The organism is Hymenobacter cheonanensis (assembly GCF_030581075.1).
Taxonomy (GTDB): Bacteria; Bacteroidota; Bacteroidia; order Cytophagales; family Hymenobacteraceae; genus Hymenobacter.
Genome location: NZ_JAUQSW010000013.1, coordinates 111,526 through 165,885, shown reverse-complemented (window position 1 = coordinate 165,885; position 54,360 = coordinate 111,526). Strand labels below are relative to the sequence as shown.

Sequence of the window (54,360 nt, the reverse complement as noted above, 5' to 3'; positions counted from 1 at the left end):
GTACCAGGGTGTTGAGCACGTCGAAATCGGGCTGGGTATCGATGCGGAGCCCGAGCCGCAGGGCCACTTCGGCAGTCAGGCCGTCGCAGTCGAGGCCTTTGCTCAGCTGCTGCATTAGCATTTCCACGTCGGTAATGGCGGCGATAACCCGGCTGCGATACTGGTTCCAGCCTGGCTGGATGATGGTGGGAGCTTCGCTGGCACGCATCAGGAAGGGGCTAAAGGTGGGTATCGTAGCCCGTGACCGAAGTGAAAAGAGCCGGTAAATCCTCCCCGTACACCATTTCAAACGTCTGCTGGTTGGTAATGACCGGTTCCCAGTCAACCAGCTTCTGGTGGTAGAATTCCACCTTGTAGGTGTCGGTGGGCATGAGGGTAATTTTCAGACGGTTCACCTGGGCTTGGTTGCGGCGCAGGTCCATCCGCAGCCAGGGATTGGGGTTGCTGGCCGTCCGGCCGGCGGCCATGAGCTTGTCGGCCCCAGTCATCACCAGAAAGCGACGGCCTCCTAACTGCGATAAAATGATGTAAGCTTCTTCGACAATTTCGGGCTTGGCGCTCATAATCAAAAGGCTATCTTACTGCGTTGCGGATACTAATTAAACGTTAGAATAGACAATAATGTTTCAATTTTATTTAAATTAAAGCGTCTATTATTGACTAAATAGATAGGGCTTCTCCTTGCTCACGTACCATTATCTGTCCGCAACCCTTTCCCGCAACCCGGCGTGGTCGACTGAGGTAACTGGCTCAGGGTCAAAACCCACATTGTGGCTTCTGTGGGTATCTAAATCTGCCTATTATGCGCAGTATAAAAGTGGTGATTTCAGCACAACAGTACGGGGCTAGCCTTATAGCTAAGTGTCTGTTGTTTTGTGCTTTGATTGCGTTTTATCGGTACTTCTATAACCAATTAATAATTCAATTTTATTAAAAATAAAGTGTCAAATTATGATGGTTTAGCCTGACCTTTTGGCCCATGCATTGATTTTTCCCCCTTGTTCATTTTTAAGTCAGCTTCTCAGCGTTTTTCTGGGTCACTATCGCCATAATCATACCCAGGGCTTAGTTTTTTCGGTTTTAGGCAGGAGTTTGCTAGCCGGATGGCTATTGAGGGGCTGCCCGGCTGGGGTTGGTGTTCCAGAAACTGTCGCTGCTGCTGATTCTCTGAATTGCTGACACTTATTCCAGTACTTTAGCAGTACAAGAAGGAGTTCTAAACTTGCAATAATAGCATAAAAAAGCAGAAAAGTGCAATCCCTGTTTTTTACCTTTTTAGACTTTGTTGTTTGTTTTCCTTTCGGCCCATGTGCCGGTGGGGTACATCCCTTCGGTCCTAAATGCTTTCTCTTGGTCGACAGACTAAATAGTAGTTTTTTACTGATTAGTTAAAAAGAACATACTAGTTTACTATAAGGAGTAAACGGCCAAAAGCTAAGTTCTGGACAGGTAAAAGCTAAGGTTTGGACAGGTGCTGCAGTTTCAAAAGCTAAGTTCTGGACAGGTTTTCGCCATCAAATAGTAAGTTCTGGACAGGTAAAAAGTAAGGTTTGGACAGGTGGGTTATCCACATTGCTCCGCTGGCTTCGACAGCTGCTGCGGGTTACTAAACTGAATAAACTAAGGTTTAGACAGGTGCTCAGGTCGGGGGAATGGCTTCGCGATAGGTGGCGTTTGGCTGCGCTGGGTGAATAAACTAAGGTTTGGACAGGTAGTATCAGCAGCTTCCCGACCCGGCTTGCTGGCGGGTGATTGGAGCAGAGGCAAAGCAAAAGGTAAGGTAGGCAAAGTAGCACCTTACCTTTTTAGCCGTTTTGGTATATCTTGCGTATGCTTCCCACCGCTACTTGCTGCTTAACTCCATGGCTGATAAACGTATCTCCCGCGTCCCGGCGGCTCCGATGCTGGAGCTGGACCTCAAGTACGAGCCTGAATACCGGGGGGAAGTCAAGCAGCACTGGAACGTCACGTTTGCCCACCAGAAGAAGATTTCGGTGTACGGTAAGCGCATCATGGCGCGGGTGATTGACCAGATTCGGGACAACGATTATCAGTTGCGGGATTTCTACCAGCTGCACATCTCTTCCATTCTGGAGGGCACCGACATCGAGCCGGAAACGGCGTACTCCAAAATCAAGGGCGCGCTCTACGAACTGGCCGACGTGAAGTGGGAGTTTGAGAGCATCGAGAAGAAGGAATGGTACTTCCGGCACCTGCTCGACACCACCCGCGAGCAGCGCGTGGGCTACAAGGACGGCATCATTACCATCCTGCTCAACCCGCAGTTGGCCCCCTACTTGGTGAAGGCAGCCCACTTCAGCAAGTTTCCGCTGCACGGCTACATGAACCTGAAAAGCTGGTACAGCATGCGGTTCTTCGAAATCCTGGCCGCCTGGCAGGACAAGGGCTACTGGGAAGTGCCCGTGGAAGAGTACCGGCAGTATATGGATTGCTGGTACGAGTACGACAAGCGCGGGCAGGTGAAGAAGGGCAAGACCGGCAAGGCGCTGATGAAGTACCCCAACACCATGCTGCTTATTGCCAACACCATGAAGGAGCCGGAAAAGGAGCTGGCCGGCACCGACTTCGAGTTCACCTTCACCCCCATCTACGAAACCACCCGGCCCACCCGGGGCCGCAAGAAGATTATCCGGTTTCGGTTCGAGCTGAAAAAAGGGCCGACGCTAAAAGATATTCCCGCTTCCTGGCTGGAAAACGCGGCCACTGGCAGCATCATTGCCCGGCTGCGCGACTGGAAGGTGACCGACGCCAACATTGTCAAGTACGCCCCCATCCTCAAGCAGGAAGGAGCCCTGGAACTGCTCAAGGCCTGGGAACTGAAGAACCGCTCCAATCGGCACATCGATGATAAGCTGCGCTACTGCAACGCGGCCTTCGTGCGGGCTGGCAAGCAGGCGCTGGAAGACGCCAAGCAGGCTAAGATTGATGCAAAGAACGAAGCCGCCGAAGCAAAGCTGATTGTGCAACAGGCGCTGAATTTGTAGTAGCAGGCAGCTGCAATTTTACTTCTCCAATGAAACACAAGATACTAAGCAAGCAGAGCGTGGGAAATAGCCAGTACGAGGTTAGCGTTGAGCTATTGCCTGATACGCAAGCCGAAGCCACCGCCATTCGGAATGTGCAGCAAGCCGAAGGCAGTGAACAGGAACGCGCGTTCATGGATAACTACTTGAATTTCAACCTGAATCTAGGAAGCTATTCCATTGTGCGAATCATGAAGCAGCAGGGCCGGCATGTGACCCTTCGTATTGTCACCTAGGCTGTTGCAAGGTGCTCGCGTGAACGCGCAAACGATAAGTATCCTCACAAGCGGCCTGCAGGTCGAAAAGTAAAAGCGCCCCGGTTAACCTACCGGGGCGCTTTGTTTACTGCTCAGTCAGGATACTACTTGCCCTCAGCTTTGCGCCTGGCCGCTATCACACTGGCGGCGACGGGGGCCAGCATCGTAGCACCGCTGAACATTGCCAAGTCTAGCATGGTGGGTTTGGCACCGTATAATTTTTGCATCTCTTTGAACAGTTTCGCGCCTTGTTTAGGGTCGGTGTTCATCCAGTGGGCCACGTCGGCCGCGGTCACTACCTGGCCAGCCACAATGATTTCCATGTTCGGGCTTAGCTCGGGCACCGGAGCCTCGGCTGGCTGCTGCCGAATGCTAACGAATACCGCCCCGGCGCTCTGGGGGTTGGGGTCAGAAGTAACCCATGTGTCAGTGTCGGTGCTACCAAAGCCCTGCACCCAAACAGCGGTGTAGCCCTCGGTGGCCGCGCTGCTGCCGGCCTGGCGGCTAGCCTCGGCTACGAGGTGCGGGCTGGTGAAGAACTCATAGCCGGTCGGGAATTGGTAGGGCAAGCGGTGCTGAGCGCTTAAGCGCAACTCACCTAGCAGGTTGCGACAAGCGCCGCCCATCCAAACGGCCTGCACCTGGCCGTTTATAGCCGTGAACTCCTGAATGGGCGCGGCCGTGTCGGCGTTGCGGGTGCTCATGTGGACATAAGCGCCGACGCGAAAGCCCTTCGCTGCGGCCTTGGCCGTGATTTCCTGGGGGGTGGGGTAAGCCATAACAAAAAGGGAAAAAGAACTGCTGGTTTTGCAATTGTAAAATGGGGGGGCTAAGCAGCCAGCTCTCCCGGCGCGGCCGTGGTGTTGGCCTCGCTCATGGGGTAGTGAGTGCCCTGGGCTCCTTCATAGAAGTAGTGCCACTGCGTCTTAAGGTTGTTCAGGCGGTCCTTGTACAAAGCCAGTCCACTGATTGTGTGGGTTGTGTGAGGGCTGAAAAAATGCACCTGCTGGCCCACTCGAAACTTGGGGGCCGGGTGTTGCCGGCCGGTGCTCACGTAAGCGAGTTGGCCAACTATGCTGCCCACGGCCTGCCCGCGCCAGCGCAGCTCATCCACTTGGTCGGCCGCGGTCCGTTGCTGCAGGTATTCGACTTCGCGGGCCTGGTCGCGCAGGCCGATGGTGGCCGCGAGTAGGGCAATTACCTGCTCGGCGGTGTCGGCAAAATATATCCGGTCCCCCTCCCCTGGTAGCAGAACCTCGAACCGGCCGCTTAGGACCTGCTGAGTGTGCGGATTGACATAGTTAAAGCCTTGTTGCGTGGGCGGGGACAGTAGCTCGTACTGGCCCGCGTCGTCGCTGTGGCGGTCATCTACCTTGATGGCGTAGTGGTAGCCGTTCCAATGAATGGCGGTCACGAGGCCCTGCACTTCCCGGTAGCGCGTGCTGCGGACGGTGGCCCCAATGGCAATGCGGCCGGAGTGAGTTTCGATGGCGGGGAGGTTGGGCAGCATAAGATTTTGCAATTGTAAAAAGTGGGGTTAGGCGGGCTGTTGCCGGGCCGGCTGGTGCTCCTGCACCTCGACGTGGGGCAGTTCAAGGCGCGCCGTGATAACTCTAAAGAAGCTGTCTGCTATGCCAGCTCAGATGCTGGCGGCGGGCTCTGGCCCTGGCGCATTTTCCACGCCCACCGGCTGCCGGCGCGGTGGACGTGGACGCTGAAAACCGGGAGCATTAGTTAGTCGCGCTGCTCGTCGCCGGGGTACTCGGGGTACTCGGTGCAATCCTGATTATTGGTTAGCTCATCGCCCTCCTGGGGCGGGTACTCCGGAATCCAGTCCCCGTGCTCGGTCGGCGCGGGCTCCTGGCCGTTGGGCGTGAAGTCGAACGCATACCGCTCCTGCACCTGGGCCAGCGTTAGCGGGGTCAGGGTAAGGTAATTCGGGCCGTAGTGAAAACGAGGCTCGGTTTCCACGTAGTATTGCCCACCGGGCTGCTGCCAAAGCGTAACCCGGCCGCTGCCCTCGCCTTCCTCAGCCGTAGCCCGCCGGCCCGAAAGGTAGGCGTAGCTGTCAAGCGGCAGCTGGCCCAAGTCGAGCTGCACACGCTCCCACGGGCACTCCCCGCTGCCGCCCATTTCTTCCTCAAACGCTACCCACGTCCGCCACTCGTTTTTTTCCACGATGCGGCCCCTGTACTGCGGGCCCTGCTGCTTCATGGCCTCGGCCAGGGCGCTCAGCGTGTCGTACCGGTCGAAGGTGTAGGGTACGGCGGCGGGGATGCGGAACGGGCCGGGAAACTGCTCGGTCAGGTAGTCCACTTGGTCGGCCGTGCCGGCGCGAAGGGCGAACAGCTGCGGGGCCTTGCGCTCGTGGCTGGCCTCGTGCACCTGCAGATAGTGGTGCTCGGGAATCTCCCGCCAATTAGCCGGGTCAGCCAGCTGGGCCGCATCCTGGCGGTCGGGGCCGGTGAAGGCTTCCACCTCAAAGAAACCGTAGTAGTCGGCCAGTCCGTCGTACACCACCGTAATGCGGCCGGTGTGCAAGTTGCGGTAGTACAGCGGGGCCGGAATCACCCGGTACTCCTGCGAGCTGATTTCTACCACTTCGGGCACCTGGGCCGGCGCGGCGGGGCCGGGCGTGTAGGGCTCCAGCTCCCGGCCGAAAAAATGCCCGAGCGTTATGCCGTGCTTCGCCAGATGCTCGGGCATCTTATCCGGCTGGCAAAGTACTCCTACATACCCCTCGGCGTGAAAGTACGCTTTCACCTCGGCCGGGCCGATGCCGTTCATGTAGATATGAATCCGGGCACCGATGGCGGGCACCTCGCCCCTGCCCGACCATTGCAGGCCAACTGGTAAGCCGGCGCGGGTGGGGAAACCTATCCACTGCGGGCACTGCTGCGGGTCGCCGGCCCAATCGAGGGAGCTAATCTGGGGCTGCTGGGGGGCGGGGGCGGGGTTAATCATAATTGAAGGGGAAAAGGGAGTAGGGAGAAGATGAGCCGGAGGCTAGGCAGCAAGGGCCAACTGGCTGCCGAATACCACGCCCGCGCGGGGGCTGTGCTTGCGGCGGCGGGCGGTCTTGGCATGGTGGGTGGTTTCGGTAACCAGTCCCAGAAAGCCGGCGGCATGGGTGTAGCCTTTCACCTCGGCCCGCTCCGGGTGCCCGTCGCGGTTCACCGTTACCGTGGCCCCTACCGCTGGCACGGGCTGCTGGGCTGACCAGTGCAGCCCACCGGGGAGCATCGTTAAGCGGGGCGCAGCTCCGAACTCGGGCACCGGGTTGGTCAGTTGCTCGGCGGCATCCTGGCGGGCTTGCCAGGCATCCTCGCGGGCCTGACGCTGGGCGGCGTTGGCAGCGCGGAGCCGGGCTAGACGAGCGGCGGAAATGCGGCGGGCGGGGCGAAAAGTGACGGGAGCGGTCATACTGAAAACGGGTTTGAGGTGAAAAGAGCGGCTAAAACCAGGGGGCGGCTTCCCATGCCGCCAGTTCAGCGGCGGATACTGCCGGGGATGCGCTGGGCGCTTCGTCGGCGGGGTCAAACCGGTCGGCCCATACCTCGCCGGGGGCTAAATCAAAAGCTTCGTCAACCATAGATAAAGGGCTTTTTTATCGTTCGTTGCTTATACCTATTAAACGCAAAATTCAGCATTAATGTTTCAGTTTTATTTAAATTAAAGTGTTAATTATTGACTATTTAAGCACCCACGAGGAAAGTGCGACGGACGAATTTTTCCCTTTTGTCCAATTTTAACAATTGCTTTTTTGCAATTGCAATTTCCTTTTGTTGCTCGCCCCGGTGGCCGCCCGACGAAACATCTCCATCGGGCGGCTGCCAGCCTTACTGCGGCGTGACTTCGGTGCCGGGAGCCTCCTCCACTTCGTAGCTGGGCACGATGCCCAGAATATGGTTAGCGGCTTTCTGGCCCTGGCTGGCGGCCGAAATAATCAGCTGCTTGTCGTTGCGCAGGGCCTGCAGCCAGTTGGCGATATAGCTGGCGCTGCTGGGCTCGGTGCGGGTTAGGTCCAGCCCGGCCGCGTGGCTCAGGAAGGAGGCGCCCAGCTCGGCCACCAGCTCTTCCTTGGCGTAGGTTTCGCTGCCAAAGGCGGCCAGCTCGGTGAGCGTGGCCCGGTCCAGCCGCTTGGCGTGGCCGGTGGAGTGGGTCAGCTCGTGAAAGAGGGTGTGGTAATAGTCTTCGGCCGTATGGAAGTCGGTGGCCGCGGGCATGGTCACGGTGTCGGTGCTGGTGCGGTATAGGGCTTCGCTGCCCTTGTGCAGCACGCGGGGGCCACCCACGTAGCCGGCCAGCACCAGCTCGGCGGCCTGCTCGGGCGTGTGCTCGCGGCTGGGCAACTCGGGGAAATTCCAATCCACGCCGTCAATCTGGGCCACGTTGAATACCGTGGAGTATTTCAGAAACGCCTTCTTCTTCTCCTCGCCCTTGCCGTCGTCCTTCTTGGTCACGGTGAAAAAGACCACCGGCATGCCCTTCTCGCCCCGGCGCACCTGCCCGCCCAGCTCCTTGGCTTGGTTGTAGGTCAGAAAATACGGGTGCTCGTAGTCCAGCATCCCCAACAGTAGGGCATTCACGCCCTGATACACGTGCTTGCTGCGGTAGTTGCGGGGCGCGCCGTGGGCGGCGTTCCACGGCTGCTTCCACGGGGTCACGCCGTTCTCCAACGCCAGAATAATGCGGTTGGTGATGATTTCGTACACGTCGGGGCGGGGAGCGAAAGGAGCGGGCTTTTTCATGACTTAACAGGTTGGTTTTATGCTTGCTGCTTATACTATTTAAACGCAAAATTCCGCATTAATGTTTCAATAATATTTAAATTAAAGTGTCAATAATTGCGCAATAAATCACCTCTTTTGGCACGGATTCTGATTTTTTTCCCTTTTGTTCCTCATTGCCATCGCTCCCGTCTGGTCGGCCCATTGCCCGCTGGCGTGACTATTTCTTCGCGGTGCTGTTTTTCCTCTGGTCCGCGAAAGGGATGGAAGGGGTTTAGTCCGCAGGACCGTAGGCGCCGCCGGAGCCCCGCACAGCCCGGCCCGCAAGGGTTCGCCCCACGGCCCTTCGAATTACTGTCGTCCGGCCATCACTCAGCAAGAGCATTAACCTCTAATTTGCTACTTTTGGTAACGCATTCGGCCGCCTGCTCACCATTCCGCAATCCATGACTTCTGCCAGCCAAGCTGCTTATCAGGCTCTACGGGACTACCTGAACTCGCTGCTCAGCCCCACCCACCCCGACCAGGCGCTGGTGGAGGTGCCGGCGGCGCTGCGGCCGAGCCTGGAAGCCTTCATGCGCGGCAAAACCGAGTACCAGGACGAGGCGGGGCGGCGCATGATTTACGCTTATGACCTGGCGGCCTGGGCCAGCGACCTCATTCACGGCGCGGGCCTGGCCTCGCCCCTGCCGCTGGCCACGGTGGACGTGGCGGCGCTCCGGGCGGCCACCCTGCGGCAGGCCGCATGACGTGGACCGAGATTGAGCACCTCACCGAGCTGGTGCAGCAGCTGCCCCCGGTGCGCCAGCAAACCAGCCAGCAGCTTAGTCAGGTGATGGTATCGGCCCACTCCACCATGATTGAGGGCTCCCGCGTGACGGTGCTCGAAGCCATGGATTTCCTATTAGGGGAAGCCCCCACCCTAGGGCCGGGCAAGCCGCTGGAAGGCTACGACATGCTGGGCGACCACGCCCGCGCCCTTGACTTAGCCCTGGAGCGGGCCGACGCGCGGCAGCTGCCCGGCCCGGCCTTTCTGCGGGAACTGGCGGGGGCCGTCATGCGCAGCACCGGCCGGCTTACCAATACGGCCCTGGGCACCGTGGACCCCACGCAGGGCGACCTGCGCCGCAACAATGTGTTCATCGTTGGGGCCAGCTCGTTTCCCAACGCGCAGAAGGTGCCGGCCCTGGTCGCGGCCCTGGTGGGGGAGCTGCGAGAGCGGATGCCGGCGGTGGCCACCCAGCGCGAGCAGCTGGAGCTGGCCTTCGAGGCCCACCAGCGGCTGGTGAGCATTCACCCCTTCAACGACGGCAACGGACGTACTTCCCGGCTGCTGATGAACTACGTGCAGCGCTACTACGGCCAGCCGCTGACCATTGTATTCCGGGAGGACCGCCAAGCGTATTTCGAGGCCCTGGAGCAGAGCCGGGTGACGGAGGACCTGGAGGTATTCATGGACTTTATGCGGGGCCAGCACGGAAAATCCCTGACGTATCAGCTGTCCGCGTCGGTTCCCCGTACCTAGCGGAGTACGCCCCTTTTGAAGCGTTGCGCGGTAAGTGACCCGGCCCAAAATCCCGGCTCGTTTACCCGGATTCGCTATCTTTGCCAGCACATGCGCCTGCTCGCCCTGTTTTTTGCCTTCTACTTCGCCTGCCTCTCGTGCCTTTCCTGCACGGACGAAGTACCCGTATGCAAGGACCAGCAGCAAACAACCGTGGCCGCTTCGCATTCCGACTGCGGGGCCGGCGCGCTGGGCGACTGGTGCTCGCCGCTGTGCCAGTGCCACTGCTGCGGCGGGGCCGTGATGCCCGTACCGCTGGGCAATCAGGTGGCCTATACTCCGCCCACTGAGTGGGCTACCAGCCTCCGGCACGGCCGGCTGGTTGTGGCCGCTCCAACGCGGGCGCTCGGGTCCGTGTGGCAGCCGCCCCAGGCCTAACCCTTCCCCTATTTTCCTGCTGACCACCCCCTCCGGGTGGCCCGTCGCGTTGCGTGACGGGCGATTTAGCGCTTGGCGCTGAATCGGTTATGCCCCCTTTGCTCCCGCCGCTTGTGCCGGAGCCACCGGGCCGCAGGGTTTCACGGAAGCGTTAGACCTAACCCCCAACCAGCGGATGTTCGACCGGCTGATTCATTTTTCTATACACAACAAGCTCATCATCGGGCTGCTAACCCTGGCCCTGGTGGCATGGGGCGGCTACTCGCTGAGTCGGCTGCCGATTGACGCGCTGCCCGACATTACCAGTAACCAGGTTGTCGTTTACACGGTGGCTCCCTCGCTGGCCGCCCAGGAGATTGAGCGCCTGGTGTCTTTTCCCGTGGAGCAGGCCATGGCCACCATCCCGGGGCAGGTTGAAGTGCGCTCGTTTTCGCGCTTCGGCCTCTCGGTGGTCACTGTGGTGTTCGAGGACCAGACCGACATTTACTGGGCCCGCACGCAAGTATCGCAGCGACTGCAGGAGGCCGAAAGCCAGATTCCGGCCGGCACGGGCCGCCCCGAGCTGGCCCCGCTCAGCACCGGCCTGGGCGAGGTGTACCAGTACCTGGTGCGTGCCAAGCCGGGCTTCGAAAAGAAATACAACGCCACCGAGCTGCGCACCATTCAGGACTGGATAGTGCGTCGGCAGCTGCTCGGCACCCCCGGCGTGGCCGACGTGAGTTCTTTCGGCGGACTGCTCAAGCAGTATGAGGTGGCCCTCGACCCGGAGCGACTGCGCTCGCTGGGCGTCACCGTGAACGAGGTATACCAGGCCGTGGCCGCCAACAACCAGAACGCCGGCGGGGCCTACCTCGACCAGAACCCCACCGCGGCCTTCATCCGCACCGAGGGCCTGGCCACCTCGCCCGCCGACATCGGCAACATCGTCATCCGCAGCACGAGCACCGGCCTGCCCGTGCTGGTGCGCGACGTGGCCGAAGTGCGCTACGGCGCGGCCGTGCGCTACGGGGCCATGACCCTCAACGACCAGGGCGAAGTGACCGGCGGCCTGGTGCTCATGCTCAAGGGGGCCAACGCCGCCGAAGTCATCAAGGACGTGCAGAAGCGCATGGCCACCATCCGCAAAACCCTGCCCGAAGGCGTGAGTGTGGAGCCTTTCCTCGACCGCTCCAACCTGGTAGACCGCGCTATTCACACGGTGAGTAAGAACCTGCTGGAAGGGGCCCTGATTGTCGTGTTCGTGCTGGTGCTGTTTCTGGGCAACTGGCGCGCCGGGCTCGTGGTGGCCTCGGTGATTCCGCTGGCCATGCTCTTTGCCGTGAGCATGATGCGCCTGTTTGGCGTGTCGGGCAACCTGATGAGCCTCGGGGCCATTGACTTCGGGCTGATTGTGGACGGGGCCGTCATCATCGTCGAGGCCATCATTCACCGCCTGCACGGTGGGCAGCTGTTGGTGCCGGGCAACCGCCTGAGCACCGAGCAGATGAACGAGGAAACCTACCACGCGGCCAGTAAAATCCGCTCCTCGGCCGCGTTCGGCGAAATCATCATCCTCATCGTGTACCTGCCGCTGCTGGCCTTGGCCGGCATCGAGGGCAAGATGTTCCGGCCCATGGCCGAAACCGTGGCCTTCGCCATTCTCGGGGCATTTATCCTGTCTCTGACCTACGTGCCGATGATGTCGGCGCTGGCCCTGAGCCGGTCGACGGAAAGCAAGCAAACCTTTTCCGACCGGATGATGGCCTTTTACACCCGCCTCTACCACCCGCTGCTTAAAGGGGCCTTGCGGCACCAGGCCGCGGTGCTGCTCACGGCCGTGGGCCTGCTGGTGGGAAGCTTTTTCCTGTTTCGCACGCTGGGTGGCGAGTTCATCCCGACGCTGACCGAAGGTGATTTCGCGGTGGAGATGCGCGTGCTCACTGGCTCCTCGCTGAGCTACACCATTGAGCAGGCCCAAAAAGCCGGGGGCATCCTCAAAAAGCAGTTTCCCGAAGTCAAGGAAGTAGTCGCCAAAATCGGGGCCGGCGAGATTCCCACCGACCCCATGCCGGTGGAGGCCGCCGACGTGATGGTGATTCTTAATGACCAGAAGGAATGGACTTCCGCCCACAACCGCGAAGAGTTGGCCGATAAGATGGCCGATGCCCTAAGCGTCATGCCCGGCGTCACGTTTGGGTTTCAGCAGCCCATCCAGATGCGCTTCAACGAGCTGATTTCGGGGGCCAAGCAGGACGTGGTGCTCAAGATTTACGGGGAGGACCTGCAGCAGCTGGCCGACTACGCCCAGCAGGCCGGCCGGCTCGTGCGCCAGGTGAAGGGGGCCGAAGACGTGTACGTGGAGCAGGTCACCGGCCTGCCCCAAATTGTGGTGCATCTCGACCGCAACCGCCTCGCCCAGTTCGGCCTGAACGTGGCCGACGTGAACCGCACCGTGCAAACGGCCTTCGCCGGCGAAACCGCCGGCCAGGTGTTCGAGCAGGAGCGGCGCTTCGATTTGGTGCTGCGCCTGCGCCAGGATTTGCGCAAGGACATCAACAGCGTGCGCCGCCTGTTCATCGCCGCTCCCAACGGCCGGCAGGTGCCCCTGGAGCAGGTGGCCAGCGTGGAGCTGCGCGAAGGGCCCAACCAGATTCAGCGCGACGACGCCAAGCGCCGCATCAGCGTGGCCTTCAACGTGCGCGGCCGTGACGTGGAAACGGTGGTCGAAGAGCTGCAGGGCAAGATTGACCGCCAGCTCAAGTTTGCCCCCGGCTACTACACCACCTACGGCGGCCAGTTCGAGAACCTACGCCAGGCCACCGACCGCTTGAGTGTGGCCGTGCCGGTGGCGCTGGTGCTCATCTTCGTGCTGCTGTTCTTCACCTTCCGCTCCTTCAAGCAGTCGGTGATGATTTTTACGGCTATCCCGCTCTCGGCCATCGGCGGCATCGCGGCGCTGTGGCTGCGGGACATGCCCTTTAGTATCTCGGCCGGGGTGGGCTTCATTGCCCTGTTCGGGGTGGCCGTGCTCAACGGCATCGTGCTCATCGGCTATTTCAACCAGCTTAAGGCCGAAGGGGTGAACGACCTGATGGAGCGCATTCTGCGCGGCACCGAAGTGCGCCTGCGGCCGGTGCTGATGACGGCTACCGTGGCCTCGCTCGGCTTCCTGCCCATGGCCCTGGCCCAGTCTGCCGGGGCCGAAGTGCAGCGCCCGCTGGCCACCGTGGTCATCGGCGGACTGGTGTCGGCTACGCTGCTCACGCTGCTGGTGCTGCCCGTGCTCTACGCCCTTTCCGAGCGCGTAAAAACCGGCGGCCCGAATGCGGAGCCGCAACCAGAAGTTACTTCAACTGCCCCCGCGAAAAGCCTGCCCGTGGCCCCGGGGCTGCTTTTGCTGCTGCTGGGCCTGCCGCTGCTGGGTCGGGCGCAGGGTCCGCTCACCGGCGCGCAGGCCGTGAGCCAGGCCCTGCAAACCAACGGCACCGTGCTGGCCGGCACCCGGGCGCTGGAAGCCCAGCAGGCCATCCGCCGCACGGCTTACGACTTCGGCCGCACCACGCTTACCGGCAGCTACGGGCAGTACAACTCCCAGAACCGCGACAACCAGTTCACCCTCACCCAGTCGCTGGCCCTGCCCGGCGTGTACCGCAGCGCCGCTGCGCTGGCCGACGCCCGCATTGCCGGCCAGCAGGCGCAGCTGGCGCAGGTGCAGGCGGAATTGCGCCGGCAGGTGCGCCTGAGCTACGAGCAGGCCGTGCACGCCCGGCACCGCCTGCGGGTGCTGCGGGGGCAGGACAGCCTCTACTCGGAGTTTCTGCGCTCGGCCAACCTGCGCTTCAAGACCGGCGAGGCGGCGCGGCTCGAACCCGCCACGGCGCTGGTGCAGCAGGGCGAAGTACGCACCCAGCTGCGGGCGGCCCGCACCGACTTCCGGGTGGCGCAGCGCCAGCTGCAGGCGCTGCTGCAAGTGCCGGCCGCCGTGGCCCTAGCCGATAGCGTGCTCCAACCGCTCGCGCTGCTGGGGGCCGCCCAGCTGGCCGATACCACGGCCCCGGCGCTGGCTGACACGCTGCTCCAGCGCACCAACCCGCAGGCGCGGGTGCTGGCCCAGCAGGTAGCCGAGCGACGGGCGGAAACCCGCGTGGCACAGGCGGCCGGGCTGCCCGAGTTCACCGTCGGCTACTTCAACCAGAGCATCATCGGCTACCAGCGCCTCGACGCGGCCGGCACCGAGCGCTACTTCGGCGGGGGCTCCCGCTTCCAGGGCGTACAGGCCGGGGTGGCCGTGCCGCTGTGGCGGCGGCCCCAGAAAGCGCGGGTGCAGGCCGCCCGCCTGCAGGAGCAGGTGGCGCAGGCCGGCTTCGACCGCTACCGGGCCGAACTGGCCGGCCAGCTCGATGAGCTGCTGCTGCGACGCACCGAGCAGCAGCAGCGCCTAGCCTACTTCGAAAGTACGGCCCTGCCGCAGGCCACGGTCATCACCCGCCTGTCGACGATTGCCTACAAGGCCGGCGAAACCGGCTACTCCGAATACCTGCTCAACCTGGAGCGCGCCCGCCGCCTGCGCCTCGACTACCTCGACGCGCTGCTGCAACACAACCAGACCGTCATCGAGCTGGAATACCTGCTGGGCAGCCAGTAGCCTGGCCCGCGCCGCGCTACCCCTTTTCCACTTAATCTTCAGAATTATCATGCGATACCTAGCCCTCCCGCTGGTGCTGCTCGGCCTGCTGACCGGCTGCGGCTCCAAGGAAGCCCCCACGGAAAAAGAAGAAACGGCCGCCACCGCCCCCGGTGGGGAAGCGGCCGAAAAAGGCCCCGCCGACCGCGTCACGCTCACCGCTGCAGAGCAGCAGGTGGGCGGCGTGCGCCTGGGCTCGCTCACCGAGCGCCCCATGAGCGGGGGGCTGAAAGTGAACGGCGTGCTCGACGTGCCGCCCGAAAACCTGGTATCGGTCAGCGCCCCGCTCGGCGGCTTCGTGGACCGGACCGACCTGCTGCAGGGCTCGCGGGTGCGCGCCGGCCAGGTGCTGGCCGTCATCCGCAACCCCGACTTTGTGCAGTTGCAGCAGGACTACCAGGAAACCCGCAGCCAGCTCAAGTACGCCCGCGCCGAGTACGAGCGCCAGGGCGAGCTGTACCGGCAAGAGGTAGCGCCCCAAAAGAACTTCCAGCGCGCCCAGGCCGAGTACGAGGCCCTGCAAGTGAAAACCAATGCCCAGGCCGCCCGCCTGCGCCTGGCCGGCCTACCCATCGGCGGGAACATCGTGAGCACGGCCATCCTGCGGGCCCCTAAAGGCGGCTTCGTGAAGGCCGTGAACGTGAGCATCGGCCAGAGCGTGACGCCCACCGACGTGCTGTTTGAAATCGTCAACCCCGAGCACCTGCACGTCGAGCTGACCGTGTTTGAAAAGGACATTCCGCAGGTGAAGGAAAATCAGCTGGTGCGCTTTTCCCTGGGCAACGACTCGCTGAGCCGGGAGCGCACGGCCCACGTGTACCTCATCAGCAAAACCATCAGCGACGAGCGCACGGTGCGGGTGCACGCCCACCTGGACCGGGAAGACGAGCAGTTGCTGCCGGGCACCTTCGTGCGGGCCGTCATCGAAACCAACCGCGTGACCGTGCCCACCCTGCCGGAAAAAGCGGTGGTGCAGTACGGGGCCCAGTCCTACGTGTTCGTGGCCACCGATTCGGGCCCGGCCGCCGGTCGGGCCACCTACCGCCTCGTGCCCGTGACGCGGGGCGTGAGCGAAGACGGCTACACCGAGTTTCACTTGCCCGCAGCCGAGCAGGGCAAACCGCTGCGCTTTGTCGTAGAGGGGGCCTACGCCTTGCTCGGCAAGCTCAAAAACGCCGAAGAGGAAGAATAACGCTCCAGTCAAAATGGCCAAGAAAAACCCCAGCATCAGCCGGAAAATCGTGGGCATCAAGCTGCCCGCCCGCATGAAAATAGATAGCCTGAAAACGTCTATCAGGCGGGCCTTCATCAACACCATCGTCCCGGAAGTACGGCCTACCGCTGCCCAAGAGGCCGCTTGGCGAGCGCAGTTGGGCATTGCACCGTTGGCAGTTGATAGACTCGAGTGCGTGTACTGCGGCCGACACGCCACACAACTCGACCACTTCCGCAACCTAACTGCGGCGGACGGCCGCCCCTCTGGCTACATCACCGACATCTATAACCTAGTGCCGTGCTGTAGTACCTGCAACAGCTCGAAGGCGGGCAAGCATTGGAAAATCTGGATGACGGGCAATGCCGCCAACGCGCCCAATAAAAGACTTAGCGCAACCGAGCTAGCAAACAGAGTGGCGGTGCTGGACCGGTTTGAGGTGTGGTCGACGCCGCTGGCAACGCGGCTTGATGTGCTGGCTCTCATTGGGGAATCCGAATGGGAGCAATACGAAGCCGACGTTTCCGCTGTGGTCGTGCTGCTGCAAGCCGCCCGCCAACGCAGCGACCAGTTTCACCTTCGCTTACAACAGGCTTACGCCGAGGCGCTGGTGCCGGCCGCGCAGCCAATCCCAACCCCTGTAAGCCCGACCGGGCTTCACTAATCACTAGGTTTTGTCCTTCCCCTTTCTCACGTGCCTGATATCATGCCTGAACCTACTTTTTCTAACACCGATGAGCCGTTGAACACGGCCAAGCAGGTGAACCCTGCCAACGTGGGAGCGGTGAGCCGCGCCCAGCTCACACCCCAGGCCGCCGCCGCGCCCCAGGGACACGACGTGCCCGGCCACGACCACGGCGGCGGGAACGACGACCACCACGGCCCGGCCGCCACTAACCCTTACCTCGTGCCGGGCATCAGCCTCGTGCTGCTGCTGGCCGGCATTGCCTTGGACTACTACAAAATCGGCTTTTTCACGGGCTACGTGCGGCTGGCGTGGTACGGGCTGGCCTTCGTGCTGGTAGGCTGGAAGGTAGTAAAAGCCGCCGTGCTCAGCATTCCCAGCGGCAACATCTTCAACGAGTTTCTGCTCATGAGCCTGGCCACGCTCGGGGCCTTTGCCATCGGTGAATACCCGGAAGGGGTAGCCGTGATGCTGTTCTACACCGTGGGCGAGCTGTTTCAGGACGCGGCCGTGAACCGGGCCAAGCGCAGCATCAAGGCCCTGCTCGAAATTCAGGCCACCGAAGTGACCGTGGTGCGCGGCGGCCTGCCCCTGGTGCTCGACCCCAAAGCGGTGCAGGTAGGCGACGTGATGGAAGTAAAGCCCGGCGAGAAAGTAGCCCTCGATGGCACCCTCAACGGTAAGGCGGCCAGCTTTAACACGGCCGCCCTCACCGGCGAGTCGGCCCCGCAAACCAAGCAGCCGGGCGAAGCGGTGCTGGCCGGCATGATTAACCTGGAATCTCTGATTCAGGTGACCGTGACGGCCGCTTTTAAGGACACCAAGCTCTCGAAAATCCTGGCCATGGTGCAGGATGCCGTGGGCCGCAAAGCCAAAACGCAGCAGTTCATCACCAAGTTTGCCAAAATCTATACCCCCATCGTGGTGGGGCTGGCCGTGCTGCTGATTGTGGTGCCCTACTTCGTGGTGAGCGACTACGTGTTCCGCGACTGGCTCTACCGGGCGCTGGTGTTTCTGGTCATTTCCTGCCCCTGCGCGCTGGTCATCAGCATTCCGCTGGGCTACTTCGGCGGCATCGGCGCGGCTTCGAAAGCGGGCATCCTGTTTAAGGGCTCCAACTTCCTGGACGTGCTGCGCGAAATTGATACCGTGGTAATGGACAAGACCGGCACGCTCACGCAGGGCGTGTTTGCCGTGCAGCAGGTGCAGCCGGCGGCCGGCACTACCCCCGAGCAGCTGCTGCGGCTGGTGGGGGCGCTGGAAACCAAATCGACGCACCCCATTGCCAAGGCGGTGGTGGCCCACGTCGGGGCGGCCGCGGCGGGCGTGCCCGTCGATAACGTGGAGGAAATTGCTGGCCACGGCCTGCGCGGCAAGGTGGACGGCCGCGACGTACTAGCGGGCAACACCAAGCTGCTGACCAAGTTCAGCGTGGCCTACCCGCCCGAAGTCGACCAGGTGGTGGACAGCATTGTGGTGGCGGCCGTGGACGGGAAATACGCCGGCTACCTCACGGTGGCTGACGCCCCGAAAGAGGACGCAGCCCGCGCCGTGCAGGAGCTGAAAGCCGACGGCATCAGCAAGCTGGTCATGCTCTCCGGCGACAAGGACAGCATCGTGCAGCGCGTAGCCAAAGAGTTAGGAATCACCGAAGCCCACGGCGGGCTGCTGCCCGAAGACAAGGCCAAATACGTGCAGCAGTACCTCACCGAGGGCCGCAAGCTGGCCTTCGTGGGCGACGGGGTGAACGATGCCCCGGTGGTGGCCCTGGCCGACGTGGGCATTGCCATGGGCGGGCTGGGCTCCGATGCCACCATCGAAACGGCCGACGTGGTGATTCAAACCGACCACCCGAGCAAGATTGCCACGGCCCGCCGCATTGCCCGCGCCACCCATAGCGTGGTGTGGCAGAATATCTGGCTGGCCTTTATCGTGAAGGGTATCGTGCTGGCGCTGGGGGCCGGCGGCGTGGCCACCATGTGGGAAGCGGTGTTTGCCGACGTGGGCGTGGCCCTGCTGGCCATTCTCAACGCCGTGCGGATTCAACGGATGGACTTCACCAGCAAAGCCGCACCCGCCAAAACGTAAGCCCATTAGATATTACCCGAAGCACGAAACATGAAGGTTTCATTCTTGATTCTGGTCTGGCTACTGGCAGGAAGCGGGCTCATCAGCAGCTGCAGCTCTCGGCACGATACCGATGAGCACGAACTGGAAGTGCACGCCGGAACTAAGCCGAAGCCGGCTCCCGTGGCCGCGCCCCCGGCCCTGGGCGATACCCTGCAGCTGCTCGCGCAGCAGCTCGATACGGTGCACCGCCTCGGGTGCTGGGACGAGGACTTTGCCCGCCTGATGAGCGTGCACCACGGCGGGGCCCAGCGGCTGGCGGCGGTAGAACTATCGCACGGCAAAGACTCAACCCTGCGCGCCCTGGCCCAGCACGTGCTCAAGGGCCATGAGCGCGACAACCACGTGCTCACGCTGGCCCTCGCCCGGCAGCCGCCGGCGGGCCAGGAATACCGGCCGGGCAACGCCCAGGACCCGTTTGTGCGCCGCATCACAGCCGCGCTGGCTCCCCTGCGCCAGCCGCCGCCCCTGCCTGGCACCCTTGATGCTGATTTTGCCACGATTATGCAGGTGCATCACCAAACGGGGGTGGCCCTGGCCCAAACCGAGCTGGCCTATGGCAAGGACGCGGAAGTGAGAAACGCCGCCCGCCAGATTGTGCGCGACGAGCAGGCCGAAATCAAGCAGTACCAGCGCTGGCTCAAGGCCCACGCGGCAAACTCCTCCCACTAACATTTATATCCGCTTCATCCATGCTGCTTACTATTCCCGCCGCCGTCACGCCGCCCTGGTCTACCATGCTGGGCTTTTCGCTGCTGCCGGCCGTGGTTATGATTGCCGGCGCGGCCCTGGCCGTGTGGCGGGCCCCCGGCCCGAAGCTGCGCAGCGCCATTCTGCACTTCGCGGCGGGCGTCATCTTCTCGGTCGTGGCCGTCGAGCTGCTGCCCGACATTGTGCAGCACCATGCGCCCTACGAAGTGGCGCTGGGCTTCGGGCTGGGTGTGGCCACCATGCTGGGACTGCGCTACTTCACCCAGCGCCTCGAAAAGAAAGAGGAGCCTGGGGCAGCTGGCAATGCGCCGGCCGGAAGCGCCGGCGTAACCGCCCCACCCACCGTGGCCGCCCTGCCCTGGGGCCTGCTGGTGGCCATTGGCATTGATATCCTCATCGACGGGCTACTGCTGGGCATCGGCTTTGCGGCGGGCGCGAAGGAAGGCACCCTGCTGGCCATTGCCCTCACCATCGAGCTGCTGTCGCTGGGCCTGGCCACGGCCATTGAGTTGCGGCAGGATGGCCACGGCAAGGGCCGGGCCGTCGCGATTGTGGCCGGCACTTCGCTCATGCTGCTGGTCGGGGCGGGCATTGGCACCACCGTACTGCGCGGGGCCACCGGCAACTTGCTGGAAATCGTGCTTTCCTTTGGCCTGGCCGCGCTGCTGTTTCTGGTCACCGAGGAGTTGCTGACCGAAGCGCACGAGGAAACCGAAACGCCGCTGCTCACGCTGGCCTTTTTTGTGGGCTTCCTCCTGTTTCTAATTCTGGGCATGGTCGCCTGACCCCACCCTATTCAACTACGCTGCGCATGCACACCGCCAAAATTGACCTGACCCTGGAGCCCACCGGCCGCCACCTGGCTTTCTCAAAGGAGCTGCTGGAAGTCGCCCACGTCTTTCGCCGCGTCGGGGGCGAGGCCTCCACCTGGCAGCGGGTGGCCGTCAACGCCCGCTCGCCCTTCCTTGATACTGACACCTTTGCGCCCGGCACACTGCTGGAATACTACGTGCAGCACGAAACCCAGCAGGGCGAGCCCGAAGCCCGCAGCCATGTAGTCAGCACTACTGTGGCCTGATTAACAAATGGGCATTGCGCCCATTCCACCCTTGGCTAGCCAACTTTGGTTACGGCCCCCACCAGCTGGTAGCCACCGCTTTCCAATGCGGCCTGAATGGCTTTGAGGTCGGGGCCGTTGACGTGGGCCGTGGCCACTTCGGCTTCGCCCACGGCCACGCGGTCCACTACCAGGCCCAGGCCCACCAGCCGCTCGCGCACCCACCTGATGCAGTCCGGCCCGCACATATTGTCGATGGTAAGCACATAGCGCATGAGCTGCGTCATGCCGGCAGTATCGTCTTCGGGATAGGCCATAACCAAGTACCTCGAAAGCCGAATTATACGGGACGCCACCCAAGTGCAACGGAATGGCCGGGGGCCGTGTTGGCCCCGCATGTGCCACCACCACAAGCCTGCCCTCAAACTCCAACGCTTCGGCATCTACCTGGCCGTGGGGTTGCTGGTGCTGCTGAGCCAGTATTACACCACGTAAGCAAGCGGGTCCTTCCACCTACCGATGCCGCCGTGGGCGTTGCGTGGACGCCGGGGCGGGCGGCACCACCACTTCCTGAATAACCGAAAAGGTGTAAGTCGTAACTTTCTTTCCGGGGTGTGCGAACGGGGTCGCTGGGGCCGATACCGGCGCCAGGGGCCGGGTAACTTCGTGGTAGAACTGCACCACCCGGTAGGCGGCAAATAACCCGGCGGCCACCAAGGTCAGCAGGGCCGTGTAAGCGGCAATTTTCTTCGTGCTCATGCTACGTGTTTGTTAAAAGCCGGGCATAAGGCCCAGCGGTCGAAGTGGGTAACCAGATTTGCGCGAGGCAGCGTTAATCCGCCCCGACGAGACTAAGTAGCCCCCCTGCCACATCGTCGGCAGTCCAAATGGGGGTGAATGGCAAACTTTTTTTTTGAAGCCGGGAAATGTTGGGGTTGCCCAGCCCGGACGCTCGCAAAGGTGAGCGAAGCCGGCGAGCGGTTTATCTGATGCTGTCAGAAAGTCAACCCAATACAAGTCAGCGCCTTGCCAGAAATACACGCTCATTTACAGCCCGCTTATGGGGGCTGCAAGCGTGATTTAGCCGGGGGAGCAGATACAACTCCATCACGGGACGGCGGGGCGGTAGCTTTTTGGAAGGTCGGGGCAAAAATTCGGAGCAGGTTCATCGCTGCAAACCTGCGACCGCCGGGCAGCGAATCATAGGACACAAAATGTGTTTTCGTTACTTGCAATTGGTATTAACGCGAAACGCCTTTGTCACTCCTCGACACCTCCCAGATTGCCTGCGAATACTGCCGGCGAAAGTTTGTCCCCAAGAAGCGGTGGGTGCAGAAATACTGCGGCAGCCCCTGCCGGGTAGCGGCCTGCAACCAGCGGGCCGGGCGGGCCCACCCGCTCGAAAGCCAATCGGCAATCAAAGCCCGCCGGCGCAAGGAGCGCGGGCGCACGCCCACCGCCGTGGCCACCGCCCAGGCCTCTCCGGCAACGGAAGAAATCCTGGCCGCCATCGGGCAGCTTGCCGGGCGCATGACGGCCATGGAACAGCTGCAGCAGCAGCTGCTGGCCTTGCTCCTGCCGCCGGCCACGTAGGCCCCCGCCTTGCCGCACACGAAAAAGCCGCTCCGGTTATGGAGCGGCTGAAAACGGCCAAGTCCGTTGCACCAGCATTGCCGGCTTACAAGCGGGGGCCGGGCCGTGGCTTTTGCGGTACAGTCTGCGTCTGGGCGGGCTGCTCCAATTGCCGCACGGCCTGGCGCAGCTGCTGCACGGCGGGGTTATCCTTCAACGTATCGAGCTTATCGACCACAGCCAGCACTTTCTCCACGTTCTCCCGGTTCAGGCCTTCCAGCGCCGGTTTGGTCAGCAGTTGCCGGCTGACTTCCTGCAAGCGGGCGGCGTTTAGCGTGGCGGCGCTCTCGCGCAGTTCCCGGGCCACCAGGCCCGCTGCTTCGATAAACAATTGCCGGGCCTGGTCGTGGGCGGGAGAATCACTGGGCACCAGCTCAGGGCCGGCCCGGCGCTGCTGTTCCTGCGCTATGGCCAGCTGCCGGCGCTCCGTAGCATCCGGCCCCGGCTCAATGACCGTCGTTCTGGAATTTTGCCGCAACGCATCCAGCGCGTCGCTGATGGCTGGCAGCTGCGGCGAATCCAGCCGGTAGCGTAGCGTTAGCTCCGTGGCAATTTCGCGGGCCGCGGTCGGTTGAATCTTAAGGGCGTGGTCAATGGTAAGCCCGACTTTTTCGAGGTTGTCGCGCAGGGTGGGCAGCAACGCCACGGCATCGCGGCTTTCGCGCAGCTCAACCACGAGCAGCCGCTCGCCCTGGCGGCGGGCCTGGGCTTGCGCCTCGTGCAACTGCGCAATTTTGCCCTGGCCTTCGATATGTGGGTTGTCCCAGTGCTGCTGGCCGAAGCCGTACTGGTCCTCGTCGACACCACCCAGCTCGCGCCGGGCCACCCGCTGCAACTGGTCCTGTTTCAGGTCCTGGTTCCAATCCTTGCCCTGGCTCTTCACAATCTCCACCCGATGCTCAAAAGCCAGTGCCTGACTGGCTGCCTGATTGAAAGCCCCCAGCGCTTCGCGGCTCATCGGCACGTGAAACTGGTAGGTGTGGGCTCCCAGCTTGTTGGAGTGAATCAGCTCGTCGCGCAGGGTCTGACTGCTGGCCGGATTGCCCGGCTCCCCGTTTTCCTGGGCGTACTGCCGGGTGGCCTGGTCGTTGTAGCTTTTAAGGTGCTGACTTAGCGCCTGCACGCCGGCCGGGTGGGCGGCCGTAATTTCGACGGTCAGCCGGTGCTCGTGCTCGCGAACCACTTTCATGGGGTTCTGCTCGCTGGCCAGCCCCGCCAGCAGCCGGGTATCGAAGTGGTGGCCCTGCGTATCGTTGTCGAAGGCAGCGCGGATGGCCGGAATACGCTCCTCGCTGAGCAGCCGCCTCAACTCGAAAATCTTGTTCTGGGTGAGCGTGCCGGCCGTGGAGGCATACAGAGCGCTGTCGCCGGGGTGCAGCTGCGCGTAGGACAGCGTATCGAGGGCCGACTCGCTGACCACCAGCACCGCTGCCGGCCGGCCCTCGGGCAGCTTGCTCAGCCACAGAGAGCGGGTAAACTGGCTTTCGGGCGCCTGGCCCTTGAAGCCTTCGCCCTTCAACTCCAGCCCCACTACCCGTCCCTCGTGGTAGGCCGGGAAAGCCGTGTTAACGTAGGTTTTGGGCGGCAAGCCCTCCTTCTGAACAGTGTGGAGTTGATTGAGGATGCGGCCGGTAAACTGCGGGTTATCTATCGTGCTTTTGGTAATACCGCGCCCTTCCAAGTAGGCCGTGTTTTCGAGCGGCCGGCATTGCTGGGTGTAGATGCTGTGGAACTTCTCGCCGGGCGCGGTTTCCACAATGGGCGGCAGGTCGAGCCGGGGCCGCTGCTCCTCGGGCAAGTTGAGGTAAGCCCGGAAGTGGTCGTTGACTGACTGCCAGAGGTTGCGGCCCGGCAGCGGACCAATGCCGGCGATGCGGTCGGAGCTGACCCGGTTCTTCATCCAGTCAATGACGCTGCCCTTGTCGCGGTCGTCCTGGGCGTTGAAATACATCCAGTCGCCACCCCGGCCTTTGAACACGACCAGCGTGTCATCGCCCTCGAAGACGTGCCACTTGCCCTTGCCGAGGTGTTCGCCTTTTCGGAGGTTGTAGCCGAAGTGGCTCAGCAGCTCGGGCAGCTCAACCTGCTCTTTAATCTTCTGGAAGGTGAGTTCGTGTTCCATGGTAAAGCGGATGATTTCGAAGAATGGAAGGCAGAAAAAAGAAGCCCGGAAGTGGGCTTCCGGGCTTGTGGGATGAGAAATGAGGGATTGGGATAGGCCAGCTTAGTGGCGGGGTCCCCGGTTTTTTACCTGGGGTGCTTCGGCTTTCACGGGGGCCGGGGCTACGGTCGTAGTGGTGGCCTTCACCGTCTGCTCGGCCCGCGGGGCCTGACGCTGGCTCAGCTCGTGAGCGGCCGGTTTTACCTCGATGCAGGCCTTGGCGGCATTCACCTGCACGGTGCCATCGAACTTCTGCCCACCGTTGCCGCTGGCCATATTGGTCAGGGCTACCACCTTGCCCTCGCGCAGGTCGTGACTTTGCTCCGGGGTCAGCTTGACGCCGGCCACGGTGTCGTGCAGCGTCACCTTGCTTTCGGGCAGTACCACCACCTTGTTCATGGCCTTATCCACGGCCACGTAGCCGTTGAACTCGCGGCCCTGCTCGTCCTTGAGGCCGCGCATCAGGCCGGCGTTGCCCTCGGTTTCGAGCCGCTGGCGCTGCTCGGGGGTGAAGGGCTGACCGCCAATCTCGTTGGGAATAACCAGCTTCTCCTGGGGCAATTCCATTTTGAGCGTGGCCGTGCCGTCAGCTTCGCGGTGCAGCACCATCTTGCCCTCGAACTTCACGGGTTCCTGCCCCTCCTTGCCCGCTACCTGCATGGGCAAAAGGTCTGTTTTTTCACCGCTGAGCAGCTTTTGCAGCTGCCCGCTGCCCGTTAATTCGGCTAGGTTCAACCCGAGGGAGGCCAGCACCTTTTGCGGTACCTCATTGGCTTGGAACAGGGCCGCCGGCGGGACCTGCATCGCGACGGCCTGGCGGGCAGCTTCCCCCACGGCGGGGCCAGTCGCCACGCCGGGAACCTTGGCATCCGGGGCCGTCGGGCCGAGCGAAAGCGCCGGCTGGGCCGTGCCGGCGTGGCGGGTCAGGCGGGCCTGCAAATCCTGACGGGTTTTCTCGTAGTCGACTTCCAGACTTTGCCGGGTCTTGGGGCCGCCGTTCAGGTGGGCGTAGAAGTTTTTCAGAAACGCCGAGGCGGGGTTGCCGCTGGTGTCGATGTCAAAAATGCTCTTGCCGTCGCGGATGACCTGTTCGGTGGTTTTGCCCTGCTGCTGGGCCAGCTGCTGCACCCGCTGTTCAGCGGCAGCCTGCTGCACCTGCTCCGGGGCCGTAAGGGCGTGCTTGGGCACGGCCGAAAGCTGGGCACTGAGCGCATCCCACTGCTTCACACCGAAGGCCTCGCGCACCTGCTTGCTGCGCTGGGGCTCATAGTCGTCATCGTAGCCCACTTCCTGCCTCCGGGCGGCAGCCTGCTCCGGCTTCTCTACCACGGCTACCCCGCTTCCCACTTGCCGAAAGCCTTGCAGGGCCGCTTCGAGCTGGCCCAGCTTGTGCGACTCCGGGTCGTAGCTCACCGCGAAACCGCCGCTGAGCTTGCCCGCCGGGTCGCGCTCCAGCTGCAAAGCGCCCACCGCTACGCCAGCTTCCTTAAGCTGGTCGAGGTAGGCCCGCATTTCCAGCAGCGGGGCCACTTCGCCGCCCTGCTGCTGCCAGGCAATGCGCAATTCTCCGACCGGCTCCGCGCCGGCCGCGGCATCCGGGGCCGGTGCGGGGGGCACGGGCCGCTGCTCGCTGCTTGGCCCCTCCCCTACTTCCGCCCGGGCGTCATCGCGCAGGGCATCCGCGTAAGTGGCGCGGCTCTCGTCGGGGCCTTGCTGCGCACGGTTGGCCACTACCTCCAGTTCCGCTTCCGCCTCAGTGCGAACAGCGCCCGTAGTGGTGGCCACCTCGCCAGCCAGCTCCTCGGCCCGGGCCGTCAACTCGGCTTGCTGGGTGGCTTGTGGAGTTACCTGGCCAAATACCTGCAGCCGCTGCTCGGGCTCGGTGGCACTGTAGCCCACGCGGCCCTGCTCAGTGATTTTCCAATTCTCCCCCACCTTTTCCAGCAGCGTAGGCTTTTCCACCGTGAGAAACTTATCCTCCCGGCCGGGGAGCCGGTTGGTGGTAAAGGCCCGCATCAGGGCGTGGTCAAAGGCATTCAGCAGCCGGCCATCCGCGCCGGGGGCCGGCAGCAGGGCCGCCTGGCTGGGGTTGGCGGGATTGACCTGAATCTCATAGAGGGAGTGACCGGCGGGCTCGCGCTGCAGGCCCTGGCCACTGAAGTTGCCGTTGGAGGTCGGCACCGCACTCATGTACCAGCGCTCCGGCGTGGGGGTATTCACTTCATCTTGCTCAGCCATAGGAGGAATGGGTAGGTGAATAAAAGCTGTCCTTCCGGCCGGCGCAGGCGCGGCCAGCCCGGAATTCGACGCTGCAAACCTACCGGCCTCCATCAGGCCCTGGCGAGAAAGTTGATGAGTGGCCGGAAATAGGCTGTGAGGTGCCAGCACACCACACGAATGGCGGAATGCCCCAGCTAAAGCTTTGCGTATTTTAGCACTTGCTTAAACACGCAAGTACTACCTTTGCGAAAACAGTTCTTATGGAAGCCAACGCCTGCATCCGGGTTTTTGCCGATGCTGATTATATCCGGCAATGCCAGGTGCGCCTGGCATTGGCCGGGCCATCCCTTGAAGCCACGGCCACTGTCCTGGCGCTGGCGGGCAACGAGGTCCGGCTCAAACTGCTGTATCTGCTGGCGGCCGAGCAACAGCTGTGCGTGTGCGACATCGCTGACGTGCTGGGCATGACGGTATCGGCCGTTTCGCAGCATCTGCGCAAGCTAAAGGACGGTGGCGTGGTCACCGCCCGCAAAGTGGGCCAAACGGTTTTTTACGCGCTTAGCGAGCAGCACCTGCCCCTGTTGCGCCCGCTGCTAACCGGCTACCCTGCTACCCCGACGCTTCAGCCAGCCCCATGAACGCACCTACCTCCACCAGCAAGCCCTTGCTCGGCGCGGGGCTACTCACCGCTCTGGCTGCCTCCCTTTGCTGCATCACGCCCCTGCTGGCCCTGGTCGGCGGGCTCGGTGCTTCCGCGGCGGCCTTTTCCTGGCTCGAACCTTTCCGCCCCTATCTAATGGCGCTCACGGTGGGCGTGCTGGGCTTCGCGTGGTACCAGAAGCTCAAGCCGGCCCCGGCCACCGATGACTGCGGTTGTGCGGCAGATGCCAAGCCGGCATTCACCCAATCCCGGCTTTTTTTGGGAATGGTGACCGGGCTGGCGGTGCTGCTGCTGGCTTTTCCCTACTACGGGGCGCGCCTGTACCCGGCCTCGCCCACCGCCGCGCCGGTCCCGGCAGCAAACGGGGCCACGCCGGTGTGGCAGACGGCCACCTACCGCATTGCAGGCATGACCTGCGAGGCCTGCGCCCAGCACGTCGAGCACGCGGTGCAGCAGTTGCCGGGCGTGCAGGCCGTCACCGTGTCGTATGCGCAGGGCACCGCGCAGGTGCGTTTTGATGCGCAGAAAAGCCCAGCCACGCAGGTGGAAAAAGCCATCAACGGCACGGGCTACCAAATTATAACCCGCAACTAATTATCGGATGCCACTCCCTACGCTCAAAACCCCGCAGCTTACTTCCACGCTCACCTGCCCGGTCTGCGCGCATCAGCAAACCGAACAGATGCCCACCGATGCCTGCCAATACTTTTACGAGTGCCCGGGCTGTCTTACGGTGCTCAAACCCCTGGCCGGCGACTGCTGCGTGTATTGTTCCTACGGCACGGTGCCCTGCCCGCCCATCCAGCAGCAGGGCCCGGGCAGCTGCTGCGGCTAGCCGCCCCGTTACTTCTCGGCTTTCTCCTTGATGAGGTGCCGCAGCGTGGGGTCCTGCCCGATGCGCAGCAGCTCCCGAGCGCACAATTCCTTCACTTCGGTTTTCACGCGGTTGAAGTTGGCCTTAATCATCTCCTCCGCCTCGTCCTTGCCGGTGGCCGGGTTAATGAAGCTGGTGATGTCGGGGATGGGTTGGTAAGCTTGGGCTTCGGCAGTTACTGCCTTTACGTCTACCTTAATGCGGGCGTGAAACACCTTCTGGTCGATTTCTTCGCCGAAGTTGTCGGCCACCGCACCCACGAAGTTGCCCTGCGTGAGGTTAGCAATGGTACTGGCTGGAATCATGCTGTCCATCTGGGTGGAGAGGCTGGTGCTGGTTTCTCGCATGTTGATACTCAGGCTCTGGCGCTGCTGCAGAATCTTACCAAACCGCTCGCTCAGCCACTTGCCGCTGTTGCCTGATACCTGCCCGCTGAACACGTTGCCCACCGTGTTCTTGATGACCTCGGCCTCCTTCTGGCCGTAGTCGCGTTCCAGCTGCGAGAAGTCCTGAAAGCCCAGGCAGGTGCTCACCTTGTTGCTCCGCGCCGTAGCAATGAGGTTATCCAGCCCCTTGAAGTAGATGGTGGGCAGCTCGTCGATGATGATGGACGATTTGCGCTTGCCCTTCTGGTTCACCAGCTTCACTAGCCGCGCATTGTAGAGACCAAGCGCCGCTCCGTAGATGGCTTGGCGCTCGGGGTTGTTGCCCACGCACAATACCTTGGGCTCCTCGTTGCTGTTGATATCGAGCGTAAAGTCGTTGCCCGACATCACCCAATACAATTGCGGCGAGGCCAACCGGCCCAGCGGAATACGTGCCGAAGCAATCTGGCCTTCCAGCTGCTCGATGGCATCTTTCTGAAACGCCGACACGAACGGCTTCACCAGGTTCTCAATTTCCGGGTATGAGGCCAGCACCGGAAAAATCTCCTCGTAGTCGCGGCTCAGAAACTCGATGACGTGGGGAAAGGTGCAGTATTTACCCTTATCGAATAGCTTTAAAAACCAGATGATGGCCGCCACAAAGTTGATGGGTGATTCCACGAAAAAGTCGCCCTGCTTCTGAATCCAGCTCTTGTTGAGGTTGAGCATGATGGTCGAGGCGCTTTCGTAGGCATCCACGATGTCGGTCATCAACTCAGGCAGCAGCGGGTTGCAGCGGTGACTCTTGCGCGGGTTGTCGAAGTTGATGACGTAAAAGCCCACCGGCTTATCAAACTTGTCCTGGTGGCGTAGCAGCGTGTTGTAGCAGATGCGGCTCAAGTCGTCAAACTTGTAGTCGTAGATGTACATGCAGAAGCCCTTGGCCAGGTGTTGCCGGATGAACTCGTTAATGATGGCAAAGCTCTTGCCTGAGCCCGGCGTGCCGAGCACCATCGTGGCCCGGAACGGATTGACCACGTTCAACCAGCCGTGGTGCTGCTTGCCGCGCAGCTGGTACTCCGTGCGCAGGTTCACCGAATACTCGTTTTCCATCAGCCGCTCCTCCTGGGGGAAGCTCTCATTGGCCTTATTGAAGATGTCCTTCATCAGGTCGTTGTTGAACAGCCGGCTCAGCCAGGCCCCTGCGCTCAGCAGCAGCAGAAAGCCCGCCGACAGCAGCCCGGTATAAAGCGCCGTCGTCAGTCCGGCCCCTAGCGTGAAGCCGCGCACCACGTCTGAGCCATAAATCAGCGCCAGCCCAATGGCGGCGTAGCCCGCCACCGAGGCGCCTTTCAGCTTTTCATTAGCCCGTCCCCGCGTGCCGAGGCAGCTCAACAGCAGGAATACCACGGCCAGCGTCTTGCTCACCCAGCTGGCCTCAAACAAGAAAGTATTCTTGGTAAAGCTTTCCAGAATATGCCCGACTACGGCCGGCGTCCAGCCCATGCCTTTGAAGTAGCCAAAGCAGTAATAGTAGATGTTGATGCCCATCAGCACAATGGCAAACAGCCGCATAAACTCCATGATTTTTCGCAGTCCTTTCTCGTCTTCCATCGCTTGAAACGCTTGGTGAATCAAGCAACTTACCCCCGTCGGCAATGCCCAACGTGGATTATTTGACGAGCGGTCCAAAGTCAGCGGTGAGGTGCACGCCGCGCACACGAATGAACCGCCCTACCCATCCGGCCGCTACCGGGCGGGCCCCTTCCGGCGGGGGCGCTTCGCCGGCTCGGGCCGACTTGGCTTCGGCAATACGGCTGGTTGGTCCGCGCCGGGCGCAGGCGCAACTTCCGGTCCTAGTACCGCCTGCAACCCGGGCGCGGCTAGAGCTTCGCGCAGCTGCGCCCCTTTGTAGCCTACCTCCTGCCCCCGGACTGCCACGCCGTTCAATTCAAAGCTCACGCCCCGCAGTACGCCGCCCTTGTCGTGGGTATAGCGAACCCCAATCAGTTCTTTTTGCAATTGCAAAGCCAGCCACTCCTCCCCTCCCCTATCGGCTTGCGCGAGTAACAACTGTAACGCCCGACTCACCTGCTCTCGCGCTGCCTCCTTCGTGGGGTCCAGCGCCCGCAGGCTGCGCCGCCGCTCGGGAATAGGGTCCATACCTAGCTCCTGGCTTATCTGCCGCGTAATGGCCGGCTGCCGGTAAAAGTTATTATCCGTCCGCAGCGCTGGCCCCCCGTCAATTGGCACCCGGTTCAAGTAGATGTGAACGTGCGCGTGCTTCTTATCCCGGTGCTCATAAACGACCACCTGGTGTCGGTCAATGGGCGCGCCAATCAACTCACAATAGCGCTTGGCAGCCGCTACTTTTTGCCCCTGGCTCACTACCTCCCCCGCCTTCCACGAGAGCACAGTATGCCACACCGGCTTTTGAATCTTTTTGCTCTGCGCGGCCACGGCCCGCATGTCCTGCGCCATCTCCCTGGGAGTGCCCGGAATCAGATTAGCCACGACCAAAAGTGGAGCCTCCCCCGGCTCCTTTCCCCTCCCCTGCCGCTGCCCCGCGCCATAGGTTAGCGCTCCCTCGAAGTCATTGCCCGTAGTCGTTTTCGCAATCATACCAGATACCCTCTGATGATAGCCAGCGCCTGTACCAACTGCGCTTCGTGGTTGCTAAACGATTTACCAGCCTGAGCCAGGCGCGCAATTTGATTCAAGTTGGTTCCAATGCCTACCAGCTGTCGCCGCAGCTCCGGTGGGATACTTTCTTTGACCTCCACCCCCCGGCCAACATCGCGCAAATACGCCGAAACTTTCTTGTAGCCGGCAGCCTTAGCTTTTGCCTGCAAATCCTTTTTCTCATCCGGGTTCACCCGCACATCGATGCGTAAAGTACGGGCGGCATCAGCGACATTTTCAGCTTGCTTCTCTGTTTCCATGTTGATTCTGGGACAATCAGCTTTCCTCTATCTGCTAAAACTAATTTAGAATTGTGAATAACTAAACGCTATACGCTAAACTAGCAAGCCAAGCCATGTGAGCCTGCGAACTTGGCGGTGTCATTGACTCGGGCAAACGAAGTTTGTCCGGACAATGACATGGCTTGCTGGTCGATGAACGAGCTGTTGGAACGGAGGCGTTGCACGGTGCTAGAGCTAGGACTAGTATTAGAATTTATGCCACAATGCAACTTTAACCTTTTGCAACTTTGCAACCAACTTTTTTTTAGGCTCTAGCCTTATGAGTTAATATCAGCATTTGGATAATCCTGCCACACTGCACCATTACACCTTTGCCACTATACAACTTATATGAGTGCAAAGTCCAGTATTCCTACATTTTTAATTACTGCACCAATACACCAAAACAACTTTGCAACTTTACCACACATAACACCCATAAAAACTTTGCCATAAAGTTGCTTTGCAACAACGCAACTTATTACCTTCGCCACATTACAACTAAACAACACTGCCACACACAATCTTTGTTGTTTTACAACTTTGCAACTACACAACTTTCAGCTGTTGCAACAACGCAACTTTATTGCGTTGCACCATTACAGCTAAGTGGCTATGCCACAATGCCACTTTGCAACTAACTATCTAACGACTTAAAATCTTCTGGCCTTCCGCATGAATCAACCCCACGTACTCGCATTCGCCACCCAGAAGGGAGGCGCTGGTAAGTCGACCATCGGCACGCACATGGCCTCGGCGCTGTGCTACTACTATGGCTACAAGGTGGCCATGGTGGACTGCGACTACCCGCAGAACTCCCTCCACGCCTACCGCCTCGAAGAGCAGAACCGGCTACAGTCGGAAGCCCCGTTTCAGGCCCGCCTGCTGAAGCAGGGCATCCCGCCGTACCCAGTCATCATTTCCAGCGTGGAGAAGGCGGTCAGTTCTATCGAAGGGTTGTTTGAGCAGGATTACGATTTCATTCTGGTGGATACGCCCGGTACGGTGAACGTGGTGGGGCTCCCGGAACTGCTCCGGCTGGTGGATTACATCTTCCTACCAATCGAGCCGGACAAGGGCTCGATTGCCTCCACCATGTCCTACATGGGCATCCTAGGTCAGTTTGTGCAGGCCCGCGACGAGGACTCGAACCTGTTGGGCTTCTACGCCTTCTGGAACAAGTTTGTAAAGTCCGAGAAAAAAGGGATTTATGACAAGACGGAAGAGCTGTTTCAGGAGAAAGGCCTGCCCTTGCTTAAGAGCCGGGTGGAACTGCTGATGACCTACAAGGAAAATCGCTCCACGATGTTTCCGCTGCCCGAGCGTGACCTCAACCGCCTTGGCCTGGGTCAGCTTATTCAGGAAATCCTGACCCTCGTGGTGGGGGAGGGGGCGGTCACGCCCTCGGGTAAAACCATTTCGTTTACGGCCCCGGCCGTCGAATCAGCTCCCGGCGCGTAGCCCTACGACGCATCAGCCGCTGCTTTTCCTCTCAAATTTCAAGCCTGCATCCTCCTTCGTCATGGCCAAAGCCTCCACTAAGAAACCCAAACTCACCCCGGAAGAACAAATGGCCGAGCTGGCCCGCCTGACGGGCTCCGTCGCGGCCATCAGCCACATGGGTACCAGTCAGCCTTTCGTACTGCCGACCCCGGCCCCGGAGACTACGCCGGCGGCTACGGCCCTGGAGCCGGCCCCGGTGCCCGTCGAAGCCGCGCCCCCGGTACCAGCAGCAGAACCGGAACCGACGGCGCCGGTCGCACCCGTTGCCGCCACGGAGCCCGCGCCTCAGTTAGCTGCGGCTCCCGAGCCAGCCGCCATTGCAGCACCAGTAGAACCAAAGGGAGAAAAAGTATCTGCCGTGGCGGCACCGGCACCGCCGGCCGCTCCGGCGGCTGAGTTACCCGTTGCAGACGACCAAGAAGAAGAAGAAGCGGTGGAAGCGGAGGCTACGCCGACGCCAGCTGCCACGGGGGACGGCAAGGATAAGCTGGACCTGACTTCCCTCTTTGCCGATTCGGCGGAGAAGAAGACCTTTCAGATTCGCATCACGGCCAGCCACCAGCAGTTTTTCCAACAGATGGGCTTGCTACTGGGTGGGGGAGCTTCCTCGACCGATGTGATTCACAACATCCTCGCCCAGTTCAAGGCCGCAAACGAGGCCCAGATTCAGAAAGCGTTTCAGCGGCAGCTGCGCCAGATGATGTCGCCCAAGAAGTAAGCGTTTCCGTTAGCGGCTATTCCGCTGGCCCGGCCTGATTAAAAGGCTGGTCGGCTCAAGTTCACTATATCAAATTCTCCCCTCCGCTGCCGGCCCACCTGGGCAGGGTAGGGGAGGGGCCCTGTTCTCTACCAGCAATGCGTACCAGCAGTACTTCCTTTTTCAGCCCCCAAGGTGCGTCGAAGCAACGTGGCGGGCGGTAAGCGTTTGACCGTGATGGCCCTGCTGCTGGCCAGTACGATAGCCGGTGCCACCTGTTTGGCGGCCGAGAATAACCTGGCCTCGCCCGGGGACAGTGCGACCGTTGATTCGCTGCGCGAAGTGGCCAGCAGACCACAGCTGCCGGACTCGGTCCGGTTTCAAACGCTACGTGCGCTGAGCGACGCGCTGTTTGCCCATGATGAGCAGGAGGCCCGCCGGGTAGGGGAGCAGGCCGTGCAGCTGGCCCGTCACCGGCGGGACTGGCCGGGCACAACCGATGCCCTGTACCAACTGGTGGTGAACTGTGAGCGGGCCGCCGACTACGTGTCGGCGATGCGGTATAGCCAGGAAGGGGCCGGCGTGGCCCGGGTGCACCAGCTACCCGACGAATGGCGCTTCACGCAGTGCATGGGGCTGGTAGCCGTCGATACCAAAGACGTAACCGGGGGCCTGCGGTTCATGCGGCAGGCCTACCAGCAGCAAGGGAGGGTGGGCAACGTCCCACCCCGCGAGCGGGGCGGACTGCTGCTCAACCTGGCCAACACCTTTCTGGTCATGCAGCGCTACGACTCGGTGCTGCACTACGCTACCCGGGCCCTGCCTTACATGCAGCGCGCCAGGGATGCCCGCGGCCTGGGCTACGTGTACCAGTTTCGGGGCGAGGTGTACGCCATGATTCAACCCCAAAGCAGGGCTACGCTGGATTCAGCGGCCACGAATATGAACCGGGCCCTGCGCATTATGCAACGCCACGGGTTTCGGCCCCAGATAGCCAGCTCGGCGCTGGCGCTGGCCCGCGTGTACCGGCTGCAAGGGCTGCCTACCGCCTCGCAGCGCATGGCGGAACAAGCCCTCGCCCTGGCCCGCGAACTAAAGATGCCCGACTACGAGGCCGACGCGCTGGCTAGCCTCGCCTGGGCGCACGCCGACCAGGGTCGGATGCGCCGCTCCTTCGACCTCGACAACCGGGCCCAGGACCTGCGCGATTCCCTCTTCAACGGCGACAAGGCGCAAGCCTTGGCTGGGCTGCAGGTGCGCTACGACGTGAAGCTGCTCACCGAGCAGAAGCGGGCCGCCGAGTTTGAGCAGCGCAGCCAGCGGGCCCAGCTGCACTCGCTGTGGCTGCTGCTGGGCGGGCTCACGACGACCATCGGGGTGGGAGCGTGGCTGTACTGGCGGCTGCGGCGGCAGAAAGCGCTGCTGGCCCTGGCCAACCAGGCCAACTGCCGGTCCGTGGCCGAAAAGGAGGTGCTGCTGCAGGAAATTCACCACCGGGTAAAGAACAACCTGCAGCTGGTGAGCGGCCTGCTGGGCTGGCAGGCCAGCACCCTGCCCGAGCCTACCCTGGTGGCCGCGCTGAGTGCCAGCCGGGACAGGATTCAGAGCATGGCCATGGTACATGAATTCTTATATCAAGCCGACAATCTGGCCGAAGTGCGCATGGACCAGTACCTGCGCGAACTACTTGATTCTCTGAAAATAGCCCTCACCACGTCCGAGCAAAACATTGAGTTGACAACGGACCTGGCCCCGGTAATCATGAGCCCTAAAGAGGCCAGCACGCTGGGGCTGGTGGTGAACGAATTGGTGACCAATGCGTACAAGCACGCTTTTCAGGGCCTTCCCCAGGGCCATCTACACGTTTCCTTCACCAGTCGCCCCGGCGGCTTTCAGCTCACCGTCGTCGATAACGGGGCCGGAATGCCAGCCGGTGACGCGCCGGCGAAAGCCCACTCCCTGGGTATGCAGCTGGTCCGCACGCTCACCAAACAGCTGAAAGCGAAGCTGCTGGTAACCCGTTCCTTTCCCACGGGCACGCAGCTGGAGGTTACTCGTAACTGACGAGCCTACCGGCGCCTGCTCCTTATCCCACCCTATGTCTACCATCCTCATAGTTGAAGATGAATTACTTATTGCCGCGGAGATAGAACGCACGCTGGTTCGGCTGGGGCACACCCCGCTCGACCCCGTCGACAACAGCGACGAGGCCCTGCGCGTGCTGGCCACCCAGCCCGTGGAGCTGGTGCTGATGGACATCAACATTGCGGGCGACTGCGACGGCATCGCGGCGGCCCTGCTTATTCGCCGGCAGTTTGCCGTGCCAGTGGTGTTTCTCACGGCCCGCTCCGACGCCGACACCCTGAACCGCGCCAAGCTGGCCCAGCCCTACGGCTATCTGGTCAAGCCCTTCACCGATGATTCGCTGCGGGTGCAGGTCGAGCTGGCGCTCTACAACGCCTACCAGGCCGGCCCTACCGGCCCTGTCTTAGACACCGCCAATGCTGCCGGTACGGAGGTGCTGGGGCCGGCCGAGCGCTGCCCCAAGTTCAAGGACTACCTGTTCGTGCGCAAGGGCTCCGGCCACGTCAAGGTACTGCTCAACGACATTCTCTACTTCGAAGCCCTGCAGAACTACGTGCGCATGCACACCGTGCGGGAAAGCTTCGTATTCGACTCCACTATGAAGGAGCTGGAGCAAAAGCTGCCCGACCAGTTTTTCAAAACCCACCGCTCCCACATCGTGAACCTGGACCACGTACAGGCCTACGAGGAAAGCAGCGTGCTGCTGGGTAAGGAGTACGTACCGGTGAGCCGCTCGTGCAAGGACGAGCTGAAAAGCCGCATTCACTTGGTGGGCTAGCCCCCTATTCAAACGACTATTTTGACGGCACGCAGCCCGGTTTTACCGCCGGAGCTGCGTGCCGTTCGTGTGTCGGGGCTGCACCTCACCATTGAATTCCAACCATTCGTCAACTTTCTACCCAAGCGGTTTATAGCCCGGATAGGTTTGTAGCGTCAAATCACGGTTTGGCAAGTTCACGCCCGGGCCGGTTGGCCTGGGGTGCCACGCTATTTCCCCGCGATGCTCAGCGCCTATTCCTGGGGCCAGTTTGGCCTTTTCGTTTTGGTTGTAGTTGTTCTCTACTACTTGGTAGTGGGCCTGCTCTACTACCGGGTAGAACTCACGGCCCTGCTGACGCCGGGCAAGAAGATGGCCGGTGCCCAGCTCGCCGGCGCGGGCGGCAGCGCGGTGGCTCCGCCCTCGCTGGTGCGCCCCACCTCGGCCTTTGTCAAAGCCACGCCGGCAGCCACGGAAGCCCGAGCAGAAGCCGATGACGCGGAACGTCCCGAAGCCGGCGCGGACCAAAACCTGCCGGCCGCCGCCGAGCCGCTGGTCAGCGGGGCGCTGCCCGATTCCACTGGCACAGCCACTGGCCACGACGAAAGCACCAGTGATACCGCCCCGATGGACACGGCGGCAACTGCAGGCGACGCGGCCCAGGCCCTGGACGAAAACCGCACGGAAGAAGCTGACCAGGCCGATGCGCACCTGGCGGCCCTCGTGCGGCGCGAAGCGCACCAGCTTACACCCGATACAGCGGATGCGGAGGCAGCCGCGGCCGCGGCCCTGGAACCCGAAACGGTGCAGTTACCCCTGGCAGTGGCCAGCTACGAGCCCCTGGCCACGTTCGACGAGCCGGTGGCCTCGCGGCTGGACATTGCCCCGGTGGGCTTACCTAAGCTAGTGGCCGCCGCCTCCGTCGCCGAATACCTGACCCTGCTGCAAGCCGGTCAGCAGCCTACGCCGCCGGTCGAGCTGGCCGGCACCACTCTGGCTGAGCAAATGGCCCAGCAGATGGCCCTCAATCACGCCGAGCTGGATAACCTCTTCGGCCCCGACGACGAGTAGCCCGGCGCTCCTTTCCCACCTCTCTGATTTCCGCTTCCACTCCCTTTGTCATGACTAAGAAACCATTCTTTACCTCACTGGCCCTCGCGGCCCTGTTGCTCAGTTCACACCTGCTCTATGCCCAGGGCGGCAACGGCACAGCCGGCATTCAGGATGCCACCACCCAGGTCACCAGCTACTTCGACCCGCTGACCAAGCTCATGTACGCCATCGGCGCGGTGCTGGGCCTGGTGGGGGCCATCAAGGTGTATGGCAAGTGGAACTCCGGCGACCAGGATACTCAGAAGACGGCCGTCTCGTGGTTTGGCTCCATGATTTTCCTGGTCATCGTGGCCACGGTGGTGCGCTCGTTCTTCCTCTAAGCCGCGGCCATGCCCATCTACGACCTCAATCGCGGCATCAATAAGCCCGTCGAATTCAAGGGGCTGGTGGGCAGCAACATCTACTTCCTGGCCGCCGGCATCGGGCTGGTGTTTGCCCTGTTCGTGACCTGCTACCTGCTGGGCCTGCCGCTCGTGCTCACGGTGCTGGTCACCTTCCTGGCCGGGGGCGGCATGTGGGCCGGGGTCTTCGCCCTGAACCGTCGCTACGGCGAGCACGGGCTGATGAAGGCCGCCGCCCGGCGCTCCTCGCCCAAATACATCACCAACCGGCACAGCCGCTTATTCCAACGCCTCAACGAGGACCCGACCAGCCGCGCCTAGCGGCTGGTTTGGGTGCTTTCTTAAGCTCATGAGCAATAAGGTTCTGCCCTCCGTTTCCCTGGAATCCAAGCAGCCCATCTACAAGGTAGAGAAGGATTGCCTCATCTCGAAGAATGCCGACGTGACCGTGGCCTTCCGGCTGGATTTGCCGGAAATCTTCACCCTCTCGCGCGAGGATTACGCACAGCTGCAGGCCGCCTTCGTGAAGGCCGTGCGCCTGCTGCCCGACCACTGCGTGGTGCACAAGCAGGACTGGTACGTGGAGGATAAGTACGCCCCCGGCTTTGAGGCCGAGCGTACGCTGCTGTCCTCGGCCTACGAGCGCCACTTCAACGAGCGGCCCTTTCTGAATCACTTCTGCTACCTCTACATCACCAAAACCTCGTCGGAGCGGCCCAACTGGGGCAGCACTTCGGGGCTGCTGGCCCGGCGCAACATCGTGCCCAAGGACATGCTCGACACCAAGGTGCTGGAGAGCTTTTTCGACAACGTAGGTCAGTTTGTGCGCACTTTGGAAGGGGTAGGGCCCACCAACGCGCCCTATATCCGCTCGCACCGGCTCACCTCGGATGAGCTGGCCGGCACGCAGGAAAAGGCCGGACTGCTGGAAAAGTACCTGGCGCTGGACCTCTCCGACCAGGCCCTGCAGGTGGACCTGGATTTGACCGAGGGGCTGAAAGTAGGGGCGGAGTTCTGCCAGATGTTCTCGGTGGCCAACCTCGATGACCTGCCCACCTCGGTGGAAACCGACATTCGCTACGAGCAATACAGCACCGAATACTCGGACTTCCCCATTTCGTTTGCCGCGCCGCTGGGGCTGCTGCTGGGTGCCAACCACATCCTGAACCAGTACGTGTTTCTGGACAACACCCAGAAGACAGTCAAGACCTTCGAGCAGAAGAAGGACCGGCTCAACTCGCTCTCGCTCTACTCGCGGCAGAACGCCATCAACTTCGAGTACTACAATGCCTTTCTCAACGAGCTGATTGCCCACAAGCGCCGGCCGGTGCGCGTGCACTGCAACGTGCTCACCTGGGGCCGGCACGAGGAAGAGCTGACCGAAGTGCGCAAGCTGGTAAATGCCGCCTTCAATGCTATGAACTGCAAGCCGCGGCAGAACACCGCGGACATCGCCGCGCTCTACTGGGGCGGCATTCCGGGCAACGCCGGCGACTTCCCTTCAGAGGAAACCTTCTACACCTTCATCGAGCAGGCCGTCTGCTTCTGGGCCTCTGAAACCAACTACCGCTCCACCGGGGCCACCAAGGGCATCAAGCTCTCCGACCGGCTCACGGGCAAACCCGTGCTGGTGGACATTTCGGATGAGCCGATGAAGAAGCAAATCATCTTCAACCGCAACAAGTTTGTGCTCGGCCCCTCGGGCTCGGGCAAGTCGTTTTTCACCAACCATATGGTGCGCCAGTATTACGAGCAGGGCGCGCACGTGCTGCTGGTCGACACCGGCAACTCCTACAAGGGCCTGTGTGAGCTGGTGGGCGGGGTGTACTTCACCTACGAGGAAGACGACCCGATTGCCTTCAACCCCTTCCTGATTTCAGGCAAGCTGGACGTCGAGAAGAAGGAATCCATCAAAACGCTACTGCAGGCGCTCTGGAAAAAGGACGACGAAAGCGTGAGTCAGTCGGAATACGTGTCGCTCTCCACGGCCGTCAGCCTGTACTATGTAATGCTGGAAGCCAATGCGCTTATTAGGCCGAGCTTCAACACGTTCTACGAGTTTGTTAAAGGACCTTATCGCAAGATTCTGGAAGAGGAAAAGGTCCGGGAGAAGGATTTCGACATCGATAACTTCATCTACGTGCTCAAGCCCTACTACCGGGGCGGCGAGTACGACTACCTGCTCAACTCCGAGAAGGAGTTGGACCTGGTGCAGGCCCCCTTCATCGTGTTCGAGCTGGACAACATCAAGGACCACCCCATCCTGTTTCCGGTGGTCACGCTCATTATCATGGAAACCTTCATCTCCAAGATGCGCAAGCTGAAGGGGGTGCGGAAAATGATTCTGATTGAGGAAGCCTGGAAGGCGCTGACTACGCCGGGCATGGCCGCCTACATCAAGTATCTCTTTAAGACGGTGCGCAAATTTTTCGGCGAGGCCATCGTGGTGACGCAGGAAATCGACGACATCATCGGCAACGAGATTGTCAAGGATGCCATCATCAACAACTCGGACTGCAAGATTCTGCTCGACCAGCGCAAGTTCATCAACCGCTTCGATGAGATTCAGGCGCTGCTCTCGCTCACGCCCAAGGAAAAAGACCTGGTGCTGAGCATCAACCGCGACAACAAAGCCACGCGGGGCCGCTACACGGAGGTATTCATCAGCCTGGGTGGGGTCGTGTCGAAAGTGTACGCCATCGAGGTGTCCAAGGAAGAATACGTGACCTACACCACCGAGGAAACCGAGAAAGTGCGGCTGTTTGAGAAGCTCAAGCAGACCGGCGACATGCCCACGGCCATCAAGCTTTTCGCCAATGAGCTGCGCGAAGGGTAGGGCGGCTGATTTCAACCAAAGGGAAAAATCATGAAAACGAAAATCACGCTTCCAATACTAGGCTTGGCCACTTTGCTAATTGGCTGCGGCTCCGACAAGGCTACGACGGCGATGGACAATAGAGCCGTCGAAACAGCTCCTCCAACCGTTTCCACCTCCCCCGTGGCCGTGGCCGCCGTGGCGTTTGCCGATAGCTTAGCGTCGGCTCCCAAAGCCGAAAAAGCTGACATCACCGCCGCCCGGTCTTTCGCGCAGGCCGTGAATACCTGGGAGACCAGCGACCTGAACGGTGCGGTGAAGGAGCACCCCGTGGTGGCCAACATCTGGAAGCGCTACCGCTACGTGCTGCGCACGGTAGTCCGCTCGCGGGGCATGAATCGCGTGAAGCCCGAAGATGTGGTCACTTGGAACGGCTTTACGCCGCAGTGCGAAGAAGCCATGAAAATGCTGCTGCCGCTCACCCAGGAGCCCAACGTGACGGCCACCCAGGCGCTGCCGACGCTACAGAGCGTGGATTCTGGTATCGGCCGGGTGCGCTTCGCGGCTGAGCGGCACATGATGTACCTGGAGCACCCCTACACGCGGACACTTTAGCGTCTTCTCTGTCAATCACTTGCCTTCCATATGAAAACGAAGATTGGCATCCTCAGCCTGGCGCTGCTGGGCCTCAACGCCTCAAAAGCGTCGGCCCAGCTGGTAGTAACGGCCCCGGTATTGGAAGTGCAAAGCGGCGTACAAACCGGCCTGCAGAACACCATGAAGGGGCTGGAATCGGCAGCCAACAAGCTGGTGGCCCTGGGCGTGAAAGAACAGGAGCTGACCAAGACCTATTCGCTCAAGAACATGGAGCAGCACAAGGCCTGGTACGACGGGCTGCTGAAAGTGAGCAGCGCGGTGCGCGACTACCGCCGGGTGCGTGCCATTTACGCCAAGCAAACCCAGATTATCTCGACCTACTCCTCGGCTATCAACGTGTTGCGCACCTCGCGCTACATCACGCCGGCCCAGCTGACGGAGATGGTGTCCATCTACACGAAGATGCTGGCCGAAGGAGCCAACACCGTGTCTGACCTGGCCACCATCACCAGCCCGTCCATGCTCAAGATGACCGACGCGGAGCGGATGGAGTTCATCGACACGCTGGACGCCAAAATCACGGACCAGCTGGGCCTGGTCAACTACTTCACCCGGCGCAACATGATGGTGCTCAAAACGGCCCAACAGGTTGAGCAGGACCACCAGGCGCTGCTCAGCCTCATGGGCGCGCACTAGCCCTTCCTCTTCTGATGAAAGCATCCATCACCATGTTGTTGCTTGGCCTAGGGCTGAGCGCGCAGCAGAGTTTTGCCCAAGCTCCGGCCGTTATTTCCGCGCCCATCGCCGAATCCAGCTCGCGCAAGCAGATTGTGCACCAGGGCGTATCGACCACGCTGCTGGGGCGGGGCAAGGCCCTGGCCGGCGATATGCAGGTGGTAAGCGGCAAGATTAAGGGCATCGTGGACCAGACGCAGGCCCTGCACGCGCAGTGGTACAGCAGTTTGCTACAGATAAGCGCGGGGGTGCGCAACTACCGCCGGGTGCGGGAAATCTACGCCGCGCAGGCCTCAATGATTTCGCAGTTCAGCTCGGGTGTGGCCGACCTGCGCGGGCGCGGCCTCTCCCCCAATCAGGTAACCGAAGCGGCGCAGGTGTACCAAGTACTGCTGCAGGAAAACGTGGCCCTGATTGGCGAGCTGGCCACCATTATGACCACGAACCGGGCGGAAATGACGGACCCGCAGCGCATCAAGTTCATCAACAAGATTGGCGACAAGATGCAGCAGCAGCAATACCTGATGACCTATTACACCAATAAATGCCGCGCTGTGGCCCTATCCCAGCAGCAGGCTATTCAGGACCGGGCGTCGGTGCTCACCCTCGTGGGCGCCAAGCAGTAGCCCTTTCGCTTTCATCCACTAGCCCCCAACCCACCCGACTATGGAAATGAATTCCATCACCGCGCAAATGCTCGAAATGGAGCATATGCTTAGCCGGCTTTATGATTCCATGCTGCCCCTGGTGGCGCAGTTCGTGACCCTGGGCCGGGCCGTGGGCGGGGTGGGAGCCCTCATTTTCATCAGCTCCCGGGTGTGGGGCCACATTGCCCGCGCCGAGCCTATCGACCTGTATCCGTTGCTGCGCCCATTTCTAATTGGGCTGGCCATCCTGCTGTTTCCGCAGCTGCTCGGCGGCCTGCGCGGCATCACCGGCGCGCTGGCATCGAGCACGGACTCGGTGCGAGTGGACCAGACCACCCAGATAACCGCTTTGCAGGACCAGAAAAAAGCCTTGTTAGCCGCCCGACCCGAAAACAAGTACTTCGCCACGGACGAGGCTTATGAGAAGCGGCTCGACGAACTGGGCATGATGAACATGGGGCAGCAGCTGTCGCTCTCGTTCGACAAGCTCAAGTACGACGTGAATCAGAACTTCCGCGAGTGGATGAAGAATACGCTGGAGCTGTTCCACGTGGCGGCCCGGCTGCTTATCAACGTGCTGGCCACCTTCCTGCTCATCGTCCTGTCGGTGCTGGGGCCGCTCACTTTTGGGTTGGCCATCTTCCCGGGCTTCGGCAATTCCATTCCCAAATGGCTGGGGCAATTCATCACCATTAGCCTATGGGTGCCCGTGGCCAACATTTTCGGGGCTATCATGGGCCAGTTTCAGATAATGATGCTGCAGGGTGATATCACCCGCCTGACTTCCAATCAGGGCGTTGACTCGGCCGACTTCGGCTACCTCGTCTTTTTGTGCATTGCCATCACGGGCTACCTGATTATCCCCTTCATCACCGATATGATGATTGCGGCCTCCGGGGCCGGCATGGCCGCCCGGGCCATGCAATCGGCCATGAGTGGTGGGGCGGCCATGGCCGGCGCGGCGGCAGGTTCGGCAGGCCGGGCGGGCGCGGCCGGCGTATCCGGGGCCGCTTCGGGCCTGGGGGCGGCAGTTGGAGCAGGTCAAGCCGTGGCCGGCAATGGCGCTTCAAGCAACATGACGCGGAGTGAGGCCGCTGGCCACCGGGCCGGCACGGCCGTGCGCGAGCGGGCGGCCAGCTTCGTCAACCGCCTACGGGGCTAGCCCTGGTTGCGCGGTCATTTCCCACCATTTCCTTTTCCCATGTTCGCTTCCCTCAAAACCATCGACTCGGCTTTTCAGCAGGTCAAAACCCTGGCGCTGCTCTTCATTGTGGCCGTGCTGGTACTGGCTGGCGCCATCGCCTACTTCGCCTTCCAAACTACCAACGCCGCGGCCAATCGCATTTACGTGCTGGAAGGCGGGCAGCTGCTCACGGCCGGAGCACGGGATGCACGGGCTAACCGGCCGGTGGAGGCCCGCAGCCACGTTACGCGCTTCCACGAGTTGTTTTTCACGCTCGACCCTGACCAGAAAGCCATCGACAGCAACGTCAATAAGGCCCTATACCTGGCTGATAACTCGGCCAAACGGCAGTACGAGAACTTCAAGGAGAAGGGCTTCTATAACGACCTGATTGCCGCCAACATCAGCCTGGAAATGACGGTGGATAGCGTGGTAGTGACCAATTCGCGCCCGATGGTGGCGCGGTGCTACGGGCACCAGCGCGTCATTCGGGCCACCTCGGTTACCACCCGCAACTTCTTCTCCGAGTGCTCGCTGCGCGACGTGACCCGCTCGGAAAATAACCCCCACGGCTTCCTGATGGAGAACTGGCGGGTGCTGAAGAACGAGGATTTGAACACCCAGCCCCGCTAACCCGCTCCTATGGAAACCAAACCGCACGACGCCCAATTTCTCCGCACCCGCAAGATGGCCACCTTCCTGCCGGTGGTGGGCGTGCCCTTTATGGCCGTGATGTTCTACCTGGGCGGGGGCGGCCAGGGCACGCCGGCGGCAGCGCAGAACACCGAAACCGGCTTCAACACCAACTTACCCAAAGCCGAGAAGGGCACCATTACCAACAGCAAGCTCGAAGCCTACGCCAGCCCGGTTGATACCCTGCGCAACCGGGGCCTGGTCGATGCACGCCTCGATACGACTTCGGGCTCGGGCCTTTCCTACGCGGTGGGGGCCGATGGCAAGACGGGACCCAACGGCTCCGTCGATAAGTCGGTGGTTGAGGCCCAGCAGCAGCTCATTGCCGCACAGCAGGCGCAGATGAACGGCGGAGTTGCGCCCGGCACCGTAGTCCCTGCCACAACAGCCCCAGGGGCCCTCACCCCGCAGGAACAAATGGAGCTAATGCGCAGCCAGCACGAACGCGACCTGGCCGAGCAGAAAGCCCAGCTGCAAATGGCGGCACTGCTGGCCCAATCGAACAGTGCCGGTGGGGGAGGAGCGGCCCCGCGCACGGTTGCAGCCCTACCGAAAAAGAAGAAACCTACCACCCGGTTGCGGGCCATCGATGATGATGCCGTGGTGTCACGCCTGGGCTCCAACGGGCCGGGGCGCAAGCGCACGGCCTCTTTTCAGGGCTTTGATGCTGAAACCGGCACGGGTGGCGACGGAAACACCCTACCGGCCGTCATCCACGAATCGCAGGAAGTGGTCAGTGGCTCACTGGTGAAAATGCGCCTCACCGAGTCGGCCGTCATCAATGGCCACTCTCTGCCAGCCAACACCTTTATCTATGGCAAGTGCAGCCTGGCTGGCGAGCGGCTCAGCATTGCCATTGAAACCCTCAAATCGGGCAACAGTGTGTTTCCGGCGGCGCTGGAAGTGTACGACGTGGATGGGCTGGAAGGCCTGCACATTCCCGGCGCCATTACCCGCGATGCCGCAAAACAGGCTGGTGCCGAAGGACTCGGTGCGGCCGACATGATGACGATGAGCGCCGACCCAGCCATGGCCGCGGCAGGCGTGGCGGTTAGCGCCGTGAAAGGCATTGGCCAGAAGAAAATCCGCTTGGTCAAAGTCCGCCTGAAGGCCGGCTACAACGTGATGCTCAAAGTAGATAAAGACTAACGACTCCTTCCCATGAAAACCACCCTATTTGCTACCAGCGCCCTTTTACTCGGCCTGGCGGCTGTTCCGGTGCAGGCCCAGACCTCGGCCGCCCGGATGCTGCAATACTCGGAAGCCAATAAGCTGCCGACCTATCCGCTCTATATCAGCGACCAGAAAACGACTCATCTAGTGTTCCCTTTTCCTATCACTTACGTCGACCTGGGCAGCTCGGGCCTGATTGCGGCCAAGGCCACCGGCGCGGAAAATATCGTGCGGGTGAAAGCCGCTTCGGCCGGCTTTCCGGAATCGAACATGACGGTGCTCACCTCGGATGGAAAGCTGTACTCCTTCGTGGTGAACTACCAGCACGACCCTAAGGTGCTCAGCCTCGACCTGGGCGCGGCCGGCTCGGCTTCGTCGGCGCAAGGGGAAGCCATTTTATCGAACTCGCCCATCCCGCAGGGCAATCTGGATGCCTACTCCCGGCAAGCGCTGGCGGCGGGCGGTACCTCGGCCAGCGAGAGTGCCAACCAACTCAGCGTGCGTGCCGGCAACGTGGGCTACAAGCAGGAAACCCTGTTTTTTCCGCTGCACGTTGCCAACAAATCGAACGTGACTTACGACGTGGACTTCGTCAAATTCTACATTCAGGATAAGCAGGTGGCCAAGCGCACGGCCGAGCAGGCCTTAGAAATCACGCCCATTTACGTCTTCAATGGGGGCCTGAAAAAGATTGACGCCAAAGGCCAGCTCGAACAGGTCTACATCTTCAAGAAATTCACCATCCCCGAGCAAAAGCAGCTCATCATCGAGGTGTACGAAAAGGGCGGCGGGCGCAACGTCAAGCTCAAGCTTACCAACGCCGACCTGCTCAAAGCCCGGACTTTCAAATAGGCATTGTCAAGCTCAGCAGCTGGGCAGAAGCAACGAAAAGTGCCCACACTGCGTTGCCTGCCTAGTTAGTGTGAAGATTTAACCCGTGTTGGTATGCGTAGCTTCCTGATTTTCGCGGCGATTATCGCCTTTCTGTATTCGTCTTGGGCTCCCAGTTGGGGCAGCACTGCCGCCACCTGGGGGCTGGTGCTCTTTGGCCTAAGCAAGTTCTGGGGACTTTCCAGTAAGGTCACGCCGCCCAACCGCAATCCATACAATCCCTACGAGCGGTACAAGCCTTTCTAGGCTATTTCTGCTGCTTATAGCTTAAGCCCCCGGCGCTTCGGCTCGGGGGCTTTTTGTTGGTCTGGCAGTAAGGCTTTGGCATTTTCCTCTGCCAGTGGCCCCAGCACCGGCATCACTAGCCGCTGCTCCACGATGGGTGGAAACAGGAGGTCGGGGCTGCGCTGCATCTGCTCCAGGCGCGCGGCAATGGCCGGCCAGCGGTAACCCTGCATTTCGGGCTTCATGTTAAAGTCGATGTCGCCGTGGAAGGCCAGGGCGCGGGGCACTTCGGATGATGATGTATTAAAGCGGCCTTCATAGGCTTGGCGCATCTGGTTCAGAGTGAGCTTTTCGCTCAGCGCGGCCACGTCCACGAAGTCGCGGAGCCTTTCGCCGCTCATCACCACACCGGCCAGCTTCATAGCGCCCAGGTCTTCGAGTGAAGCCATACGAATGTTGGAGTCGGGATAGAGCACGGGCGGTCGTAACAGCGGGAAGCCATAATTCACCACATCGGTTTTCACCTGGCCGATGACACCCTGAATGGCGGCTTTGTCCCATTCCGGCTCCTGGGCCCGCATTCGTTGGAGCGCGCCGTCGGCCCGCATCTTATATTTGCTTATCAGCAGGTCCTTGATTTCTCCGTCAATCGGGGTGGGGCCGTCCGAAAACAGGTCGAGGTCGCGGCTGCGACGGTGACCCAGATGTAACGCCAAAGCCGTTCCCCCTACCAGGACGAACGGCTTCAGCAAGGGCTCCTGCATGAGCTGCGCTAGGAGTTGAAGGTTTGCGGTATCGACTGCTTGCGCTGGTAGCATCTAAGCGTTTCCTTTTCGATGTGGAAGAACTGGCATACGGCCGCAATGGCGGCATCCGACATATAGGGTACCGTTTCAACGATTTCCTGCACGCGGGGCCTGCCGTAATATTCCAGCATGGCGGCCCAGTCTTCTTTGCTCCCGCGCTGAATGACGCGCTGCACGATGGTACGCGCCATGGCCTGCGGGTCGATGGTATCGGGGTCTACGTCCCACAATAGCGTTGGCAGGTGCTCGGCCAGGGGGGCCGGTACGACCTGCGGCTCGGGCGTTGCAACCGTAGCAGAAGGGGTGAGCTTTTCCATGAGTACAGGATATGTGAGCCCGGGCTATTAGCCTTTCGTGTGACAGGGAAGCATATTCCCGAAAGCTGGATTGGGAACCAGAGGGAGAAAGCCAATAGCAGTCCCTATTCTATTTAAACACCTTTTCAGGCCCTATAGTTGCGCTAAATCAGCCGGACTCAGTAAAGCTACGGCAGGCGAGGGCCTACGCTCGATTCATCAAAGTGCAGATATGGGTCGTACTGATGGGCCGGCTCTACTTGCGGGCCTGCTCCGGGCGCATACCTAGCGAAAGGGTCAAAGCCGGGAGCTGGCTGGTACTCGGCGTCGAGCGCGGCCGACAATTGCGCCAGGTCAATCTGCCCGGCAATGTATTGGTTCTGCAACTCCACCAGAAGCGTCGAGGGCGGTCGATTTTGACTCATTGACACGCCAACTGCAAACTTTACCACCTCGCGACGCTGCTGCTTGATTTGCTCGTTTTCGGAGAAATAGAGTGCTTTTTCCACCAATACAAGATACGAATAAAAGCTCGCACCGGCGTCCTGGGAGGCAACAAATCAGCTCTATTTCGAACTCACAGCTTTGGGCCTCGACGCTTTAACTCCGGTGCTTTTTGCAGCGGCTCGTCTTTACTGGCTACGGGTATTTTCGGTGGTTCCGGGCCGGCGGATGGCGCGGCCTGCAGCGGCGGCCCGACTACCAGCAACACCACCGTAACCAGGGGGAGTGCCCGCAGCAGCCGCGCCACGCGCTGGCGCAGGCGGGCATCTTCCATCTTGGCGGGCATTTCCTGAAGCAGTTCGGCTCCGGTTTTCAGGATGGCCAGCCGTGCGGGCTGCTGCGCATCGGGGTGCACCACGCCGCGGGTGCCCTGCATAATCTGCCGGGCTACCCCCGTGTGACGCCCTCCCAGCAGTGCCCGCCAGATGGGCTCCTGACTCTGCTGCACCTCGCGCATGGCGTCCACCCGGCGCAGAAACTCGGGCACGGCCACGGGCGCGGCCGGGGCTAGCACCAATTCCGGGAGCGGCGTGGTAATCTGGCCAAAAAAGGCGCGGAGCGGCTGCAAATCGGTTTCCGGGTTCCCGGTGGGCCGTAGAATAGCATAGTCCCGGGCCTGGTTGTATTGCTTGGGGTGCGACTGCGCAACGAGGTTCACGTCGTAGCCGGCATTCTCCGCCAGCACTTGAAAAGCCGCGCCCAAGGTCCGGCCATTGCCCTCCCGAAAGGCGTGGGCGTAGTTGTACTGGTCGAAATAGTAGGCCGCCCGGGCCACGAACTGGTCTTTATCCAGCCCCTTCAGAAAGCGCTCAGCGGCCAGCTGTTGCCCGATGGCATCCAGGTGCGCGGGCAGTTGCTGGTAGCTGCCAAAGTACATGGTGTACAGGCCGGGACCGTCCTTATCGGCCGATGTTGACTTGGTAGCCTGAAACTCGCCCCAGGCGCGCGTTTCGCCGGCCCACGGGTACACATCCTGAAAAAGGTGGCGGTGCAATGCCTGCAGGCCCTGGGCATTGTGAGGCGTCACTTCCACGTGGCCGGCCAGTACCTCCAGCAGGCGGAAGTGGAAGCGGTTGCCTTCGACCTCGGCCAGCTTGTCCTCATCGGCAATGTTGAGCTTATTAATCAGGACACCGGTGTGGGAGTCGGTAAAACCGTCAGTCATAGAGGAAACCTGCGCGGGAACTGGGTAAGCAAGCAAAACGCCCCACCAACCGGCAGGGCGTTAGCGAATAGAATTGAAGCGAAGGGCTAGTGCGATAAAGAGCGGGCCTTGGTCACGGCGGGAGCCGGCCGGGGTGCCACCGCCAGGATGCCATCGGCTCCCCGCGTGGGTATCGGCTTCTGAGTCTGGGCTTGGTAATGCGCGTCAAGCTGCGCGTTAACCTCGGCCAGACTCAGCTCGCCGTTGATGTAGCGCTGGCTCAGCTGCTCGGCAAAGGGGCTCAGCTTGCGGTCCTGGGTTGCGTTCAGTGCGGCTGCCCGGTCCGACAGCGCCTGGCGCTGCTCGCGGGTTGCTTCCTTGGGGCCGAATTTTACGAGGGTATCCATGCTGTTTTGCCTGAGTGGTCTACTACGGCAAACGAAAGTTAGGCAAAAATGTGCCAAACCGGGCTACTGCTTCGACCTGGCCGCCTGTGCATCGGCCAGGGCCGCATCCAGCACCGTCTGCACGGGCACGGCCAGCAGCTCGGCTACCCGGAGCGCCTCGGCCACGGTCAGGCCGGAGGGGTCGGCTTCGCGCTGCTTAATGGTGCGATAGGTCATTTGCAGGTGTTCCTGTAACTCGCGCTCGGTGAAGGAGAAGCGGCCGTGGCGCAGCAGGTGGCTGAACTGCTGGCCCGCCGGCGGGGTAGCACTGGGCGGAACCGTGACAGAAGATGAGGTTTTCATGCAAGCAGTATAACGCTTCCCGGCGTCACGGGAATAGAAGCAGCAGGGTAATGCGCTACTACCTCCATCGCGTGCCAGCGGGCGGGCTACCGCCCGCTGGCAACGGTGCTCAGGCCGCAAGTTGCAGCTGCATTTGGGTACCGGGCGCGGCCAACTGCTCCGCCTCGGGCACCAGGGGGTGCGTCTTGGTGGTAGCCGCTTTGGCCTGTCGGGCGCGGTAGGCGGCCATTTCGGGGCCGGGCAGCCACTGCTTGCCGGCGCAGGCGCGCAGGTTGAACTCCTGCCACAGGAATTCATCTCGGAAAATCAGGTGCACGGTGCCCTTCTTAAATGCTCGGATTTCAAAGAACCGACTGTACACCGTCCATACCCCGTTTGGGTTGGCGTTCTGGTTGCCGTAGCGGTCCAGCGCCGTGTCGATGCCCAAGCAGGTATCGTAATTCTCGCCCGTCAGGTAGCACATCACCCGGTCGATGTCGGCGTAGTCGTCGCGGCGGCTCCAGTTCACGCGGAAGCCCTTGCCGGAATAGCTTTCCTCCACCGCGTAGGGCAGAATTACTTTGCGGTTTACCTTCCACTGCGAGTTGGTAACCCAGCCCTCTACGTGCAGGCGATTTTCCTTGTGGTACTTGGTGAAGGTGTCGAACACCGACTCCACGGCCTGCTCCATAATGGTTTCGCGGTTGTCGAGTACCAGCGCCACCAGCTCGGCCACGGCCTCGTGGGTGAACTCCTGGTAGCCCTGGGCCTTGCTGAAGGCCGCGAAGTTGCGGCGCACGTCGGCCGTCATCAGCTTCTGAATGTTCACCTTATCGAGCACCAGCCCCCAGATTTGCTGGTTCATCTCGTCGGCGAAGTTGTTGTAGCTCGTGCGCAGGCTACCGCGCTCCAGGCTGGCCTCGGCCAGTTTCAGCACGTCCTGGTATTCGCTGCGCAGCAGGCTTTTGGCGTAGAACTTCATGCCCTCGCGGGCTTGCAGGTAGGCCGCATACTGGGCTTTCAGGCCCTCGTACTCAGCCGCCATATTACCGATTACGTCGCGGGTGGCCACGGCATTGGCAAACAGATTTTCATCCAACTCCGGCCCCCGGCGGCCTCGGCTGGTGAACTCGAACGTAAGGCGGTCGGCCTTGGCGGGCTTGTGCAGCCGCACCAAGCTTACCCCTACATTGGTGGGGCGCTCGGCCTCGGCAAAAACGGCTCCCAGCGCTTCGCTCGTGCCATGGTCCTCGATGAGGCGGGCCAGCAGCTGCCGGGTTTCGGTGTAGGGGTTGGCCAGCGTTTCGGTGTTGAGCAGGCACACCACGTCGCCGCCGTCGGCTACCACGTCCCAGGCCTTGAGCAAATGCCGGTCGCCGTTGGAGAAGGGCGGATTCATTACAATGAGGTCGAAAAAATGGTCGCCCCGGTAGTTCAGAAAGTCGTTGGCAATGACTTTGTAGCCCTTGTCGTGTAGCACGGCGCGCAGTTCGGGGTCAGCTTCGCAGCAATACACGTTTTGCTTGCCGCTGCGGCTGTGGTAGTCCTCCCGGTCCAGCCAGGCCGTCAGCTCGTCCACGATGGCCCCGCTGCCGGCGCTGGGCTCCAAAATGGTGAGCTTGCGCAGGGCTGCCGCGGCCGGGTTATAGCGCCGGTATCGGTCGCTGCCCGTAGTTTCGTCGCCGGTGGGAGCGGGGTTGAACAACGGGTCGAGCATGCGCTGAATGACGGCGGCCGGGGTGGGAAAGAATTCGGGATTTAGCATGACGTTTAAGGGGGCTAAGGTGAAGCTAAACAACCTCTTGCTTTCCCTATTAAACGTCAAAATCAGCGTTTTTGTTGCTAAAAAGACAACAAAAATCAAATAAAAAGCGCTTTATCAATCCAGCCCAGCCAGCCAGTTCCTCCCTCTTGTTCCGCTCACTAGCTGACGGCGTCATGCCGGCTCAAACACTTCGCTGGCGGTACCGGCCTTAGCCGGTTCGGCCAGCTGCGATATAGAAAGGAGGGAGGCCCGGCCGGGGCTGCAAAGCGCACTGGGGCGGGGCCGGCCTTCCGTCGCGACCAGCGGGAGCAGCGGAGAGCCGCCCCCGCTCCGAGTAAGCGCCGCTGCCTGGGCTGGGCCGGCGCGGCAGGGCTTTGCGAGAAGGATAGGAAGGGCGCGACCAGCGGGAGCGGTGCGCAGCACGGCAGCGCAGCGGACCCCTACATAACCTGGCCCGCAGGGCTCGCCAATTTAATATGCTTTAAATCAGTGCTTTTTAAACAAATGCAAAAAACTTCGTCCTATGTCGCAAACTTACGTCATACTATGTCGTATATTTGCGACATGAATCCCGGCTTTGCATCCTCCCTGTATGTCTTCTAGCGCCGACACTGCCCTCCAGCCTCAGCCTTTGCTGCATACCATCCTCGAACGGGTGCTGCGCACCGAGTGCCTCGTCCTGGAAGGCCTGCGGTGGCAACTGCAGGGTTACAATGGCCTGCCGGGCGGCGGGGGCGAGGAACGGCTGAAGGCTGCTGAGGAGCGCGCCTACCACCGGGCCGAAACTTTGCTCACCCAGCTGCTGGCCGCCACAGCGGATTCGCCCACCGCCCCCAGCGGGCTCACATCTTCTTCCCAATGACTTACGCAAAAACCGCCGCTTTCACCGAAGAGCAGCAGCAGCTGGCCCGCGTGGCCAAAGCGCTGGCCCACCCGGCCCGCGTGGCCATCATCCAGTTTCTGGCCGCGCAGAAAACCTGCATCTCGGGCGACATCGCTGCCGAACTGCCCCTGTCGCGCACTACGGTGTCGCAGCACCTGCAGGAGCTGAAAGCGCTGGATTTGATACGCGGCGAAATCGACGGACTCACCGTCTGCTACTGCCTCAATACCGAACTGCTGCACCAGGTGCACCAGCAGTTCACAGCCTTTTTTCTGGAGGCTACCACCGGCGCGGTCTGCGGCCCGGACGATGCTTGCGCCTGCTAGTTGCCCGAACCTATTTCCTGAGTTTTCACCCCTGACCTTCAACGCACAACGCCATGAAAATTTCCGAAATTAAGCAGGCCCTGGCCGAAGTAGAAGCCGTCAATTTTCGCCTGCCCACGGGTGAGTACCTACCCGCGCACTTCCACGTCACCGAAGTAGGGCTGGTAAACAAGCACTTTATCGACTGCGGTGGGGTAGAGCGCCGCGAAACGGTGGCCAACTTCCAGCTCTGGGAAGCCGGCGACTACGACCACCGCCTGGCTCCCCTGAAATTCCTGCACATCTTGGACCTGTCGAAAAAAGTTCTGGGCAGCGAAGACCTCGACATCGAGGTGGAGTACCAGCAGGCCACCATTGGCAAGTTCGGGCTGACCCGCGAAGGCAACGACTTCGTGCTGACCCAGAAGCACACGGCCTGCCTGGCGCAGGATGCCTGCGGCATCTCCGACCAGCAATTTGCGCTGCCTCAACTGCTGGTAGCGGGCTGCACGCCGGGCGGTGGGTGCTGCTAAAATGAACAAGCGGCGCGGCCCTTCCGGGTCGTGCCGCTTGACTTTTCACCCCATCCCTTTCTCCCGATTTCGATGACGATTGCCTTTTTCTCCGACGTGCACGGCAATCTGCCGGCCCTGGACGCGGTACTGGCCGATATGGAGCAGCGCCGGCCCGACATGATTTTCTGTCTCGGCGACCTGGTGGGCTACGCGCCCTGGCCCAACGAAGTGGTGAACGAGGTGCGCCGCCGCGGCATTCCCACCCTGGCCGGCAACTACGACCAAGGCATCGGGCTGGCCAGCAGCAACTGCGGCTGCGCCTACAAAACCGACACCGAAAAGGACTTGGGCGCGCTAAGCATCGCCTACACCAACCACGTGGTAGGCGACGACGAGCGTCGCTACCTGCGCCTGCTGCCCAAGCACATGCGGCTGGAGTTTCAGGAGGAGCCCTGCACGCTGAACCTGCTGATGGTGCACGGCTCGCCCCGCAAAATCAACGAGTACCTGTTTGAGGACCGGCCCGAAGCCAGCTTTCTGCGGGTGCTGGCCGAGGCCAACGCCGACATCCTGCTGTTCGGGCACACCCACAAGCCCTACCACCGCACGTTTGCCTACGAGGTGGAAGGCGAAATACGCTACCGCCACGCGCTC

58 protein-coding genes (2 of these 58 cut by a window edge) are annotated in these 54,360 nt (G+C 61.4%); 36 read left to right on the top strand and 22 right to left on the bottom strand.

The genetic code is table 11. The annotated features are described in order from the left end of the window. Positions 1 to 208 carry the 5' portion of a hypothetical protein gene (locus Q5H89_RS20910; RefSeq protein WP_305021279.1) on the bottom strand. It extends 83 nt beyond the left edge of the window, so 208 of the gene's 291 nt are visible here — the first part of the coding sequence; the start codon lies at positions 206 to 208; its stop codon lies off the left edge, out of view. 10 nt (positions 209 to 218) lie between these two features. Beyond that, on the bottom strand, positions 219 to 563 hold the full coding sequence (locus Q5H89_RS20905) for a hypothetical protein (RefSeq protein WP_305021278.1): 345 nt from the start codon (positions 561 to 563) through the stop codon (positions 219 to 221). Between the two features lie 1,299 nt (positions 564 to 1,862). Here Q5H89_RS20905 and Q5H89_RS20900 point away from each other — a divergent pair. Together Q5H89_RS20900 and Q5H89_RS20895 are read left to right on the top strand one after the other, a co-directional pair. Beyond that, the gene (locus Q5H89_RS20900) at positions 1,863 to 3,005 is read left to right on the top strand and encodes a replication initiation protein (protein WP_196288757.1); all 1,143 of its coding nucleotides are present in this window, start codon (positions 1,863 to 1,865) and stop codon (positions 3,003 to 3,005) included. Positions 3,006 to 3,034: 29 nt separating this feature from the next. Next, the gene (locus Q5H89_RS20895; protein ID WP_305021277.1) at positions 3,035 to 3,280 is read left to right on the top strand and encodes a hypothetical protein; all 246 of its coding nucleotides are present in this window, start codon (positions 3,035 to 3,037) and stop codon (positions 3,278 to 3,280) included. A gap of 125 nt (positions 3,281 to 3,405) precedes the next feature. Here the strand turns inward: Q5H89_RS20895 and Q5H89_RS20890 are convergent, their stop codons facing one another. From Q5H89_RS20890 to Q5H89_RS20865, 6 genes are all read right to left on the bottom strand, one after another. Next, the gene (locus tag Q5H89_RS20890) at positions 3,406 to 4,080 is read right to left on the bottom strand and encodes a hypothetical protein (RefSeq protein ID WP_305021276.1); all 675 of its coding nucleotides are present in this window, start codon (positions 4,078 to 4,080) and stop codon (positions 3,406 to 3,408) included. A gap of 50 nt (positions 4,081 to 4,130) precedes the next feature. Next, positions 4,131 to 4,811: a hypothetical protein gene (locus Q5H89_RS20885; protein ID WP_305021275.1), complete on the bottom strand. Its 681-nt coding sequence runs from the start codon at positions 4,809 to 4,811 to the stop codon at positions 4,131 to 4,133. Positions 4,812 to 5,035: 224 nt separating this feature from the next. Then, the gene (locus Q5H89_RS20880) at positions 5,036 to 6,265 is read right to left on the bottom strand and encodes a hypothetical protein (protein ID WP_305021274.1); all 1,230 of its coding nucleotides are present in this window, start codon (positions 6,263 to 6,265) and stop codon (positions 5,036 to 5,038) included. Between the two features lie 42 nt (positions 6,266 to 6,307). Next, positions 6,308 to 6,724 carry a hypothetical protein gene (locus Q5H89_RS20875; protein WP_305021273.1) on the bottom strand — a complete coding sequence of 139 codons (417 nt, stop codon included), beginning with the start codon at positions 6,722 to 6,724 and terminating at the stop codon, positions 6,308 to 6,310. 31 nt (positions 6,725 to 6,755) lie between these two features. After that, the gene (locus Q5H89_RS20870) at positions 6,756 to 6,893 is read right to left on the bottom strand and encodes a hypothetical protein (RefSeq protein ID WP_305021272.1); all 138 of its coding nucleotides are present in this window, start codon (positions 6,891 to 6,893) and stop codon (positions 6,756 to 6,758) included. Between the two features lie 247 nt (positions 6,894 to 7,140). After that, positions 7,141 to 8,052, bottom strand: coding sequence for an ArdC family protein (locus tag Q5H89_RS20865; protein WP_305021271.1), 912 nt, complete (start codon positions 8,050 to 8,052; stop codon positions 7,141 to 7,143). Positions 8,053 to 8,477: 425 nt separating this feature from the next. On the opposite strand from Q5H89_RS20865, the gene Q5H89_RS20860 reads away from it, so the two are divergent. From Q5H89_RS20860 to Q5H89_RS20815, 10 genes are all read left to right on the top strand, one after another. After that, positions 8,478 to 8,780 (top strand): hypothetical protein, encoded by a 303-nt coding sequence (locus Q5H89_RS20860; RefSeq protein ID WP_305021270.1) that lies wholly within the window; start codon positions 8,478 to 8,480, stop codon positions 8,778 to 8,780. Beyond that, positions 8,777 to 9,556 (top strand): Fic family protein, encoded by a 780-nt coding sequence (locus tag Q5H89_RS20855; protein WP_305021269.1) that lies wholly within the window; start codon positions 8,777 to 8,779, stop codon positions 9,554 to 9,556. The genes Q5H89_RS20860 and Q5H89_RS20855 overlap by 4 nt, the downstream gene beginning before the upstream one ends. A gap of 90 nt (positions 9,557 to 9,646) precedes the next feature. Then, positions 9,647 to 9,973 carry a DUF6660 family protein gene (locus tag Q5H89_RS20850; RefSeq protein WP_196294831.1) on the top strand — a complete coding sequence of 109 codons (327 nt, stop codon included), beginning with the start codon at positions 9,647 to 9,649 and terminating at the stop codon, positions 9,971 to 9,973. A 175-nt stretch (positions 9,974 to 10,148) separates the two neighbouring features. Then, positions 10,149 to 14,597: a CusA/CzcA family heavy metal efflux RND transporter gene (locus tag Q5H89_RS20845; protein ID WP_305021268.1), complete on the top strand. Its 4,449-nt coding sequence runs from the start codon at positions 10,149 to 10,151 to the stop codon at positions 14,595 to 14,597. A gap of 49 nt (positions 14,598 to 14,646) precedes the next feature. After that, positions 14,647 to 15,828 carry an efflux RND transporter periplasmic adaptor subunit gene (locus Q5H89_RS20840; RefSeq protein WP_305021267.1) on the top strand — a complete coding sequence of 394 codons (1,182 nt, stop codon included), beginning with the start codon at positions 14,647 to 14,649 and terminating at the stop codon, positions 15,826 to 15,828. A gap of 13 nt (positions 15,829 to 15,841) precedes the next feature. After that, positions 15,842 to 16,513 carry an HNH endonuclease gene (locus tag Q5H89_RS20835; RefSeq protein ID WP_305021266.1) on the top strand — a complete coding sequence of 224 codons (672 nt, stop codon included), beginning with the start codon at positions 15,842 to 15,844 and terminating at the stop codon, positions 16,511 to 16,513. Between the two features lie 42 nt (positions 16,514 to 16,555). Then, complete coding sequence (locus tag Q5H89_RS20830; RefSeq protein ID WP_305021265.1) at positions 16,556 to 18,622, top strand: heavy metal translocating P-type ATPase; 2,067 nt, start codon at positions 16,556 to 16,558, stop codon at positions 18,620 to 18,622. 30 nt (positions 18,623 to 18,652) lie between these two features. Then, positions 18,653 to 19,333 (top strand): DUF305 domain-containing protein, encoded by a 681-nt coding sequence (locus tag Q5H89_RS20825; RefSeq protein ID WP_305021264.1) that lies wholly within the window; start codon positions 18,653 to 18,655, stop codon positions 19,331 to 19,333. Between the two features lie 20 nt (positions 19,334 to 19,353). Further along, entirely contained in the window at positions 19,354 to 20,157 is an 804-nt protein-coding gene (locus Q5H89_RS20820; protein ID WP_305021263.1) for a ZIP family metal transporter, read from the top strand. A 26-nt stretch (positions 20,158 to 20,183) separates the two neighbouring features. Next, complete coding sequence (locus Q5H89_RS20815) at positions 20,184 to 20,450, top strand: hypothetical protein (protein ID WP_196294837.1); 267 nt, start codon at positions 20,184 to 20,186, stop codon at positions 20,448 to 20,450. Between the two features lie 35 nt (positions 20,451 to 20,485). On the opposite strand, the gene Q5H89_RS20810 is transcribed toward Q5H89_RS20815, so the two are convergent. Continuing rightward, positions 20,486 to 20,746, bottom strand: a complete 261-nt coding sequence (locus Q5H89_RS20810) for a hypothetical protein (protein WP_196294838.1) — start codon at positions 20,744 to 20,746, stop codon at positions 20,486 to 20,488. A 196-nt stretch (positions 20,747 to 20,942) separates the two neighbouring features. After that, on the bottom strand, positions 20,943 to 21,188 hold the full coding sequence (locus Q5H89_RS20805; protein ID WP_305021262.1) for a hypothetical protein: 246 nt from the start codon (positions 21,186 to 21,188) through the stop codon (positions 20,943 to 20,945). Positions 21,189 to 21,686: 498 nt separating this feature from the next. Here Q5H89_RS20805 and Q5H89_RS20800 point away from each other — a divergent pair, with 498 nt between their 5' ends. Further along, positions 21,687 to 22,022, top strand: coding sequence for a hypothetical protein (locus Q5H89_RS20800; RefSeq protein ID WP_305021261.1), 336 nt, complete (start codon positions 21,687 to 21,689; stop codon positions 22,020 to 22,022). Positions 22,023 to 22,107: 85 nt separating this feature from the next. Here the strand turns inward: Q5H89_RS20800 and Q5H89_RS20795 are convergent, their stop codons facing one another. Together Q5H89_RS20795 and Q5H89_RS20790 are read right to left on the bottom strand one after the other, a co-directional pair. Next, complete coding sequence (locus Q5H89_RS20795) at positions 22,108 to 24,183, bottom strand: toprim domain-containing protein (protein ID WP_305021260.1); 2,076 nt, start codon at positions 24,181 to 24,183, stop codon at positions 22,108 to 22,110. A gap of 102 nt (positions 24,184 to 24,285) precedes the next feature. Further along, positions 24,286 to 26,460: a DUF3945 domain-containing protein gene (locus Q5H89_RS20790; RefSeq protein WP_305021259.1), complete on the bottom strand. Its 2,175-nt coding sequence runs from the start codon at positions 26,458 to 26,460 to the stop codon at positions 24,286 to 24,288. 242 nt (positions 26,461 to 26,702) lie between these two features. Between Q5H89_RS20790 and Q5H89_RS20785 the strand changes: the two genes are divergently transcribed. The 3 genes from Q5H89_RS20785 to Q5H89_RS20775 are packed head-to-tail and all read left to right on the top strand — an operon-like array spanning position 26,703 to position 27,938. Beyond that, positions 26,703 to 27,080, top strand: coding sequence for an ArsR/SmtB family transcription factor (locus tag Q5H89_RS20785; protein ID WP_198070557.1), 378 nt, complete (start codon positions 26,703 to 26,705; stop codon positions 27,078 to 27,080). After that, complete coding sequence (merTP, locus tag Q5H89_RS20780) at positions 27,077 to 27,697, top strand: mercuric transport protein MerTP (protein ID WP_305021258.1); 621 nt, start codon at positions 27,077 to 27,079, stop codon at positions 27,695 to 27,697. Before Q5H89_RS20785 ends, merTP begins: the two co-directional genes overlap by 4 nt. Before the next feature lie 7 nt (positions 27,698 to 27,704). Continuing rightward, the gene (locus Q5H89_RS20775) at positions 27,705 to 27,938 is read left to right on the top strand and encodes a GDCCVxC domain-containing (seleno)protein (RefSeq protein WP_196294845.1); all 234 of its coding nucleotides are present in this window, start codon (positions 27,705 to 27,707) and stop codon (positions 27,936 to 27,938) included. A gap of 8 nt (positions 27,939 to 27,946) precedes the next feature. Here the strand turns inward: Q5H89_RS20775 and mobC are convergent, their stop codons facing one another. The 3 genes from mobC to Q5H89_RS20760 form a co-directional block, all read right to left on the bottom strand. Next, positions 27,947 to 29,956, bottom strand: a complete 2,010-nt coding sequence (gene mobC, locus Q5H89_RS20770; protein WP_305021257.1) for a conjugal transfer protein MobC — start codon at positions 29,954 to 29,956, stop codon at positions 27,947 to 27,949. A gap of 135 nt (positions 29,957 to 30,091) precedes the next feature. Then, positions 30,092 to 30,856, bottom strand: coding sequence for a relaxase/mobilization nuclease domain-containing protein (locus Q5H89_RS20765; RefSeq protein ID WP_305021256.1), 765 nt, complete (start codon positions 30,854 to 30,856; stop codon positions 30,092 to 30,094). 104 nt (positions 30,857 to 30,960) lie between these two features. Beyond that, positions 30,961 to 31,284 (bottom strand): plasmid mobilization protein, encoded by a 324-nt coding sequence (locus Q5H89_RS20760; RefSeq protein ID WP_305021255.1) that lies wholly within the window; start codon positions 31,282 to 31,284, stop codon positions 30,961 to 30,963. A 696-nt stretch (positions 31,285 to 31,980) separates the two neighbouring features. Here Q5H89_RS20760 and Q5H89_RS20755 point away from each other — a divergent pair. The 16 genes from Q5H89_RS20755 to Q5H89_RS20680 all read left to right on the top strand — a co-directional run bounded on the left by Q5H89_RS20755 (position 31,981) and on the right by Q5H89_RS20680 (position 46,781). Continuing rightward, on the top strand, positions 31,981 to 32,766 hold the full coding sequence (locus tag Q5H89_RS20755) for a ParA family protein (RefSeq protein ID WP_196294743.1): 786 nt from the start codon (positions 31,981 to 31,983) through the stop codon (positions 32,764 to 32,766). Positions 32,767 to 32,827: 61 nt separating this feature from the next. Continuing rightward, positions 32,828 to 33,526 carry a hypothetical protein gene (locus Q5H89_RS20750; protein WP_305021254.1) on the top strand — a complete coding sequence of 233 codons (699 nt, stop codon included), beginning with the start codon at positions 32,828 to 32,830 and terminating at the stop codon, positions 33,524 to 33,526. Between the two features lie 174 nt (positions 33,527 to 33,700). Next, complete coding sequence (locus Q5H89_RS20745) at positions 33,701 to 35,569, top strand: sensor histidine kinase (protein WP_305021253.1); 1,869 nt, start codon at positions 33,701 to 33,703, stop codon at positions 35,567 to 35,569. Between the two features lie 34 nt (positions 35,570 to 35,603). Beyond that, the gene (locus Q5H89_RS20740; protein WP_305021252.1) at positions 35,604 to 36,368 is read left to right on the top strand and encodes a LytTR family transcriptional regulator DNA-binding domain-containing protein; all 765 of its coding nucleotides are present in this window, start codon (positions 35,604 to 35,606) and stop codon (positions 36,366 to 36,368) included. A 264-nt stretch (positions 36,369 to 36,632) separates the two neighbouring features. After that, positions 36,633 to 37,418, top strand: a complete 786-nt coding sequence (locus tag Q5H89_RS20735) for a hypothetical protein (protein ID WP_305021251.1) — start codon at positions 36,633 to 36,635, stop codon at positions 37,416 to 37,418. A gap of 50 nt (positions 37,419 to 37,468) precedes the next feature. Further along, the gene (locus Q5H89_RS20730) at positions 37,469 to 37,780 is read left to right on the top strand and encodes a DUF4134 domain-containing protein (RefSeq protein WP_305021250.1); all 312 of its coding nucleotides are present in this window, start codon (positions 37,469 to 37,471) and stop codon (positions 37,778 to 37,780) included. 9 nt (positions 37,781 to 37,789) lie between these two features. Next, the gene (locus Q5H89_RS20725; RefSeq protein ID WP_305021249.1) at positions 37,790 to 38,122 is read left to right on the top strand and encodes a DUF4133 domain-containing protein; all 333 of its coding nucleotides are present in this window, start codon (positions 37,790 to 37,792) and stop codon (positions 38,120 to 38,122) included. Positions 38,123 to 38,150: 28 nt separating this feature from the next. Next, the gene (locus Q5H89_RS20720) at positions 38,151 to 40,637 is read left to right on the top strand and encodes a TraG family conjugative transposon ATPase (RefSeq protein WP_305021248.1); all 2,487 of its coding nucleotides are present in this window, start codon (positions 38,151 to 38,153) and stop codon (positions 40,635 to 40,637) included. A gap of 162 nt (positions 40,638 to 40,799) precedes the next feature. Then, entirely contained in the window at positions 40,800 to 41,231 is a 432-nt protein-coding gene (locus Q5H89_RS20715) for a hypothetical protein (RefSeq protein WP_305021247.1), read from the top strand. Between the two features lie 30 nt (positions 41,232 to 41,261). Next, complete coding sequence (locus tag Q5H89_RS20710) at positions 41,262 to 41,909, top strand: hypothetical protein (RefSeq protein WP_305021246.1); 648 nt, start codon at positions 41,262 to 41,264, stop codon at positions 41,907 to 41,909. A 14-nt stretch (positions 41,910 to 41,923) separates the two neighbouring features. Next, a complete protein-coding gene (locus Q5H89_RS20705; RefSeq protein ID WP_305021245.1) occupies positions 41,924 to 42,574 on the top strand; it encodes a hypothetical protein in 651 nt (216 codons plus the stop codon). Positions 42,575 to 42,614: 40 nt separating this feature from the next. Next, positions 42,615 to 43,757, top strand: coding sequence for a conjugative transposon protein TraJ (gene traJ / locus Q5H89_RS20700; RefSeq protein WP_305021244.1), 1,143 nt, complete (start codon positions 42,615 to 42,617; stop codon positions 43,755 to 43,757). Positions 43,758 to 43,796: 39 nt separating this feature from the next. Then, positions 43,797 to 44,411, top strand: a complete 615-nt coding sequence (traK, locus tag Q5H89_RS20695; protein ID WP_305021243.1) for a conjugative transposon protein TraK — start codon at positions 43,797 to 43,799, stop codon at positions 44,409 to 44,411. Positions 44,412 to 44,420: 9 nt separating this feature from the next. Further along, on the top strand, positions 44,421 to 45,620 hold the full coding sequence (gene traM / locus Q5H89_RS20690) for a conjugative transposon protein TraM (RefSeq protein ID WP_305021242.1): 1,200 nt from the start codon (positions 44,421 to 44,423) through the stop codon (positions 45,618 to 45,620). A 12-nt stretch (positions 45,621 to 45,632) separates the two neighbouring features. Continuing rightward, positions 45,633 to 46,496, top strand: a complete 864-nt coding sequence (gene traN / locus Q5H89_RS20685) for a conjugative transposon protein TraN (RefSeq protein WP_196294760.1) — start codon at positions 45,633 to 45,635, stop codon at positions 46,494 to 46,496. A 93-nt stretch (positions 46,497 to 46,589) separates the two neighbouring features. Continuing rightward, on the top strand, positions 46,590 to 46,781 hold the full coding sequence (locus Q5H89_RS20680) for a hypothetical protein (RefSeq protein WP_198076838.1): 192 nt from the start codon (positions 46,590 to 46,592) through the stop codon (positions 46,779 to 46,781). A 14-nt stretch (positions 46,782 to 46,795) separates the two neighbouring features. On the opposite strand, the gene Q5H89_RS20675 is transcribed toward Q5H89_RS20680, so the two are convergent. The 7 genes from Q5H89_RS20675 to Q5H89_RS20645 all read right to left on the bottom strand — a co-directional run bounded on the left by Q5H89_RS20675 (position 46,796) and on the right by Q5H89_RS20645 (position 52,003). After that, on the bottom strand, positions 46,796 to 47,524 hold the full coding sequence (locus Q5H89_RS20675; protein ID WP_305021241.1) for a nucleotidyl transferase AbiEii/AbiGii toxin family protein: 729 nt from the start codon (positions 47,522 to 47,524) through the stop codon (positions 46,796 to 46,798). An 8-nt stretch (positions 47,525 to 47,532) separates the two neighbouring features. Next, positions 47,533 to 47,883, bottom strand: coding sequence for a DUF6922 domain-containing protein (locus tag Q5H89_RS20670; protein ID WP_196294763.1), 351 nt, complete (start codon positions 47,881 to 47,883; stop codon positions 47,533 to 47,535). Between the two features lie 167 nt (positions 47,884 to 48,050). Beyond that, on the bottom strand, positions 48,051 to 48,371 hold the full coding sequence (locus tag Q5H89_RS20665) for an antitoxin VbhA family protein (RefSeq protein WP_196294764.1): 321 nt from the start codon (positions 48,369 to 48,371) through the stop codon (positions 48,051 to 48,053). A 68-nt stretch (positions 48,372 to 48,439) separates the two neighbouring features. Continuing rightward, the gene (locus Q5H89_RS20660) at positions 48,440 to 49,531 is read right to left on the bottom strand and encodes a Fic/DOC family protein (protein ID WP_305021240.1); all 1,092 of its coding nucleotides are present in this window, start codon (positions 49,529 to 49,531) and stop codon (positions 48,440 to 48,442) included. Positions 49,532 to 49,617: 86 nt separating this feature from the next. Continuing rightward, entirely contained in the window at positions 49,618 to 49,917 is a 300-nt protein-coding gene (locus Q5H89_RS20655) for an antitoxin VbhA family protein (RefSeq protein WP_196294766.1), read from the bottom strand. 63 nt (positions 49,918 to 49,980) lie between these two features. Beyond that, positions 49,981 to 50,259 carry a hypothetical protein gene (locus Q5H89_RS20650; protein ID WP_305021239.1) on the bottom strand — a complete coding sequence of 93 codons (279 nt, stop codon included), beginning with the start codon at positions 50,257 to 50,259 and terminating at the stop codon, positions 49,981 to 49,983. Between the two features lie 109 nt (positions 50,260 to 50,368). Continuing rightward, positions 50,369 to 52,003, bottom strand: a complete 1,635-nt coding sequence (locus Q5H89_RS20645) for a class I SAM-dependent methyltransferase (protein ID WP_305021238.1) — start codon at positions 52,001 to 52,003, stop codon at positions 50,369 to 50,371. Positions 52,004 to 52,595: 592 nt separating this feature from the next. On the opposite strand from Q5H89_RS20645, the gene Q5H89_RS20640 reads away from it, so the two are divergent. From Q5H89_RS20640 to Q5H89_RS20625, 4 genes are all read left to right on the top strand, one after another. Beyond that, entirely contained in the window at positions 52,596 to 52,865 is a 270-nt protein-coding gene (locus tag Q5H89_RS20640; protein WP_305021237.1) for a hypothetical protein, read from the top strand. Next, positions 52,862 to 53,212: an ArsR/SmtB family transcription factor gene (locus Q5H89_RS20635; protein ID WP_125423274.1), complete on the top strand. Its 351-nt coding sequence runs from the start codon at positions 52,862 to 52,864 to the stop codon at positions 53,210 to 53,212. The genes Q5H89_RS20640 and Q5H89_RS20635 overlap by 4 nt, the downstream gene beginning before the upstream one ends. A 53-nt stretch (positions 53,213 to 53,265) precedes the next feature. Continuing rightward, a complete protein-coding gene (locus Q5H89_RS20630; protein WP_305021236.1) occupies positions 53,266 to 53,724 on the top strand; it encodes a DUF6428 family protein in 459 nt (152 codons plus the stop codon). A 72-nt stretch (positions 53,725 to 53,796) separates the two neighbouring features. Then, positions 53,797 to 54,360 carry the 5' portion of a metallophosphoesterase family protein gene (locus Q5H89_RS20625; protein ID WP_305021235.1) on the top strand. 210 nt of this gene lie beyond the right edge of the window, so 564 of the gene's 774 nt are visible here — the first part of the coding sequence; its start codon is at positions 53,797 to 53,799; the stop codon falls past the right edge of the window.

What these genes read in the sequence shown, in the direction of transcription:
- Q5H89_RS20905 (WP_305021278.1), bottom strand. Translation starts at nt 563, where the DNA reads ATGAGCGCCAAGCCCGAAATTGTCGAAGAAGCTTACATCATTTTATCG.
- Q5H89_RS20900 (WP_196288757.1), top strand. Translation starts at nt 1,863, where the DNA reads ATGGCTGATAAACGTATCTCCCGCGTCCCGGCGGCTCCGATGCTGGAG.
- Q5H89_RS20895 (WP_305021277.1), top strand. Translation starts at nt 3,035, where the DNA reads ATGAAACACAAGATACTAAGCAAGCAGAGCGTGGGAAATAGCCAGTAC.
- Q5H89_RS20890 (WP_305021276.1), bottom strand. Translation starts at nt 4,080, where the DNA reads ATGGCTTACCCCACCCCCCAGGAAATCACGGCCAAGGCCGCAGCGAAG.
- Q5H89_RS20885 (WP_305021275.1), bottom strand. Translation starts at nt 4,811, where the DNA reads ATGCTGCCCAACCTCCCCGCCATCGAAACTCACTCCGGCCGCATTGCC.
- Q5H89_RS20880 (WP_305021274.1), bottom strand. Translation starts at nt 6,265, where the DNA reads ATGATTAACCCCGCCCCCGCCCCCCAGCAGCCCCAGATTAGCTCCCTC.
- Q5H89_RS20875 (WP_305021273.1), bottom strand. Translation starts at nt 6,724, where the DNA reads ATGACCGCTCCCGTCACTTTTCGCCCCGCCCGCCGCATTTCCGCCGCT.
- Q5H89_RS20870 (WP_305021272.1), bottom strand. Translation starts at nt 6,893, where the DNA reads ATGGTTGACGAAGCTTTTGATTTAGCCCCCGGCGAGGTATGGGCCGAC.
- Q5H89_RS20865 (WP_305021271.1), bottom strand. Translation starts at nt 8,052, where the DNA reads ATGAAAAAGCCCGCTCCTTTCGCTCCCCGCCCCGACGTGTACGAAATC.
- Q5H89_RS20860 (WP_305021270.1), top strand. Translation starts at nt 8,478, where the DNA reads ATGACTTCTGCCAGCCAAGCTGCTTATCAGGCTCTACGGGACTACCTG.
- Q5H89_RS20855 (WP_305021269.1), top strand. Translation starts at nt 8,777, where the DNA reads ATGACGTGGACCGAGATTGAGCACCTCACCGAGCTGGTGCAGCAGCTG.
- Q5H89_RS20850 (WP_196294831.1), top strand. Translation starts at nt 9,647, where the DNA reads ATGCGCCTGCTCGCCCTGTTTTTTGCCTTCTACTTCGCCTGCCTCTCG.
- Q5H89_RS20845 (WP_305021268.1), top strand. Translation starts at nt 10,149, where the DNA reads ATGTTCGACCGGCTGATTCATTTTTCTATACACAACAAGCTCATCATC.
- Q5H89_RS20840 (WP_305021267.1), top strand. Translation starts at nt 14,647, where the DNA reads ATGCGATACCTAGCCCTCCCGCTGGTGCTGCTCGGCCTGCTGACCGGC.
- Q5H89_RS20835 (WP_305021266.1), top strand. Translation starts at nt 15,842, where the DNA reads ATGGCCAAGAAAAACCCCAGCATCAGCCGGAAAATCGTGGGCATCAAG.
- Q5H89_RS20830 (WP_305021265.1), top strand. Translation starts at nt 16,556, where the DNA reads ATGCCTGAACCTACTTTTTCTAACACCGATGAGCCGTTGAACACGGCC.
- Q5H89_RS20825 (WP_305021264.1), top strand. Translation starts at nt 18,653, where the DNA reads ATGAAGGTTTCATTCTTGATTCTGGTCTGGCTACTGGCAGGAAGCGGG.
- Q5H89_RS20820 (WP_305021263.1), top strand. Translation starts at nt 19,354, where the DNA reads ATGCTGCTTACTATTCCCGCCGCCGTCACGCCGCCCTGGTCTACCATG.
- Q5H89_RS20815 (WP_196294837.1), top strand. Translation starts at nt 20,184, where the DNA reads ATGCACACCGCCAAAATTGACCTGACCCTGGAGCCCACCGGCCGCCAC.
- Q5H89_RS20810 (WP_196294838.1), bottom strand. Translation starts at nt 20,746, where the DNA reads ATGGCCTATCCCGAAGACGATACTGCCGGCATGACGCAGCTCATGCGC.
- Q5H89_RS20805 (WP_305021262.1), bottom strand. Translation starts at nt 21,188, where the DNA reads ATGAGCACGAAGAAAATTGCCGCTTACACGGCCCTGCTGACCTTGGTG.
- Q5H89_RS20795 (WP_305021260.1), bottom strand. Translation starts at nt 24,183, where the DNA reads ATGGAACACGAACTCACCTTCCAGAAGATTAAAGAGCAGGTTGAGCTG.
- Q5H89_RS20790 (WP_305021259.1), bottom strand. Translation starts at nt 26,460, where the DNA reads ATGGCTGAGCAAGATGAAGTGAATACCCCCACGCCGGAGCGCTGGTAC.
- Q5H89_RS20785 (WP_198070557.1), top strand. Translation starts at nt 26,703, where the DNA reads ATGGAAGCCAACGCCTGCATCCGGGTTTTTGCCGATGCTGATTATATC.
- merTP (WP_305021258.1), top strand. Translation starts at nt 27,077, where the DNA reads ATGAACGCACCTACCTCCACCAGCAAGCCCTTGCTCGGCGCGGGGCTA.
- Q5H89_RS20775 (WP_196294845.1), top strand. Translation starts at nt 27,705, where the DNA reads ATGCCACTCCCTACGCTCAAAACCCCGCAGCTTACTTCCACGCTCACC.
- mobC (WP_305021257.1), bottom strand. Translation starts at nt 29,956, where the DNA reads ATGGAAGACGAGAAAGGACTGCGAAAAATCATGGAGTTTATGCGGCTG.
- Q5H89_RS20760 (WP_305021255.1), bottom strand. Translation starts at nt 31,284, where the DNA reads ATGGAAACAGAGAAGCAAGCTGAAAATGTCGCTGATGCCGCCCGTACT.
- Q5H89_RS20755 (WP_196294743.1), top strand. Translation starts at nt 31,981, where the DNA reads ATGAATCAACCCCACGTACTCGCATTCGCCACCCAGAAGGGAGGCGCT.
- Q5H89_RS20750 (WP_305021254.1), top strand. Translation starts at nt 32,828, where the DNA reads ATGGCCAAAGCCTCCACTAAGAAACCCAAACTCACCCCGGAAGAACAA.
- Q5H89_RS20740 (WP_305021252.1), top strand. Translation starts at nt 35,604, where the DNA reads ATGTCTACCATCCTCATAGTTGAAGATGAATTACTTATTGCCGCGGAG.
- Q5H89_RS20730 (WP_305021250.1), top strand. Translation starts at nt 37,469, where the DNA reads ATGACTAAGAAACCATTCTTTACCTCACTGGCCCTCGCGGCCCTGTTG.
- Q5H89_RS20725 (WP_305021249.1), top strand. Translation starts at nt 37,790, where the DNA reads ATGCCCATCTACGACCTCAATCGCGGCATCAATAAGCCCGTCGAATTC.
- Q5H89_RS20720 (WP_305021248.1), top strand. Translation starts at nt 38,151, where the DNA reads ATGAGCAATAAGGTTCTGCCCTCCGTTTCCCTGGAATCCAAGCAGCCC.
- Q5H89_RS20710 (WP_305021246.1), top strand. Translation starts at nt 41,262, where the DNA reads ATGAAAACGAAGATTGGCATCCTCAGCCTGGCGCTGCTGGGCCTCAAC.
- Q5H89_RS20705 (WP_305021245.1), top strand. Translation starts at nt 41,924, where the DNA reads ATGAAAGCATCCATCACCATGTTGTTGCTTGGCCTAGGGCTGAGCGCG.
- traJ (WP_305021244.1), top strand. Translation starts at nt 42,615, where the DNA reads ATGGAAATGAATTCCATCACCGCGCAAATGCTCGAAATGGAGCATATG.
- traK (WP_305021243.1), top strand. Translation starts at nt 43,797, where the DNA reads ATGTTCGCTTCCCTCAAAACCATCGACTCGGCTTTTCAGCAGGTCAAA.
- traM (WP_305021242.1), top strand. Translation starts at nt 44,421, where the DNA reads ATGGAAACCAAACCGCACGACGCCCAATTTCTCCGCACCCGCAAGATG.
- traN (WP_196294760.1), top strand. Translation starts at nt 45,633, where the DNA reads ATGAAAACCACCCTATTTGCTACCAGCGCCCTTTTACTCGGCCTGGCG.
- Q5H89_RS20680 (WP_198076838.1), top strand. Translation starts at nt 46,590, where the DNA reads ATGCGTAGCTTCCTGATTTTCGCGGCGATTATCGCCTTTCTGTATTCG.
- Q5H89_RS20675 (WP_305021241.1), bottom strand. Translation starts at nt 47,524, where the DNA reads ATGCAGGAGCCCTTGCTGAAGCCGTTCGTCCTGGTAGGGGGAACGGCT.
- Q5H89_RS20670 (WP_196294763.1), bottom strand. Translation starts at nt 47,883, where the DNA reads ATGGAAAAGCTCACCCCTTCTGCTACGGTTGCAACGCCCGAGCCGCAG.
- Q5H89_RS20660 (WP_305021240.1), bottom strand. Translation starts at nt 49,531, where the DNA reads ATGACTGACGGTTTTACCGACTCCCACACCGGTGTCCTGATTAATAAG.
- Q5H89_RS20655 (WP_196294766.1), bottom strand. Translation starts at nt 49,917, where the DNA reads ATGGATACCCTCGTAAAATTCGGCCCCAAGGAAGCAACCCGCGAGCAG.
- Q5H89_RS20650 (WP_305021239.1), bottom strand. Translation starts at nt 50,259, where the DNA reads ATGAAAACCTCATCTTCTGTCACGGTTCCGCCCAGTGCTACCCCGCCG.
- Q5H89_RS20645 (WP_305021238.1), bottom strand. Translation starts at nt 52,003, where the DNA reads ATGCTAAATCCCGAATTCTTTCCCACCCCGGCCGCCGTCATTCAGCGC.
- Q5H89_RS20640 (WP_305021237.1), top strand. Translation starts at nt 52,596, where the DNA reads ATGTCTTCTAGCGCCGACACTGCCCTCCAGCCTCAGCCTTTGCTGCAT.
- Q5H89_RS20635 (WP_125423274.1), top strand. Translation starts at nt 52,862, where the DNA reads ATGACTTACGCAAAAACCGCCGCTTTCACCGAAGAGCAGCAGCAGCTG.
- Q5H89_RS20630 (WP_305021236.1), top strand. Translation starts at nt 53,266, where the DNA reads ATGAAAATTTCCGAAATTAAGCAGGCCCTGGCCGAAGTAGAAGCCGTC.